Raw genomic sequence first — 57671 nt, 5'->3', positions numbered from 1 at the left:
AATCGCGGATGCGGCGACGAATCTGACGGCTGAAGGCAGTTCCGCAAATTGAGTATTGGACAGCAGGTAGGCGATGACCGGCAGCACAATTAACAAATGCAGCAAGTAAACGGAGTAGGAGACATCGCCAATAAATACGCTGAATTTGTTAGTTAAAATCCAACGAGGGAAACGCAGTATGTTCGCCCATGTGCTCCCTTCGGTGCGCGGCCACAGGATAGCCGCCATCCCCAGGATCATGCCGATTTCCGCCAGGAAGCGCATTTTGTTCAGATTGCCTTGCATCAGATAGAGGCTGACGAAGGCTGCGACCAGAGCGCACGCCAGGTAGGCGATACTCTTACCGCGAATGGCTTCCGCAATAAACATCCCCGCGATAAACAGATTCAGCTTGAACAGGATCATCGATGGCATCGGGAAGGCTGAAAAGTAGCCAGGCAGCAGATACTTGGCGATAGCGCACAGTGCGATAACGCTAAAGCAGGCGCGCGCAAAGCCCCATTTCATTACAGCTAACATGATGAATGGGAAGAGGAAATAGAACTGCATTTCCAGCCCAATGCTCCAGTCAGGCAAGACGGTATTGAATGAAAACTCCGGCAGTAAACCAAACATAAAGCTGACATGGGTGAAAACGTTTAAAAATGAATGATCGCTATAGCGCGAGCTGTTGGTTTGAGTGGCGCTATAAAAACTACTGATAGTGTCTCTGGCTTCGCCAAAGTAGCTGCCAAAACCAATGGCGAAAATCAGTAATACGTAGTAAAGCGGGGCAATGCGGAAAAAACGGCGTAACCAAAACTTTTTAAAGGTGGCTGAGTCGGTCCACGGCTCTTTTTCTTTGCGCTCCACATAGTTTTTCGCCATCAGATAACCGGAGAGCAGAATGAAGAGATCAACGCCGATAGCTGGATCGGAAAGGATGGGGAAGTGAAAATTGGTTAAAATGCATATGTGGCCTAAAACGACCCAAAGAGAGGCCAGGCCTCGTAGCCCTTCTAATTCTTGTGACCATTTTTTAACAGGGGGCTTAGAGTGCCCCTCAGAATCGTACCCCATTACAGCTCCCAGTATTTAGGTAAACTTTGTTCAATATAGCATGCGGAATACGCTGAGTTTACTGGGCCAATTCTGAATCTGTTGGCGGGAAGCGCGGGGCTGTGGGAATGGCGGTCACTTCTCTGGCGGCACAAAAAAACCAACCGCAAAGGGTTGGTTTTTAAAGGTGTTTTGGTCGGCATGAGAGGATTCGAACCTCCGACCCCCGACACCCCATGACGGTGCGCTACCAGGCTGCGCTACATGCCGACGCTATGGAAAATCATACTACCTGTTCCCGATGTTAATGCAAGAGCCTCTCCATCCGATTGCTTTTGTTTTAAGCAGTTAGTTGGCGATAAAGCGTTTTACATCGGTCAGCACCTGCAACAGCAGGGCAAGCTGAGGTTTTTCGTCTTTTATCTCTTTGTCGTCTTTATCGTACGCGCGGTAGTTGCCGTTGTTGTCCAGCACCAGCGTCTGCGTTGGCGTGGTGATGACCAACAGGTTGCTGTCCCCGGTGGCGATCCAGTTGTTGCGGCGCTGGGCGGCGAACAGGTCTTCGCCCTGCGAATAATCCTTCGCCGTGGTTTTCACATGCAGCAGGCGCTGCATCAGCGTACGCATCACATCGTTATGGCCGGTGAGCTTATTGATGGTCTGCGCCGGGGTGCCCGGCCAGTGGATCACCAGCGGCACATGCAGCTGAGGCTGGCTGAAGCTGCTGCCGGCGCCCCATTGGCCTTTGCCGGTGTCGTTGAATTCGACGCCGTGCTCGGCCGTGATCACCACCACGGTTTTCTCCAGCAGGCCGCGTTGTTTCAGGGTGTCCAGCACCTGGGCTATCTGCGCGTCCACCTCTTTGGCGCCGCTGCGATAGCGCTGGATGAAGTCGGCCGGCGCCGGCGTTTTTTCATCGGCGGCCGGTTCGGCGCCGCTGAAGTTGATATAGGAGAACCAGGGTTCCCGGCTGCCCTGATCCGTCAGCCAACGCTGCCACTGCCGGGTGGTCATTTCGTCGCTTTGTTTGACCGGCGCCGGCAGCGAGAAATCGGTCAACAGGGCCTGGCGATACAGGCCGGCGTTAAAGCCGTCGGACGAGAACAGGCCGAACTGATAGCCCTGATCGCCAAGCGCATTCACCAGCGCCGAAGGCTTGCGCGCGGCGAGAACGCTGTCCAGATAGGTCGGCGAAATGCCGTAAAACAGGCCAAACAGGCCGGTGTCGGCATGATTTCCCGAACTGTAGTGGTCGCTGAAGCGCACATTTTCCTGCGCAAAGCGGGTCAGGGCGGGCATGTCCTGCGCCATATCCTGAGGGCGCATGCCGTCCACCACGATCATCAGCAGGTTGTAACCGCTGCCTTTATCGCTGTAGCTGAGGTCGCTGAGCGGGTACTCCACCGCCACGGCTTCCGGGTTGCCCTGCTGCACCAGGCGCCGTTCATATTCCTGCTGATCGAGCAGGCCGTGTTTCTCAAGGAACTTACGCGCGGTCATCGGATACGACAGCGGCAGGTTGGCGCGCTGCATGGTGATCGGGCGATAGAAGTTGGCGTCGGCCCAGATATAAATCAGGTGCGAGGCGAAAAAGGTGCAGATGAACAGCACCGCCAGCGGTTTGCCGAAACGTTGCCGGTTGAGGCTGCGCAGCTTCTGCCAGCTCCAGGTGCCGAACAGCATCTCCGCCAGGAAGATGATCGGCACGCAGATGAACATCAGCTGCCAGTCGCGCGCCAGCTCGCTTTGATCCGGGTTGACCACCAGTTCCCACACCACCGGATTGAGGTGAAGGTGGAAATGGGAGAAGACCTCGCTGTCGACCAGCAGCAGCGTCAGCCCTGCGGTCGCCAACGCGGCGGAAATAAAGCGCAGCAGCCGCTGCGACATCACCACGAAGGTGAGCGGGAAGATCACCAGCAGGTAGCCGGCGAACACGATAAAGCTGAAGTGGCCCAGCAGGCTGACCAGGGCGTAGATCCGGCCCAGCAGCGAAGAGGGCCAATCGGTGACAAACAGGTAGCGGCTGCCCAACCCGAGGGCGAGCAGGATATTGAATAAGGCGAACCAGTGCCCCCAGCTAATCATCTGGGAGACTTTTTCACGATAACGCTGACGGTTTGTCACCATAAGTAAGTATTAATGCGCTTTATCTTCACGAATAGAAGCCTGCAGGGCTTCAGCAAACGATCTCGCCAGGGTTTTCCGCTGCGCGGGAGCAACGCTGGTGTTGATCAGATTAGTTACCATGTTGCCCAGCACCATCAGAGAAAGATCGGTGGGAGTATGGTGTTTTTCCAGAACGTTGACCAGCTCTGAGAGCAGTTGTTCAACGTGTTCGTCACTGTAACGAGATGATTGTGGCATAAGATTGCGCTTAGTAACCTGACAAAGTCCCATATCTTACCGTATAGGGCAGTGATTTTCCGCTCTTTTATCGCCCCCTTTCGTACTTGACGTCGCCGCATCGACGAGTTTGCGGATTGCCCGCGCTGTTTCGGGTTTTGGTATTGCAGGTCGAAGCCTTCGGTGTTTGAATACGCGGCTAAAGAACAGGAGGATTTACCATGAGTCTGGATATCGACCAGATCGCTCTGCACCAGTTGGTTAAACGCGACGAGCAAACGCTGGACGTGGTGCTGCGCGATTCCCTGCTTCCGGCCAACGCGGCGGTGGAAGAGATGATGGCGGAACTGCATCGCGTTTACAGCGCCAAGAGCAAGGCCTATGGCCTGTTCAACGAAGGCAGCGAACTGGCGGAAGCGCTGCGCACCTGCCGCAAGGACGACAAGGACTTTCTGGCGTTCAGCCGCGCGGCCACCGGGCGTTTGCGCGATGAGCTAGCCAAGTACCCGTTCGCCGAAGGCGGCGTGGTGCTGTTTGGTCAATACCGCTACCTGGCGGTGGAGTATTTGCTGATTGCGGTGCTGAACAGCCGCAACAGCATGCGCGTCAACGAAGAGCTGGATATCAACACCACCCATTATCTGGACATCAACCACGCCGACATCGTGGCGCGCATCGATCTGACCGAGTGGGAAACCAACCCGGAGTCAACCCGCTACCTGACCTTCCTGAAAGGGCGGGTGGGGCGCAAGGTGTCCGATTTCTTTATGGATTTCCTGGCGGCGGCCGAAGGGCTCGACACCAAGGCGCAAAACCGCGGGCTGCTGCAGGCGGTCGACGATTATTGCGCCGATGCGCAGCTGGATAAAAACGAGCGCCAGTCGGTGCGCCAGCAGGTGTACAGCTACTGCAACGAGCAGCTGCAGGCCGGTGAAGAGATCGAGCTGCAGGCGCTGTCGCAGGAAATCGCGCCGGTCGGCGAGAAGGATTTCATGCAGTTCTCCAGCGAGCAGGGCTACCAGCTGGAAGACAGCTTCCCGGCGGATCGCGGCACCCTGCGCCAGCTGACCAAATTCGCCGGCAGCGGCGGCGGCATCAGCATGAATTTTGACGCCATGCTGCTGGGCGAGCGCATTTTCTGGGACGCGGCGACGGACACGCTGACCATCAAAGGCACGCCGCCGAACCTGCGCGACCAGCTGCAACGCCGTTTGAACGGCGGCAATAAGTAAACCTGGCCGAATCGCAGACAATAAAAAACGCCGCAATTGCGGCGTTTTCTACTTCGGCGTCCCGAAAAGCTCGAATACGTTGCGATTACGCGCGAACGAAGTCGATGTGGGCCAGCTTCGGCTTGAACGGGTGACGCTGTACAGCCTGAACCTTAACTTTGGTTTCTTTACCGTCGATAACCAGAGTTACTGCTTCGCTGTAGAATTCTGGTTTAGCTTCCATGTTCTTTACGGAATCATGGTCCAGTTCGATGGAAACTGGCGCTTCTTCGCCACCGTAAACGATAGCTGGGAATTTATTTGCTGCACGCAGGCGGCGGCTCGCACCCTTACCCTGGTCTTTACGTACTTCTACATTGATAGTGAACATTGTTTTTTCTCTTAAAAGAAAATTTACCCCGCTACAGGCGACCCAGTAGCGAGTTCGATAACCTGCTTCAACGCCGGGCGAACCCGGGCAAAGCGGGCGGCATTTTAGCGGAAAGCGGCCCGCAGGGCAATGAAAACCTGCCCGCCGCCGCCGTTAATACAGATCGTTGGCGCGGCGAAAGCGGCCCTGATAATCGAACACTTTTTCCCGCACCTGCCAGAATTGGCCGCGTTTGCGCGCCACCACGAAGTCCGGGTGGCGCAGCGCCGCCTGCTGGGCCAGCACGTCGGCGGCGGTGTGCCAGTTGAACGGCACGCCGGGCGCGCGCTGATGCGGGCGCAGGAACAGCATGTCGAACGCCTTGCGCTGCGCCGGCGTTTGCAGGCGGAAACGTTCGCTGGTGCCGGTGCCGTCCTCGTCATAGTAGGTGGCCTTCAGCCATTCGCCCTTGTCGTCGCGGCCGCTTTGCAGCGCCATGCCGCCGCAGCGCAGCACCAGGGCGTCTTTCAACTTCAGCGCCGCCTTGAGCATATCGTCGGGATCGACCAGCACCGCCTGGCATTGGTGGCAGCGGCGCGCGGCAATGTCATTCTCGGCGCCGCAGTGCGGGCAGCTTTTGAAGCGAAAGCGGTAGTCGCACTGTTCGCGGTGGCCCTCATCGTCCTCCAGCCAGCCCTGACAGCGGCGGCCGTAATGCTCGATAATATCGCCGTTTTCGGTGCATTTGCCCCAGAACAGGTTGGCGAAGCCGCAGCCCGGGCAGAATACCTGCACCGGCTGGCTGTCGCCGTGCGGTTTGCTGGCGCCGACCTCCGGCGTGAACAGGTCGTGGGGGTTGCCGGCGTAGTCGAGGATCAGGCAGTCCTGCTTGCCGGGCGCCAGGCGCAGCCCGCGGCCGACAATCTGCTGATACAGGCTGACGGATTCGGTGGGGCGCAAAATGGCGATCAGGTCGACGTGCGGCGCATCGAAGCCGGTGGTCAGCACCGCCACGTTGACCAGATAACGCAGCCGCTGCCGTTTAAAGGCCTCGATCAGCGCGTCCCGCTCGGCGGCGGGGGTCTCGGCGCTGACCAACGCCGCCGAGCCGTCAGGCAACAGCCCGTGGATCTCGCGTGCGTGCTCGACGGTGGAGGCGAAGATCATCACCCCTTTGCGGTCTTCGGCATACTCCACTATCTGGCTGATGATGTGCGGGGTGATGCGATCCTGCCGCTTCAGTTCGCGGTTCAGGTCCGCTTCGCTGAACAGCCCGTTGCTTCTGGCCTCCAGCCGGCTGAAGTCGTACTGCACGATCGGCATGTCCAGCCGTTCCGGCGGCACCAGGTAGCCGTTTTTGATCATATAGCGCAGCGGCAATTCATAGATGCAATCGCGGAACAGGCTGCCGCCGTCGCCGCGGGTAAAGCCGTGGTAGTGGTATTGATAGATCCATCCCTTGCCCAGCCGATAAGGCGTGGCGGTCAGCCCCAGCAGCCGCAGCTGCGGGTTGGACTTTTGCAGATGCTGGATGATCTGCTGATACTGGCTGTCGTCGTCGTCGCTGATGCGGTGGCATTCGTCGATAATCAGCAGGGAGAAGGCGCCGTCAAACAGCGCCAGGTTGCGCGCCACCGACTGTACGCTGCCGAACACCACCTTGCCGGCGCTGTCTTTCTGCTGCAGGCCGGCGGCGAAGATATCCGCCTCCAGCCCGTAGGCGCAGTATTTGGCGTGGTTCTGCGCCACCAGCTCCTTGACGTGGGCCAGCACCAGCACCCGGCCGCGCGCGCGTTTCGCCAGCTCGGCGATCACCAGGCTTTTGCCGGCGCCGGTCGGCAGCACGATCAGCGCCGGTTCGGGGTGCTGACGGAAATGTTTGATGGTGGCTTCGACCGCTTCCAGCTGGTAGGGGCGCAGGGTAAATGCCATAAATTAACGCCGTGAGTTGAGAAGGGCCGCCGGGAACAGCTTTTGTAACATCTGATCCCACAGAAACAGTGACATTTTACTCCCCAGACGGCCAAAAAATTTCTATTATTATGCCCTCTGAGCGCTCGCGGTGCGAGAAGCGCGGAAATACCCCTGTCAGGGGACGGTTTCCGCCGCTATACTTGTGTGACAGCAATCGCTGTTTCCCCACGCGATTTCCCCTTCGAACCTGCCATTTGCACCCGGTGCAACGGCGGGGCGTCATATTTTGGCAATACGATCAATGCGATCATAACAACGACAGGCAAAGCAGATCCAATGCGACTGGACAAGTTTTTATCTCAGCAGTTAGGTATTAGCCGTGCGCTGGTAGCGCGCGAACTTCGGGCCAAACGCGTCACCGTGGACGGTGAAGTGGTGAAGAGCGGGGCGCTCAAGCTGACCCCGGAGCAGGAGGTGACGTTCGACGGCAATCCGCTGCTGCAGCAGAACGGCCCGCGTTATTTCATGCTCAACAAACCGCAGGGCTACGTCTGTTCCACCGACGATCCCGATCACCCGACGGTGCTGTACTTCCTCGATGAACCGGTTGCCTACAAGCTGCATGCCGCAGGTCGGCTGGATATCGACACCACCGGCCTGGTGCTGATGACCGATGACGGCCAGTGGTCGCATCGCGTGACCTCGCCGAAACACCACTGCGAGAAAACCTACCTGGTAACGCTGGAGCACCCGTTGGCGGAAGATACCGCGCAGCGTTTCGCCGAAGGCGTGCAGCTGCACAACGAAAAGGACCTGACCCGTCCCGCGCAGCTGGAGCAGATTGAAGATTGCCTGGTGCGTTTGACCATCAGCGAAGGGCGTTACCATCAGGTGAAGCGCATGTTCGCCGCGGTCGGCAACCGGGTGGTCGAGCTGCATCGCGAGCGCATCGGCGCCATCGTGATGGATGAGGATCTGGCGCCGGGCGAATACCGCCCGCTCACCGAAGAAGAAATCGCCAGCGTGGGTGCGCCGCACCTGCAGGATTGAACTGACTATCGCGGCTGACTAAGGAGTCGTTGAACGTGCAACAGAACCGGACATCTCACCTCGGTTTGATTTTTATTCTGGGCCTGCTTTCCATGCTGATGCCGTTGGCCATCGACATGTATCTGCCCAGCATGCCGGTGATCGCCGCACAGTTTGGCGTCGAATCAGGCAGCGTGCAGATGACGCTCAGCGCCTACATGCTGGGTTTTGCCTTCGGGCAGCTGTTCTATGGCCCGATGTCGGACAGCATCGGCCGCAAACCGGTGATCCTGTGGGGAACGCTGATCTTCGCCATCGCCGGCTGCGCCTGCGCCATGGCGCAGTCTATCGATCAACTGATCGGCCTGCGTTTCCTGCATGGCCTGGCCGCCGCCGCCGCCAGCGTGGTGATCAACGCCCTGATGCGCGATATGTTCACCAAGGACGAGTTCTCGCGCATGATGTCGTTCGTCATTCTGGTGATGACCATTGCGCCGCTGCTGGCGCCGATGATCGGCGGCGCGCTGTTGCTGTGGTTCAGCTGGCACGCCATCTTCTGGACCATGGGTGCCGCGGCGCTGATCGGCTCGTTGCTGGTGGCGCTGTTTATCAAGGAAACGCTGCCGCCAGAGCGGCGGCAGAAGTTCCATTTGCGCACCACGCTGGGCAACTTCGCTTCGCTGTTCCGTCACAAGCGGGTGCTGAGCTATATGCTGGCCAGCGCCTTCTCGTTTGCCGGCATGTTTTCGTTCCTCAGCGCCGGGCCCTTTGTCTATATCGAGTTGAATCACGTTTCACCCCAGCACTTCGGCTATTACTTCGCGCTGAACATCGTGTTCCTGTTCCTGACCACGCTGGTCAACAGCCGCAACGTGCGGCGGGTGGGGGCGGTCAGGATGTTCCGCCTGGGGCTGCTGGTGCAGCTGGCGATGGGGCTGTGGCTGCTGGCGGTCAGCGCCCTTGGCCTGGGCTTCTGGGCGCTGGTGATCGGCGTGGCGGTCTATCTGGGCTGTATCGCGATGATTTCCTCCAACGCCATGGCGGTGATCCTGGATGATTTCCCGCATATGGCGGGTACGGCGTCTTCCCTGGCCGGCACGCTGCGCTTCAGCATCGGCGCGCTGGTGGGGGCGGTGCTGTCGCTGGCGCCGGGCAAGAGCGCCTGGCCGATGGTCTCCTCGATGGCGCTGTGCAGCATCGTGGCGGTGCTGTTCTACCTGTACGCCAGCCGGCCGCGCAACCGCGCCGCCTGACTTTCCTCCCAAGCCGGGGCTAAGCGCCGGCTTGGGTCCTGGCCCTACCGGCGGGCCTGCCGGTTGGCAATGAAAAGTTTGTTGCTAAATATTTGCAGGCTAATCAAGTGTCCTTCAGCGCGACTGTGTGCTTTTTGTTAAAAAAGTGCGGCGTTCCCCTGCGTGATTATCACCGTCTGCGCGGGTATTCTCCGGCCCCGCCGTTTGGCGGCGGTTTGCGTTAGTCACAAGCTAAATCAACGCATTAGGCGTATCGCACGCGGTGGCGCATAAAGTTAAATGTTTCTGCAATGTAAAATTATGGCGGCTAGAAAGTAGCCGTATTGCAAGAAAAAAGAGTTGAGATCGCTGCGGGAAAGGGTTACATATAACGCAAAAATGCGAGCTGAGTCGCAAAATGCCGTGAAACGACACCGCACGGCGCATGAAAAACAGCATGACATCAGCACGCGCAGGGCTAGGTTAACGAACTGTGACAAATTTTACATTCAAATAACATTTGTTCGCGGCAGAGTCGGTGGTCAGCGGCTATAACTTAGTAACCCTGTCAGGTAAAAAGTGTTTCACCTTTTCAAACTAGGGATTTCATGTGGAGAGTATCCAACTTTCGGTAGTGCATCGCTTGCCGCAAAGTTATCGTTGGCTATCTGGTTTCACCGGCGTCAAGGTTGAACCGATTCCGCTGAGCGGAATAGACGAAGATAACAACCTGATTGGCCTGAAGCTGCTCAGCCATGAAGGGGCCGAGGCCTGGCAGGTCATGCAGCAGCTCAACCTGTCGCTGCAGGAGATCCAGGTCGACTGCGCCGTCGTCGAATGGGAAGGGGAACCCTGCCTGTTTGTGCAACGCAGCGACGAAAGCGCCACCATGTGCCGGCTTAAAAACGTCGGCGCGGCGATTGCCGAGCAGCTTAGCGCACAGTACCCTTTCTGATCCCGCCGCTAATCCGCCAGCTGCAGCAGCTGTCGGGTATAGTCGGCCGCGGGCGAGGTGAAAATCGTCCGGCAATCCCCCTGTTCAACCACTTCCCCCTGCCGCAGCACGATGACCTGATGGCACAGTGAGCGCACCACCTGCAAATCATGGCTGATAAACAGATAGGCCAGCCGGTGGCGCCGTTGCAGCGACTTCAGCAAGGTCAAAACCTGCGCCTGCACCGATTTGTCCAGCGAAGACGTCGGCTCATCGAGGATCAGCAGCTGCGGCTGCAGGATCAGCGCGCGGGCGATGGCGATGCGCTGACGCTGGCCGCCGGAGAACTCGGTGGGATAGCGATGGCGCAATTGCGCATCCAGCCCAACCTCCTGCAGCGCCGCGATCACCCGTTGCTCCCGCTGTTCGGCGCTCAGTTTCTGGTGCACCTCCAGCCCTTCGGCGATGATCTGCTGCACGGTCAGCCGCGGATTCAGCGCGGAATAAGGATCCTGGAAGACTATCTGCATGCGGCTGCGGTAGGGCAGCATCTGCTTCATATTGAGCGCGTGCAGGGGCTCGCCGTCGAACCACATCGCGCCCTGAGAGGCCAGCAGGCGCAGCAGCGCCAGCCCGGTGGTGCTTTTTCCGGAGCCGGACTCCCCCACCAGCCCGACGCTTTCCCCGGCGCGTAGTTCGAAGCTCAGGCCGTTCAACGCGTAGTGGTAGTCTACCGTACGGCGCAGCAGGCCGCGGCGAATGGGGAACCGGACCTGCAGGCCTTCCACCTTGAGCAGCGGGCAGGCGCCGCCGGGGGGCGGTTCAGGCAGCGGCAGCGGTTCGCCGACGTCTTCGGCGGCCAGCAGGCGTTGGGTATAGGGGTGCTGCGGCCGGCTGAACAGCAAGGCGCGCCGGTTCTGTTCCACGCAGCGCCCCTCGCGCATGACCGCCACGTTATCCGCCAGGCGGCGCACGATATTCAGGTTATGGGTGATGAACAGCAATCCCATGCCCATTTCCTGCTTCAGCTCCTGCAACAGCTTCAGGATCTGCGCCTGAATGGTCACGTCGAGGGCGGTGGTGGGTTCGTCGGCGATCAGCAGCTTGGGCCGGGTCAGCACCGCCATGGCGATCATCACCCGCTGGCGTTCGCCGCCGGAGAGCTGGTGCGGATAATCTTTCAGCCGGGTTTTGGCACTGCGGATGCCGACCCGATCCAGACACTGAATAATCTCACTGCGCGCCGCGTCGCGCCGCATGCCGCGGTGCAGCATCAGCACTTCCGCCAGCTGTTTTTCGATGTTGTGCAGCGGATTGAGCGACACCATGGGTTCTTGAAATATCATCGCTATCTGGTTGCCGCGCACTTTGCGCAGCTCAGACTCGGGCGCATGCAGCAGCGAGGCGCCGTTGAAGCGGATATCGCCGCCGGGATAGACCACCGGCGGCGACGGCAGCAGGCGCAGCACCGACAGCGCGGTAACGCTTTTGCCGGAGCCGGATTCGCCGACCAACGCCAGCGTTTCGGCCTGCTCTATCTGCAGCGACAGGCCGTTGACCACCGGAACCAGCGCCTCTCCCTGTCGGAAGGCGACGCTGAGATCCTGAATCGAAAGCAGTGGAGTGCTAGCCATATCAATGCGCCTTGCTGGGGTCAAAGGCGTCGCGCACCGCTTCGCCGATAAAAATGAGTAACGACAGCAGCACCGCCAGCACCAGGAAGGCGGTTATGCCGAGCCACGGCGCCTGCAGGTTGTTTTTACCCTGCAGCAGCAGTTCGCCGAGCGACGGGGAACCGATCGGCAGTCCAAAACCGAGGAAGTCGAGCGAGGTCAGGGTGGTGATCGACCCGCAGAGGATAAACGGCAGGAAGGTCAGCGTCGCCACCATGGCGTTGGGCAGCATGTGGCGATACATGATGATGCGATCCGGCACCCCCATGGCGCGCGCGGCGCGGATGTAATCATAGTTGCGGGTACGCAGGAATTCGGCGCGCACCACGCCCACCAGGCTCATCCAGCCGAACAGAATGGTGATGCCCAGCAGCCACCAGAAATTGGGCTGCACGATGCTCGACAGCAAAATGATCAGGAACAGCGTCGGCATGCCCGACCAGACCTCGATAAAGCGTTGCCCCCACAGGTCAAATCGCCCGCCGTAATAGCCCTGGGTAGCGCCGACGCACACGCCAATCAGGCTGGAAAACAGCGTCAGTGCCAGGCCGAACAGCAGCGAAATGCGAAAGCCGTACAGCACCCGGGCCAGCACGTCGCTGCCGTTGCCGTCGGTGCCGAGCAAATTATGGCGCGAAGGGGCGGAGGGGAAGGGCACCTCGGTGGCGAAGTTGATGGTGTCGTAGCTGAAGCGGATCGGTGCCCAAACGGCCCAGCCGTGGCGTTCAATCTGCCGTAGCACGAAGGGATCCTGATAGTCGGCGGCGGTATCCAGCTCGCCGCCGAAGGCGGTTTCGCTGTAGTTGACCATAAAGGGCAGGTACAGCCGCCCCTCATAGCGCACCAGCAGCGGCTTGTCGTTGGCGATCAGATCGGCGGCCAGGCTGAGGACAAACAGCGCCAGGAAGATCCACAACGACCAATAGCCGCGGCGATTGCTGCGAAAGCGCGCCCAGCGCGCCTGATTGTTCGGGCTCAGGCGGCTCATTGGCGGGCCTCGAAATCAATGCGCGGATCGACCAGGGTATAGGTGATGTCGCTGAGAATATTCAGCAGCAGGCCAATCAGCGTGAAGATATACAGCGTGCCGAACATCACCGGATAATCGCGCTGCAGCGTGGCGTCGTAGCCCAGCAGCCCGAGGCCGTTGAGCGAGAACATCACTTCAATCAGCAGCGAACCGGTAAAGAACATGCTGATGAAGGTGGCGGGAAAACCGGCGATCACCAGCAGCATGGCGTTGCGGAACACGTGGCGGTAGAGGATTTTCCGCTCGTCCAGCCCCTTGGCGCGGGCGGTGATGACGTACTGCTTGCGGATCTCATCGAGAAAGGCGTTTTTGGTCAGCATGGTCAGGGTGGCGAAGCCGCCGATCACCGTCGCCAGCACCGGCAGGGTAATGTGCCACAGGTAGTCGGTGACCTTGCTGTACCAGGGCAGGGTGTCGAAGTTGCTGGAGACCAGCCCGCGCAGCGGGAACCAGTCCAGGTAGCTGCCGCCGGCGAACAGCACGATCATCAGGATGGCGAACAGGAAGGCCGGAATGGCGTAGCCGATGATGATCAGCGTGCTGCTCCAGGTATCGAAGGCGCTGCCGTTGTGGATAGCCTTGCGGATGCCGAGCGGGATCGACACCAGGTAGATGATCAGCGTGCTCCACAGCCCCAGGGTAATGGAGACCGGCAGGCTCTGGCCAATCAGTTGCATCACCGACGCGCCGCGAAACAGGCTGTCGCCAAAGTCGAGGCGCATGTAGTTCCACAACATGTTGAAGTAACGCTCGTGCAGCGGCTTGTCGAAGCCGTAACGCCGGGTGATCTCGGCGATCACCTCCGGATCCAGCCCGCGCGCGCCGCGGTATTGGCTTTCGGCGGCGCTGGCGACGCCGACCCGCGCATGGCCCGCGCCTTCACCCGTTCCGCCGCCGCCGAAGCCGCTGCTTTGGCCCATTTCGATGTTGGCGATCGCCTGATCGACCGGGCCGCCGGGGGCGACTTGCACGATAAAAAAGTTGATGGTGATGATCGCCCACAGCGTGGGGATCACCAGTAACAGCCTGCGTATCAGATAAGCCGCCATCGCAGACTCCTTATTGCCGTTGGGCCGGCAAGCGCGCCGCCTTGTTGACGTCGAACCACCAGTTGTCGAAGCCGATGGCGTAAGGCGGGCGGATCGACGGCCTGGAGAACTTGTCCCAATAGGCGTAGCGGTCGTGGTTGGAATACCACATCGGCAGCATGTACATATTCCAGGTCAACACCCGATCCAGCGCGCGGCCGAGCGGCAGCAGGGCTTTCTCGTCGCCCTGGTGGCGCATGATTTGCCGCACTAGGCTGTCGACGGCCGGATCGCTGACGTGCGGGGTATTCCAGCTGGAGTCGATATATTTTGAGTCCCAGCTGGTTTCCAGGCTGGAGCCCGGGAACGGCATCGCCAGATAAACCGTGGGCATCATATCGAAATCGCCGTCGCGCATGCGCTTGGTGAACTGGCTGACATCGATATCGCGGATCTGCATATCGATGCCCAACCGCTGCAGGTTGTGCTGGAACGGCAGCACGTACTGAAAGTTGCTGCCGCTCAGCAGCATCAGTTCGAAGCTGAAAGGCTGGCCGGTTTTCACGTTGACCAGCTTTTGGTTTTTGACCGTCCAACCGGCCTCTTTCAGCAGCTGGGTCGCCTTCAGCAGGTTTTGGCGATCGTTGCCGCTGCCGTCGGAGGACGGCGGCTGATAGAGGCTGGTGAACACCTCCGGCGGCACCTGGCCCTTGAGCGGCGCCAACAGCGCCAGTTCGGCGGCGTCCGGATAGCCGGCGGCGGCGTACGGGGTGTTTTGGAAATAGCTGTTGGTGCGCTGGTAGGCGTTGTAATACAGCGCCTTGTTCATCCAGTCGAAGTCGAAGGCGAGGGTAATCGCCTGCCGCACCCGGCGATCGGCAAACAGCGGGCGCGTCATATTGAACGCCATCCAGCGGGTGTTCTGCGCCGACTGATTGATTTCGTCCTGCTTGATGATGTAGTTGCGCGCAAAGTTGCCGCCCTGATACTGGGTGGCCCAGCTTTTGGGCGAGCTTTCGATGCGGAAATCATAAGCGCCGGCCTTGAACGCCTCCAGCGCCACCTTGTCGTCCAGGTAGTAGTCGTAGCGGATGCTGTCGAAGTTGTAGCGGCCGCGGTTGACCGGCAGGTTGGCCGCCCAGTAGTCGCGTACCCGCTGATAGGTGATGTATTGGCCGAGGCGGTAGCCGCTGATTTTATAAGGGCCGCTGGCCAGCGGCGGCGTATTGAGCGGTTCGTTGAGCAGGTGGTTTTGCCAGAAGCTGGCCGGCAGGATCGGCAGGCCGAACAGCCCCAGCATTTTATCCTTGTCCGGCTGCGGGAATTCCATGCGCACCGTCAGCCGCGAAATGGCTTTGACCGTTACGCCCTTATAAGCCAGGCGGAACTGCGGCACGCCTTCGGTCATGAACTTGTTAAAGGTAAAGGCCACGTCGGCCGCGGTGATCGGGCTGCCGTCGTGGAAGCGCGCGCGGGCGTTGATGTCGACCTCAACCCAGCGCATGTCGGCCGGAAAGCGGGCCGATTCGGCAACCAGCGGATAGTAGCTGCCAATTTCATCGTCGGAGGTGGTGAACAGCGAATCGTAAAGCTGTTCCGTGCGCTCGCCGGGCACGCCGCGGGTGGCGTAGCGGTTAAAGTTGTCGTAAGTGCCGATTGCCGACAGCCGCACGTCGCCGCCCTTGGGCGCCGCCGGGTTGACGTAGTCGAAATGGCTGAAGTCGGTGGCGTATTTCGGATCACCGATCAGGGCGAAAGCATAGCTTTCATTGAGCGTTTCGGCCTGCAGGCCGAAACTGAGTGCCGAGAGCACCAGAGCAGCAAAAACGCGCACGGACATCAGACGGTAAGCTCCTGCTGTGTAATGAAATTAACCTGCGCCCAGCATAACATTCTCCGCATGGTCGCAGGGTAAAGAAGTTTAAAGATCGGATCGTTGCGCCTGATAATCAAACACCTGACGGGCGTTGCAGTAGGCGACGAAGTTTTCGATGCTCAGCGGCTTGCTGTAATAATAGCCCTGCATAAAGGTCACCCCGTGTTCTTGCAGAAAATGCACCTGCTCGGCGGTTTCCACCCCTTCGGCCACCGTCAGCATTTTCAGCTTTTTGGCCAGTGAAATCACCGCGTCCAGCACCGGGGCGGTGACCGTGTCCTGGCCGATCGAGTTGACGAAGCCGCGGTCGATCTTCAGGTAGTCCATGCTGAAACGCTCGAGATAAATCAGCGCGCTGTGGCCGGTGCCGAAGTCGTCGATCGCGATCTCGATGCCTTGTCTGTGCAGCCAGTCGAATTCCGCCAGCGCGTTATCCTCCTCCACCATACCGCGTTCGGTGATTTCAAACACCAGCGTAAAGTAGTTGGGCGGCAGTTGGGCCAGCAGTTCGTAGACATCCTGATGGAAGGACGGCGCGCTGAGATGCGAAGGGGAGATATTCAAACCGATCTTGGCGCCCTGCGGCAGCGCCTTGGCCAGCTGCGGCGCATCTTCGGCGATCAGGCGGAACAGGTGGCGGGTCAGCGGCACGATCAGCCCGCCGCTTTCCGCGTAGGGGATGAACAGGTCCGGCGGAATGCGCCCTTCGATCGGGTGCTGCCAGCGGATCAGCGCCTCCAGCCCGCCGATGGCGCCGCTGCGGGTATGCAGCACCGGTTGGTATTCGATAAAGAATTCGTTGCGTTTGATGCCGCGCAGCAGCGCCCGTTCGGGGCTTTGGCGCAGCAGCAGCATGTAGTAGCAGAGCACGCCGAGCATCAGCGACAGCACCAGGCTGCCCAACAGGGTCAGGCGAATGTCGTTGGGCGTCAGCTTTTCGTTGTAGAACATGATGCTGAGCGGCAGGCCGGCGATGGTCAGGCTGTCGGCCTTGTCGCGCGGCAGCTGGCTGACCGGCATCAGGTTCGGGCTGAAGGTGGTCAGCGCGCGATCGCCCATCACGATGGCGATGCCCGGCGCCTGGGCATCGTGCGAGGTGAACAGCATGTAGGGCATCAGATCGATGTCCAGCGTGGCCAGGATGCCGGTATCCTGCGCGCCGGGCTGGCGCAGCCAGACGGCGACCGCCGGTTTGCCCGGCACGATGGGCGTGCCTTGCTGCAGCTTGAGATCGAGCCGCCGGCTCCCGTCTATTTCCGGATAAAGATTTTTCAGCGTCATATTCATGTCGCCGGTGGCGGAAGAGCAATAGGCGAAGCCGTTTTTCACCAGCAGAAAGGTGCGCACGCCGGAGGTAAACGCCGCCTGATAGGTAATATCCGCCTGGCTGGACAGGCAGGGTTTGGCGGTGAGCGGCAACATTGTCTGCATGGCTTGCGTCAGGCTGTTGATATAGCCGAGGGCGAATTTTTGCGTGCGCGCTTCGACCGCGCGCTGATATTGCACGCGTTGATGGGTAATAAGCGACAGGGTGACGGCGGTGAACAGGATAAAAAAGACCAGGGCAGCAATGCTGCTTTTAACCAGGCTGCGCTGTCGGTGCGACACGCTGCGGGCAAATGCCCTTTTCAAACCCATAAAGCTGCCCCCTGAGCATGGCGTAGCCATCTGTTATTATTTTGGCGATAGGGTTTCATATATCTCAATAACGGCATTTCAGCGATTTCTCATCGTTACCACCGGGGGGCTTGGCGCATTTTCTGGCGGCGGCGTGAAACTCCCCGGGATTTTAAAGAATATTTATCGTTCAGCCGCAGTTTAAATAACGCATCACCACCGTTACCGTCATTTGACGATAATAGGCGAGTTTTTCGTCGGCGGTGCGATTTCCTTCAAACAACGTGTCAAAAGTATATTGGTTGGCGGCGTGATGGAAACACAGCGAGCTGATGATGCGGTGCAAATCGCGCGCCTGGGTTTCGGCGGGGAACAGGCCCTCGCGCACGCCGCGCTGCAGAATGTCTTCCAGCGTCTGCAGCGCGCTGGTATTGAGCTGCTTCAGCTTTTCGGACTGCCGGGCATATTGGCCGCGCTGCATGTTTTCCAGGCTGACCAGGCGGATAAAGGCCGGGTGCGCCGCATGATAATCGAAGCTGGCCTCCACCAGCCGCTGCATCGCCTCCATGGGCGGCAGGGTCGCCAGATTGAGGGCGATTTCGTCCTGTCGTATATGGGTGTAGGCGTATTCCAGCACCGCGATATACAGCGCCTCTTTATTCTTGAAGTGATACACCACCATGCGTTTGGTGGTGTCGGCCTGCTCGGCGATGCGTTCGAGGCGCGCGCCCTTCAGACCGGACTCGGAGAACTCCGCCAGTGCGCTTTCAAAAATGCGCTGTTTCAGGCCTTCGGGATCGTTTTTACGCGGGCTTTTGGCTGGGGGATCGCGATGAACGCTCAAAATAGGCTCCGTTATATGGCTGGCTCAAAAACTGGGGACGTTGAACAATCTAAGAGCAGGGGAGGTAAAGTGCAAACATCGCGGCCGATGCCTGCGGAAAAAAAACGCCGCCCGAAGGCGGCGTCTTATCGCTCGTTTGGTATTCAGGACAATCAGGTATTTCGCCGTCAACTGCTGGTCAGCACCCGACGCGCTTCGCGATAACGTTTATTCCAGTAGTTATCGGTCAGCTTGGAAATCATCACGCCGCTGCTGGTGGAGGCATGAACGAATTGATCGTTACCCAAATAGATGCCGACGTGGCGCCCGGTAGAGCCGGCGCGGAACAGCACCAGATCGCCTGGACGCAGTTTGGTGCGCTGGATTTTCTTGCCGACATCTTCCTGTTGATAGGTAGAACGCGGTAAGTCCATGCCAAACTGTTCGCGGAAGGTGCGCTGTACAAACGCCGAGCAATCGATGCCGCGCTTGGTTTCACCGCCTAAACGGTAGCGAACGCCTTTCCAGTCTGCATACTGATCCATAATCTTTGACTTAACGTCAACGTTACGAACCATGGCTTCGAATTCATCCTGAGAGGCTTGCAGTAAAAGACCGTCTTTGTCATTAACTGCACGCATCTCAGTTTGTGCGTTATTCAAGTTCGAAGTGTGAGTCGAGCTGCACGCGGAGAGCATGACCGCGGCGGCAATTGCAGGGATCGCCCGCAAAAAATATCTCAAAAACGGTTGAGATTTGACCATTGTTGTTGTTTTCCCTTGAAGTCCTTAACGACGAAAGTCGCTACCTGAAAAATGCCAAACGGAACGAGACTAATCCGCACCTGTTTCATCGACAATCAGTTACCTCTGAAAACGTGCTGGAACGCACATTTTTAGCGGATTTAATGCTGAGTCGAGTTAAACCAGGCACAAACGCATTTGAGATTACCGGAACAAATAAGGGATTGCGAGCCTTTTTCCATCCTTTTTTATATGAATTTGTGATGTAACATAATGTAAAACTTCATATAAAAAACGATGAGTGTGGGTTGTGCTGACTTGGTGGGGATGAGGTAACGAAATCGTTAACCCGCTGATGCGAAAATAAACCTGGGGCGATGGGAAGCCGGATCGGGAGGCGAAGCGCCTCCCGGCGTCATAGCTGCAGGTTATGACCGGCCTGGCCGATGCTTACCGGGCAACAGGCGGTTCAACCGGTCGATCAGCCAGTCGCTGAACGGCGTCATCAGGCACCAGCTGGCGCCGACCAGCACCACCGACAGCGAGCCGACGGCGATATCGGTGAACCAGTGCGCGCCGATCATCACCCGCGGCAGGGAGAAGAACAGGGTGATCAGCAGCGCCACGGCAAAGGCCCGGCGGTTGAAGTAGCGCAGCATAAAGCAGGAGAAAATGATCAGCATCATGCCGTGATCGCCCGGGAAGCTGTCGCTGGAGGCGTCCTTGGTGGGAATGCCGGTCAGTTCGCTGACGCGGTTGATGGAGTCAAAGGTCAGCGTCGGGCTGGGGTGCTTCACCGGCAGCAGGTGGCCGAGCTGGTTGAGCACCACGGCGGTCAGCAGCATCACCACGCCGGTAATCAATAAACGGCGGCGGCCGGCGGCGTCCTGTTTCAAATAGAAGTACAGGTACAGCAGCCCCATGGCGATCAGTGAAATAACGTCGAAAGCGCGGTTGTTGGTGATGGCGACCAGGTGCAAAAACGCCGGGTCGGTCGCCAGATGGCGGTTAAAGAAAAAGAAAATCGCTGAGTCCAGGGTAAACCACTCGCCATGGTTAGCCGGCAGGAACCAGGACAGGAACAGCGCAATGCCCAGTAAGTTTAATAGAATGATGAAGGGTAAATTGCGGCGCGTCATGACATAACCTGTTGGAAGTATAAATTAAACAATGCGAAATTCGGCGGTTTTCAGCCGGCTTTATCGGCCGGGGCGAAAACCGCGAGGTACCACGGTAATGTTGTTAACTTAAACGAATCTTAAACAATGCCGCTTGCAGGGCGTTCCAGTCGGCGTTTTCGCTGTGGATCAGCTCAATGCGGCTGTCCAGCGGCGCCACCGGGCGGGTTTCTATGCTGAGGTCTTGCCCCTGGCGGTTGATCAGCAGCGTGCCTTCGGCGATGTGCACTACGCCTTTGGCGCGATCCACCGGCGCCAGCCGCACCCATTCCATAAAGCCGACGGTGTCGAACCGGGTCTCGCCGTCAAAAATCCAGCCACAGCCGGTAAACCCTTGTCCCTGGTTGAGCGCCCGGCGCCAGCGTGAATTTTCCGGCAGCCGCAGCGCCGCCAGCCCCTGCGTTTTGGCATGGCTATGATGATGCTGCGCATCCGGCAATTCTGTGCGATTCGTGCGCGGGCTGTCCAGCCACGCCGCGTCGGCCTGTCCTTGCTCGATGCGATGGCAGGGCCGCTGCAGGGGATCCTGCGCCGTCCAGGCCTGCAGCGCCAGCACGTCTTCCGGCCGGTAGGTGTCGCTTTTGCTGGCCAGAATCAGGTCGGCCGCCGCCAGCTGGTCGCGGAAGTTTTCATTGTCGCGGTAGCGGGGCTGGCTAAGCTGGCGGGCATCCAGCAGGCACAGGGTGGCCTGCAAATCTACCCAGCCGGCGTAGCTGTCCTGGGTCAGCAGCGACAGGATTTGTTTCGGATGGCCGAGCCCGGTGGGTTCGATCAGCAAACGGTCGGGTTTGGCCTGCTGCAGCAGCATGTTCAGCCCGACCTGCATCGGCAGGCCGTTCACGCAGCACATGCAGCCGCCGGGGATCTCTTTCAGCACGGCGCCGCTGTCGGCCAGCAGCGCGCCGTCGATGCCGATTTCGCCGAACTCGTTCACCAATACCGCCCAGCGCTCATGCTCGGGTTTTTGCGCCAGCAAATGGCGGATGGTGGTGGTTTTACCGCTGCCGAGGAAGCCGGTAATCAGGTTGGTTTTGGTCATCGATTATTCCTGATTGCAAAAGTTAATCTGATCAATAAGTGAGCGGCGCTGTTCTAATGCCGAATAGCGGACGCTGGCATGTGCGCCATCTCGCAAATTTTGCACGCTACGATGCGCCTTTCAACCGCCAAAATCCATCGTATCAGGTCAGAAAATTCCTAGGTAAAACCATGGATTAGCCATGGAAAATGCGGGGTAGTAGCTTGTTTTTACATGGTTAATGACCCGATTAGCCGACAAATAAATCCCCTTTCCTTGCGATTATTCCTAACAAGATCCTCTATGTTTAAATTGGCTTAACTAAAAATGAGGTTGCCATGAACGTCTTTCGGTTATTTTTGATCGCAGGAATGTTGTTTTCATGGACGGCTGTCAGTCAGGCAGGCGTTGCCGGCGGGGTGATTCGCTTCGTCGGTTCTATCGTAGAAAGTCCTTGCTCGGTCAATATTGCCGATTCTACCGCGAAGACGCAATGTTATCGCAACGGTCAGCATTATCAGGCGCGGCAAACTTTGTCAGGTTTCGATGCTACACGCAAAGAGCTTCCGCTGAATCTCGGCACCACCGAGATGAAGTGGGTGGATCAACAGAAAAAACTGGCTGTCATGACGGTCGTTTATCGTTAAGTCGTTCCGCCATGCCGGAGCGTTGCGCCGGCATGGCTACCCTGGCGGGCCGTTCAGCCCGGCTGCCGCATGACCCAATCCTTCACCGTCTGGCGCGCGCCGCGGTCGCGCAGCGCCAGATAAGCGCGGCTGACCGCCGCCACAAAGGCTTCCTCCGCCGGCAATTGCTCGCCGAATACCGACGTTAGCGCCAGCAACGCCTGCACGCGCCGGCTATCGTCTGGCGTGGCCGCGACCTTTTGCCGCAGGGGTTCCAGCAGCGGATCGCGAATGTCGATAGGCTGACCGGCGTCATCCACGCCGCCGACATAACGCATCCAGCCGGCCACCCCCAACGCCAGGCCGGCATAATCTCCGCCGTGCTGCAGGTGCCAGCGTACCGAATCCAGCATGCGTTGCGGCAGCTTTTGCGTGCCGTCCATGGCGATTTGCCAGGTGCGGTGCTGCAGCGCCGGGTTGCTGTAGCGCGCGATCAGTTCGCTGGCGTAGCCGGCCAGATCGATGCCGCTGACGCTGAGCGTCGGCGCCTGTTCGTTGAGCATCAGACGGTGCGCGGCGCGGCGGTAGTATTCGTCCTCCATGCATTCGTTGATGTACTGATAGCCGCCGAGGTAGCCGAGGTAGGCCAAAAATGAATGGCTGCCGTTCAGCATGCGCAGCTTCATCTGTTCAAAAGGCAGCACGTCGTTTACCAGCTGCGCGCCGGCCAGCTCCCAGGCCGGACGGCCGGCGGCGAACTTATCCTCGACCACCCACTGAATAAACGGCTCGCAGGCGATGGCGCATTCATCGCGCACGCCGCCCAGCTCGGCGGCGATCTCATCCAGCGTCTCCGGCGTGGCGGCCGGGACGATGCGATCCACCATGGTGCTGGGGAAGGTCACCTCGGCGGCGATCCAGTCGGCCAGGGCGCGATCGCGCGCCTGCGCCAGATCGAGCACCGCGTTGCGCAGCACGTGGCCGTTTTCGGGAATGTTGTCGCAGGAGAGCAGGGTGAAGGCGGGAAGGGCGCGCGCGCGGCGCAGCCGCAGCGCCTCGACCAAAATGCCCGGCACGGTGGTCGGCTGCTGCGGCCGGGCCAAGTCGGCGACGATCCCCGGATGCTGCAGATCCAGCCGGCCGCTGCCGGGCTCGATGCAGTAGCCTTTTTCGGTGATGGTCATCGACACGATCGCCACCTGGGGTTCCGCCAGCTTTTCCAGCACCGCTTCGATGCCTTCCAGCTTGCGGTGCAGGCTCTCATGCACCGCGCCGACGACAATGGCCTGGTTCCCGCCGGCGCCTTTCTCCAGCACGCTGTACAGATGATCCTGCCGGCGCAGCGCTTCGAACAGCGGCACGCCGCCGGACAGGCTGATTTCGCAGATTCCCCAATCGCCGCCCTGGCGATTCAGCACCCGGTCGGTGAGCAGCGCCTGATGGGCGCGGTGAAAGGCGCCGAAACCGATATGCGCTATGCGGCTGCGCAGGGCGCGGCGGTCATACTGCGGCTGTTGAACGGCGGCGGGCAGCGGCTGATGGGCGATCGTTTTCATGCTTGGCTCCAAAACGGGGGAAACGACGGGTTGGCAACTTGTTAAAAGTTAGCAGACCAGTTTTTCCGGTCGTAAACAACGATGACGGCGCGGTGCGCCTGAAAATTTAACCGACGCCAGTGTAGAGCGGCTGGCGCATCAATGAAATTGGTCAGTCCAAAATAAGCCAGAATCGTGAAGTGGATCAACCAATGGCGCTTTCGCTTTTGACAGCGTGCGGCGAAAGGGTAAGGTAAAGATAAATGATATCTCGCTTCAATTGGTATAACAGAATCGCCGGCATCGGCGATGCGCACAAGGATAAATAATGGAACAAACATGGCGTTGGTACGGGCCGAACGATCCGGTCTCTCTGGACGACGTGCGCCAGGCCGGGGCAACCGGCGTGGTGACGGCGCTGCACCATATTCCGAACGGCGAAGTCTGGCCGGTCGACGAGATCCGCGCGCGCCAGGCGCTGCTGGCCGAAAAGGGGCTGGTATGGTCGGTGGTCGAGAGCATTCCGGTACATGAAGAGATCAAAACGCACAGCGGCGACTGGCAGCGGCATATCGCCAATTACCAGCAGTCGCTGCGCAATCTGGCGGCCTGCGGCATCGACACCGTCTGCTACAACTTCATGCCGATCCTCGACTGGACGCGCACCGACCTGGAATACCCGCTGCCGGACGGCTCAAAGGCGCTGCGCTTCGACCAGATCGCCTTCGCCGCTTTCGAGCTGCACATTTTACGGCGCGCAGGGGCCGAGCGGGATTATACGCCGGAGGAGCAAAGCCAGGCCGCGGCGCGCTTTGCCGCCATGAGCGAGGCGGAGAAAGCCAGGCTGACCGGCAACATCATCGCCGGGCTGCCGGGCGCGGAAGAGGGTTATACGCTGGATCAGTTCCGCGCCCGCCTGGCGGAATATGACGGTATCGACAAGGCGCAGCTGCGCGAGAATATGGCGGTGTTTCTGCGCGCCATCGTGCCGGTGGCGGAAGAGGCCGGCGTGCGGTTGGCGGTGCATCCGGACGATCCGCCGCGGCCGATCCTCGGCCTGCCGCGCATCGTTTCCACCTTTGAAGACATGCAGTGGCTGAAGCAGACCGTCGACAGCATTCACAACGGCTTCACCATGTGCACCGGCTCTTACGGCGTCCGCGCCGACAACGATCTGGTGCGGATGATTGAAACCTTCGGCGATCGCATCCACTTTACCCATCTGCGCGCCACCTGCCGCGAGGAAAACCCGAAAAGCTTCCATGAAGGGGCGCATCTGCAGGGCGATGTGGATATGGTGGCGGTGATTGAGGCGATATTGACCGAAGAGCGGCGTCGTCACCGGGCGGGCGATCGCCGGCCGATCCCGATGCGCCCCGATCACGGGCACCAGATGCTGGACGACCTGAAGAAGAAAACCAACCCCGGCTATTCGGCGATTGGCCGCCTGAAAGGGCTGGCGGAGCTGCGCGGGGTTGAGTTGGCGCTGAAACGACGCTTCTTCCCGGAACTGCCGTAACGGGAAGAAGCAAGCGAGATAACTTACTCAGCCCGGCTCATGTAGCGGCGTTCGGCGATATGTATGCGGATCTTGTCGCCGGCGCTGAGGTATTCCGGCACCTGAATGGTCAGGCCGGTCGCCATGGTGGCCGGTTTGTTGCGGGCGCTGGCGGAGGCGCCCTTAATGCCCGGCGCGGTCTCGACGATTTCCATATCCACGGTTTGCGGCAGCTCCAGCGCCAGCACTTGGCCGTCCAGCGTCAGCACCTGCATGCCCGGCAGGCCGGCTTCCGGAATGAACAGCAGCTCGTCTTCGATCTGATCCTTCTTGAAGATGTACGGCGTGTAATCTTCATCATCCATAAACACGTATTCTTCGCCGTCGATATAGGAGAAGTTCACCTTGCGGCGCGACAGGGTGATGGTGTCGAGAATATCGTCGCCCTTGAAACGCTCTTCCACCTTCAGCCCGGTGCGGACGTCGGAAAAACGCATTTTGTATAAGGTGCTGGCGCCGCGGGCGCTGGGGCTCTGCACATCGATATCTTTCACCAGCAGCAGTTTGCCGTTGTAGTTGATCGCCATGCCGCGCTTAATTTCGTTAGCTCTTGCCATATAAATTCATCCGCAATGAAGAGGTTTTGAGAAGTTGCGACAAGGTACTCGCGCCGCTGATTTCAGGCAAGAGCCCAGCGCAAAAAACAGTGTGCGACGAGAGAAAGCAGGAGGGCGGGCACCCTCCCGTTGCGGCGTTAGCGGAACACCGGCAGCAGGCCGAACAGCGACAGCAGGTGCGCGGCGGCGTTGATCAGGCCGAACAGAATAATGAACAGGATCATGCCGCGGCCGCCCGGCGCACGATAGCTTGCCTGCGGGAAGCGGCGGCGGCTGGCGCGCGCCATCATCGCCGGCACCATCACCGCCCAGACGGTGGCCGCCAGCCCGGCGAAGCCGATGGCGTACAGGAAACCGTTCGGGAACAGCAGCGCGGCCAGCGTAGGCGGCGCGAAGGTCACCAGCGCGGTTTTGCTGCGGCCGACGGCGTCATCGCCGAATTTAAAGAAGTCCGCCAGATAGTCGAACAGCCCCAGCGACACGCCGAGGAACGAGCTGGCCAGCGCCATATAAGAGAAGGCGTTCAGCAGTTGGCTGACGGTCTGGCCGCTGGAGACGTTGCCCATCTGCTTCAGCAGGCTGCCGATATTGCCGCCTTCGGCAATCACCTGTTTGAAGGCGTCGCGCGCGATATTGCCCTGGATCACATACTGCCACAGGATGTAGATCGCCAGCGCCAGCAGGGTGCCGTACACCAGGCTGCGCACTACCGCGCCGCTGTCCTTGCGGTAATACTTCACCAGCCCGGGGATGTTGCCGTGGTAGCCGAACGAGGTCAGCAGGTACGGCAGCGCCGCCAGCGCATAGGGCAGGTAGCTGGCGTCGTTGTCGCCACGGTTGAACAGCACCGCCGGCTGTACGTGGGTGAACATGTCGCCGACCGACATCACAAAGGTGATCACCATACCGCCGATCAGGACGGTGCTGAGGCGATCGACCGCGCGGGTGGACAACCAGACGATAAACGCCACCAGGATGGCGAACACCAGCCCGGCGGCGCTTTGGCCGACGCCGACTCTGCCTGCCAGCGTGTGGGCGATAATCGAACCGCCGGCGGAAATATAGGCATAGGTGAGGATATACAGCACGAAGGCTATCGAGATGCCGTTGATGGCGTTCCAGCGCTTGCCCAGCAGGTCCTTGACGATGGTGTGGAAGCTGGCGCCGCTCGGGTAGTGGAGGGTGGCTTCGAGGATCATCAGGCCGGAGATCAGCATGCAGGCCCAGGTGTAAACCAGCAGCGCGACGGAACCGCTGAACCAGACGCCGGAAGTGACGATCGGAATGGAAAACATGCCGGCGCCAACGGCGGTACCGGCAATGATCATCGCGCCGCCGAGTACCGAAGGGCGGGCTGGCTTCTGGATGGTGTCCGTAGACATTGAGGCTCCTGGTGGGCTGGGGTTCTTTTGTACTAGCTCAATGGTACAGGTGCGGATGATGCATGTAAAGGGCAGTCGATGCGCGTTTCGCGCATTTCAGGCATGATTTAGGCCGTTGCTGGGCATTTGTTGGCCACCGGAGGTTTTCGCCACTGGCGAGGTGCGCAAGATGCGATGTAAAGATTGGCGGGAAAAGCGGGATTCTGCTGGCGGCGGATGAGCGCGGCTGATATTGTCGCGCTTCACTTCCCCCAGCCCACCAGGAGCCGCGCTGATGGACTGCCGTACCGACTGTGGCGCCTGCTGTATCGCGCCGTCAATATCCAGCCCGATCCCCGGGATGCCCAACGGCAAGCCGGCCAATACCCGCTGCATTCATCTGGATGAGCGGCTGCGCTGCGGCCTGTTTCATTCTCCGCTGCGGCCGAGGGTCTGCGGCAGCCTGCAGGCCAGCCGCGAAATGTGCCACGATCGCCGCGACCAGGCGTTGATTTACCTGGCCAGGCTGGAAGCGGACACCGCGCCCTAAGCGTCTTTCAGCTTCCACAGGCACAGCGCCGCGCCGGCCACCATCGCCAGCGCGGAATAGAACACCGCGTGATAGTTCCAGATCTCCGCTACCGTGCCGGCGATAGAGCCGGCGATGATCCAGCCTACCCGAATGGTGTTGGTGAACAGCGTGGTGGCCGCCCCGGCCTGGCCGGGCATCAAATCCTGGAAATACAGCATGCCGATGCCCGCCAGCACGCCGATAAACACCGCGTTAAGCAGCTGCAGCGCAATCAGCTGCCAACTGCCGGTGATAAACAGCAGGCCGATATAGAACAGCAGCCCGGCGCCGACCGCGCCGCGCATCAGACAACCTTTGCCGAAGCGTTTCGCCACCATGCCGGCGAGCAGCATGGTCGGGATCTCCAGCCCGGCGGCGGTGCCCATCAGTATGCCGGTCAGCCGCTCCGGCAGCCGCAGCGCGTGCGCCATATACAGCGGCATGTTGATCAGATACATGCTGTTGGCGGTCCACATCAGGGTGCAGGCGGCGAACAGCAGCAGCGCGTCGCGGCGATTCTGCCGCGGGGCTTCCAGCGTTGCGCCGCCTGCCGCCGCGGCTTTCGGCATCGAAGGCAACAGCTTCCACACCAGCGCGCCGCACAGCACAAAGGCCGCCGCCCCCGCCAGATACATCACCTTGAAACCGAAGCCCAGCGCCAGCGCGAAGGCGATTGGCGGGCCGATCACCCAGGCCAGCGACACCTGCGCGCGCATGATGGAGGTGAACATCACCGCCTCGCGCCCGGTGCGGTCGGCATGCTCCCGCGCCAGCGCGAACATCTGCGGATTGGCGGTGGAGCCGAAGCTGGTCAGCAGCACGCCGACCGCCAGCAGCAGGTAATAATTGCGGTTCCAGGCGAACAGCACGAAGCCCAGCGCGCCGAGCATGCAGCAGAAGAAGATCAGCGACTTGCGATCGCCTCTTTTATCCGAACGGCTGGCGAGAAACTGGCTGACCAGAATGCCGATGACCGCGCTGCCGGTAAAAAACAGCCCGACCATCGCCGGGCGCACCTTGACCTCGGTCGCCAGGAACAGGCTCAGCGTAGGCGTCTGCAACGCGCCGGCAATGCCGGTAAGGAATGCCGCCGCCAAAAAGGCCAGCGAAGTGAAGTCGGGAGAGCGGCGCGTTACCGCGGTTGAAGTCGGCATAGGGTCATTAAACAGTCGGAAAAGGGGAGGTCACGCGCATAATACGCCCGTTCTTTTAAAAAAAACAAAAAACAAAAAGGAAAAAAACAAAAAACGGTTTCAATTCGTTTAAGCGCCAGGCGCTGGGGGGGAAAGGGGGCGACGGTTCCACCGCCCCCGGTGAAGCGATTAGGCGCCGGCCGGCACCGCATGCGCGGTATTTTTCAGCACCTCGCCGCGGTATTTTTCGATCTGCAGCTGCGCCATCTGCCCGCAGTTGCCCTGCGCCAGGCTGGACGAGCCTACGTCGAAGGTCAGGCAGTTGACGTTGCCGTTCTTGCACAGCGAGCCGGGCTGCGCCGGATCGGCCGGATCGAACCAGGCGCCTTCGCTGATGCGCACCACGCCGGGGCGTACGTCTTCGCTAACCACCGCCCCCACTAGGATCTGGCCGCGATCGTTGAACGCCCGCACCAGATCGCCGCCGGCGATGCCGCGCGGCTGCGCATCCTGCGGGTGAATGACGATCGCCTCGCGATCCGCCACCGCATATTTTTGCCGCAGCGGCGTGTTGTCGAGCTGCGAGTGCAGCCGGTTGGTCGGGTGCGCGGTATTGAGCGACAGCGGGTATCTGGCCGCCTCCGGCCCGCGGTACCATTCGTGCGGCGGCATCCAGGTCGGGATGCCGGGGCAGTCCCGATAGTTCATCCTGGCGATGGCGTCCGAGTAGATCTCGATTTTACCGGACGGCGTGCCCAGCGGGTTCAGCAGCGGATTTTCGCGATAGTCGGCGAAGCGCACCCACTGTTTGTTGGCCTCCGGCACCGGGAAACGCACGTAGTTGTTGGATTGCCAGAACATGTCGAACGGCGGCAGCGCCACCCGGGCGCCGCGCGCCTGAGTTTTCATGTCGTCATACATGCCTTTCAGCCACTGGGTTTCATCCTTGCCCTCGGTAAAGGCGTCCTGCACCCCCAGCCTGGCCGCCATGGCGGCGAAAATGTCGAAATCGCTGCGCGATTCATGCTGCGGCGGCACGCACTGGTGCATCGGGAACACGTACAGCTGCGAATAGTCGCCGCCCATCTCCAGATCGTTGCGTTCGTAGCTGGTGGTGGCCGGCAGCACGATGTCGGCATGCTTGGCGGTGGCGGTCCAGTAGGGTTCGTTCACCACTATGGTGTCCGGCCGCTGCCAGGCCTTGACCAGGTTGTTGGTGTCCTGATGCTGGTGGAAGGTGTTGCCGCCCGCCACGTAGACCATTTTCACCTCGGGGTAGGTGACCTGCGCGCCGTTGAAGTCGATGGTCTTGCCCGGGTTGCTCAGGCATTCGGCGATGCGCGCCACCGGGATCGGCGTCGGTGAGTTTTTCGGCGCATTGCCGGCGGAGATGCCGGCGATGATGCCGCCCTTGGCGGTCGGGCTGCCGCCGGAGGAGTAGTGATAGCTGAAGCCGAAACCGCCGCCCGGCAGGCCAATCTGGCCGAGCATCGCCGCTACCGTGACCAGCAGCCAGTGCTGCTGCTCGCCGTGGTGCTGGCGCTGAATGCCCCAGCCGCCCATGATCATGGTGCGGTGTTTCGCCATGTCGCGCGCCAGCTGGCGCAGCACCTCGGCGTCGACGCCGCTGATGTCGGCCGCCCATTCGGCGGTTTTCGGCGTGCCGTCGCTCTCGCCCAGCAGGTAAGAGCGGAATTTGTCGAAGCCGACGCTGTAGGTCTGCAGGAAATCCGGATTATGCAGCTTTTCGGTCAGCAGCGTATGGGCGATGCCGATCAGCATCGCGCCGTCGGTATAGGGACGCGGGGCGATCCATTGCGCGCCGACAAATTTGGCGCTGTCGTTATGCACCGGATCTATGCTGATCACCCGGGTGCCTTTGTTTTTCAACGCCTCGAAGCCGGTCTGGCCGACGTGGTCCGGCACGTTCCAGCTGTTTTTCAGCGTGACCATCGGGTTGCAGCCCCACAGGATCACCAGTTGGCTGTTTTCGACCACGTTTGGCCAGGCGGTTTGCTGTTCGTAGACCTCCATCGAGCCGACCACGTGCGACATGATCACCTGCGCCGCGCCGGTGGAGTAGTCGCCGGCATAGCCGAGGAAGCCGCCGGTCAGGTTCATCAGCCGCTGCAGCAGCGTGCGGCTGTTGTGCAGCATACCGACGCTCTTCCAGCCGTAAGAACCGGCGTAGATCGACTGCGGCCCGTGGTCTTTCTGCAGGCGGGTGATTTCATTGCACACCAGTTCGATAGCCCGTTCCCAGCTGACGCGCACCCATTCGTCGCGGCCGCGCAGCTCGGTGCGGCTGCCGGGGCCGCCTTCCAGCCAGCTTTTGCGCACCATCGGGTATTTGACGCGGTTTTCGGCATGCACCTGATACGGCGCCATGGCGATCAGCTCATTCGGATAGGGGTCGTCTGCGATCGGCTGCACGCCGACCATCTTGCCGTCCCGAACTATGGCTTCGAAGGCGCCCCAGTGCGCGCCGGTCAGAATGCCTTTCTGCGCCTGACGCAGCGCCACAAACTGCGGCAACGCTTCGCTGATGGCCTGCGCCAGCGCGGATTTCGACCACAGGCCGGACAGCAGCGGAGCGGCGACCAGCGCGGCAGCGCCGGCCAGAAAGCGGCGGCGGTTCATTTTTAACGGTTGTTGATGGTTGCTCATTGCGCTTCTCCCTTAAAGCTTGGCCGGTGCGGCGGATGGCATATCGCTGGCGTGTTTTTGCACGTACTGGGTCAGCACCCGCAGCTGTTCCTGCGTCAGCGAGGTGCGCGGCGCCATGCCTTTAATCACGCCGATCCACTGGTTGGCGTTGAAACGGTCGAGCGCGGTCAGCCCGTGGCAGCCGGTGCAGTTGGCCGACATCATGTCCGCCGCGTAGCGCCAGATTTTCTGCTGGTCGTCGATCAGCTGCTTGCGCGGCAGCCAGACCTGCAGCGCTACCCGATGCCACACCAGCCCGGTTTCCGCATCGGTCAGGGAGTCGCCGGTTTTCAGCTGTTTGCGGGCGTCTTCACCCAGCAGCACGCTGAGAATGCGTTTGCCCTGGGCGGCGTAGAACACTTCGCTGACTCCGTCCTGCTGCCAGCCTGCAACGCTGGCCAACACCCTGTCGCCCTCCTGTTTCACCACCTGCACTTCGGTGGACGGCATCAGGTTGCCGGCGTTGTGGCTGTCATCGGCGCTGAGGAAGAACGGCTCGGTGGCGATGGTGTAGAGGGTCGTGGCGTCAGGGGCGGTCTCCGCCGCAGCTTTCGCCAGCTCGGCGGCGCCCGCCTGGGTTTCGCCGCTCATGTCCGGCAGGATATGCGCCACGCCTTTGTGGCAGTCGATGCAGGTTTCACCCTGCTTGATGGCCACCGGGTGCTGAAGGCGCGCTTCCGGCCGCTGGGCGGTCATGTCCATGGCGTCAAAGCTGTGGCAGGAGCGGCAGGTGGCGGAGTCGTTTTCTTTCAGCGTTTTCCACACCGACTGCGCCATCGCAAGTTTGTGCGCCTCGTATTTCTCCGGCGTATCGAGGGTGCCGACCATCTCGCCATAAATGTCTTTTACCGCACGGACCTTGGTCCACAGGTAATCGAGCGGCTCATGCGGCACGTGGCAGTCGGCGCATTCGGCGCGGATGCCCTTGGCGTTCTGGAAATGGACGCTGCCTTGGTATTCGGCCAGCGGCTGTTGCATGCTGTGGCAGGAAACGCAGAAGGCGGTGTCGCTGGTTTTATGGAAGACGGTGGCGGTGCCGGCCAGCAGCGCCGCACCGAGGATAATCCCCAACAGCACCAGCCATACCCATCCCCACCGGCGCTTTTTCTCGGAGCCAGTCAGTTTTTTGCTCATGGTAAACCCGCTTATTATTATGAAATCACAAGTAAAATCTTGCCAAAGGGCCGCCGCCGCAGGGGGCCGGCATGCCGTACTGATTATCGGGTTGATAATAAAAGGCACCTAATACCATAGGGTTATTCTGGGTCAATAAAATGGCGTTTAGCGAATAATTTAGGGTTATATCTTGTTGTATATAGCGGTTTTTTATCAGGAATTATGGCGGGGGCGGCAGGATCGCGGCCTGGGGATGAACCGCGATCGCTGCTGGGTTATGCGTTCGGCAGATAGGCCTGGCCGCTCAGCCACAGGCGAATGGCGGTGCGGCTGGCTTCGAAATGCGGTTCCGGCAGATGTTCGGGCGAGCACCAGCGCCACTCGGCGCATTTATCCGGCTCTTTCAACTCGGCCTGGCCGCCGGGGTGCGCCACCTGCAGACAAACAGACACCGTGTGTTTGCCTTCGGCGCGCCAGGTTTGCAGATTATTACTGACGCCGACAAAGCGCGGCGCATCGATCAGTAACCCGGTTTCTTCGGCGATCTCGCGCTGGGCGCACTGTTCGAAGGTTTCGCCGGCATCCAGATGCCCGCCGGGAATCGACCAGAAAGGGGCGTGCCGGCCGCAGCGTTTTCCCAGCAATATTTCCCCCTGCGGGTTAACGATAATCACCCCCACGCCAGTGACGACAGCCATGCTTTTCTCCTTCAGCAAAGTTTCAGCACAGTATGTCATTTTGCCGGCCGTGCGGCCAACCCTTGGGGAAAAGTGTGCGGAAGCTCAAAAATCTGCAATGGCAAAAGGGAGAAAACTTGCTTTCATCCTGAGCAGCTCACACACTCCTTGAAACGTTTCAGCGTTATCGGCCGCGACTCTCGCCGCAGGTAACGCTCCTTTTTCTCAATGAAGCTGAAACGATTCAATTCAGCAGGAGAGGAGAATCATGTTCCAGTTGTCACCGCAAGACATTCACCTGGGCGCCGCCGCCGGCGACAAACAGGACGCCATCCGCCAGGTGGCCGCCGCGCTTACCGCGGCCGGCTGCGTTAGCGCCGCCTACGTGGACGGCATGTTGCAGCGCGAGCTGCAAACCTCCACCTACCTGGGCAATGGCATCGCCATCCCGCACGGCACCACCGATACCCGCGATTTGGTGCTGAACACCGGGGTTCAGGTGTTCCAGTTTCCGCAGGGCATCGAATGGGGCGAAGGCCAGACCGCCTATGTGGTGATCGGCATCGCCGCCCGCTCCGACGAACATTTGGCGCTGCTGCGTCAGTTGACCCACGTGCTGAGCGACGACAGCGTCGCCGATCAGCTGGCGAAAACCGACTCTGCGGAAGAGCTGCGCAGCCTGCTGATGGGCGAGAAACAGGCGGCCGAGTTCCGTTTCGACGCGTCCCTGATTGCGCTCGACGTCGCCGCCGACAGCCTGATGACGCTGCAGGCGCTCAACGCCGGCAGGTTGCAGAAGATCGGCGCGGTCAACGCGCAGTTCGTCAGCGACGTGATCACCCGCAAGCCGCTGAATCTGGGGCAGGGTATCTGGCTGAGCGACAGCACCGAGGGCAACCTGGCCAGCGCGGCCACCGTCAGCCGCCCGGCGCAGGCGTTCGACGAAGACGGCGAGCCGGTGGCGCTGCTGTTGACGCTGTCCGTCGCCGATCCGCAGCCGCTGGCGGTGCTGAACTATTTGGGCGATCTGCTGCTGGCCAATAAAGCTGAACGCTTGCTGAACGCCGACGCCGCTACCCTGTTGGCGCTGCTGACCAGCGAGGTGGCGGAAGAAAGCGCCACGCTGAGCGCCGAGTACGTGATCCGCAACGAACACGGCCTGCATGCCCGGCCGGGCACCGCGCTGGTTAACGTGATCAAGCAGTTCAGCAGTGAAATTACCGTCACCAACCTGGACGGCAGCGGCAAGCCGGCCAACGGCCGCAGCCTGATGAAGGTGGTGGCGTTGGGCGTGAAAAAAGGGCATCACCTGCGCTTTACCGCCAATGGAGAAGATGCTGAAGCCGCGCTGAAAGCGATTGGCGAAGCCATTACTGAAGGACTGGGCGAGGGCGCAGCATGAGCAGAAGAGTAGCAACAATCACCCTGAACCCGGCTTACGATCTGGTGGGGTTCTGCCCGGAGATCGAGCGCGGGGAAGTCAACCGGGTGAAAACCGCCGGCCTGCACGCGGCAGGTAAAGGGATCAACGTCGCCAAGGTGTTGAAAGACTTGGGCATCGACGTCACCGTCGGCGGTTTTTTAGGCAAAGACAACCAGGACGGCTTCCAGCTGCTGTTCAGCGATCTGGGCATCGCCAACCGTTTCCAGGTGGTGCCGGGACGTACCCGCATCAACGTCAAGCTGACCGAGAAAGACGGTGAAGTGACCGATTTCAACTTCTCCGGCTTTGAGGTAACGCCGCAGGACTGGGAGCGTTTCGTCAATGACTCCCTGAGCTGGCTGGGCCAGTTCGACATGGTGGCGGTCAGCGGCAGCCTGCCGGCCGGCGTCGATCCCGACGCCTTTACCGACTGGATGATCCGCCTGCGCGCGCAGTGCCCGTGCATCATTTTCGACAGCAGCCGCGAGGCGCTGGTCGCCGGGCTGAAAGCCGCGCCATGGCTGGTGAAGCCGAACCGCCGCGAGCTGGAAATTTGGGCGGGGCGCCCGCTGCCGCAGTTGGCCGACGTGGTGGAAGCCGCGCATGCGCTGCGCGATCAGGGCATCGCCCACGTGGTTATCTCGCTCGGCGCCGAAGGGGCGCTGTGGGTGAACGCGTCCGGCGCCTGGATCGCCAAACCGCCGTCTTGCGAGGTGGTCAGCACCGTGGGCGCCGGCGACTCGATGGTCGGCGGCCTGATTTACGGCCTGCTGATGCGCGAATCCAGTGAACATACTTTGCGTTTGGCCACCGCCGTGGCCGCGCTGGCGGTAAGCCAGAGCAACGTCGGCGTGACCGATCGTCCCCAGTTGGCCGCGATGATGGCGCGCGTCGACCTGAAACCTTTCAACCCATAAGCAGGAGGCAGAATGAAAACGCTGCTGATGATAGACAGCTCGCTGGGACAGGCCCGTAGCCACCTGGCGAAACGCATGCTTGAAGCCGCCGCGGCCAAAACCGGCCTGACGCTGGCGGCGTCGCCGGCGGACGCCGAGCTGGTGGTGGTAGCGGGGCAGGCCGTGCCCGTCGACGCCGCGCTGAACGGCAAATTGGTTTACCTGGGGGAGGTTGAACAGGCGGTTCGCGAGCCGGAAGCCTTCCTGGCGCAGGCCAGGGCCGGGGCCAAGGCCTATCAGGCGCCGGCTCAGGCCGCCGCTCCGGCGAAAGCCGCCGGGCAAAAACGCATCGTGGCGATCACCGCCTGCCCGACCGGCGTGGCGCACACCTTTATGGCGGCCGAAGCCATTGAAAGCGAAGCGAAGAAGCGCGGCTGGTGGGTGAAGGTGGAAACCCGCGGCTCGGTAGGCGCCGGCAACGCCATCACGCCGGAAGAGGTCGCGGCGGCCGATCTGGTGATCGTGGCGGCCGATATTGAAGTGGATCTGGACAAGTTTGCCGGTAAGCCGATGTACCGCACCTCAACCGGCCTGGCGTTGAAGAAAACCGCGCAGGAGCTGGACAAGGCGCTGGCCGAAGCCGAAGTGTTTCAGCCGCAAAAAAGCGGCGGCGCGGCGCCGACAGGGAAAAAGAAAGAGGGCAACGGCCCTTATCGCCACCTGCTGACCGGCGTGTCGTACATGCTGCCGATGGTGGTGGCCGGCGGCTTGTGCATCGCGCTGTCGTTCGTGTTCGGCATCAAGGCGTTTGAAGTCAAAGGCACTCTGGCGGCGGCGCTGATGCAGATCGGCGGCGGCTCGGCCTTCGCGCTGATGGTGCCGGTATTGGCCGGTTTTATCGCCTTCTCGATCGCTGACCGTCCCGGCCTGACCCCCGGCCTGATCGGCGGCATGCTGGCGGTGAGCACCGGCGCCGGCTTCCTCGGCGGCATCATCGCCGGTTTCCTGGCGGGCTATGTCGCCAAGGCGATCAGCGGCAAGCTGCGCCTGCCGCAAAGCATGGAAGCGCTGAAGCCGATTCTGATCATTCCGCTGGTGGCCAGCCTGATCACCGGCCTGATCATGATTTACGTGGTCGGCACGCCGGTGGCGAAAATCATGGAAGGCCTGACCCACTGGCTGCAGTCGCTGGGCACCGCCAACGCGGTGTTGTTGGGGGCTATCCTCGGCGCGATGATGTGTACCGATATGGGCGGCCCGGTGAACAAAGCGGCTTACGCCTTCGGCGTGGCGTTGCTGAGCTCCTCGGTGTATGCGCCAATGGCGGCGATTATGGCCGCCGGTATGGTGCCGCCGCTGGCGATGGGGCTGGCGACGCTGCTGGCGCGCCGCAAGTTCCAGAAATCCGAGCAGGAAGGCGGTAAAGCGGCGCTGGTGCTGGGCCTGTGCTTTATCTCCGAAGGGGCCATCCCGTTCGCGGCCCGTGATCCGATGCGCGTACTGCCTTGCTGCATCGCCGGCGGGGCGCTGACCGGCGCGCTGTCGATGGCGTTCGGCGCCAAGCTGATGGCGCCGCACGGCGGCCTGTTCGTGCTGCTGATCCCGGGCGCCATCACGCCGGTGTTGCTGTACCTGGTGGCGATCGCCGCGGGTACGCTGCTGGCGGGCGTGGCTTACGCCCTGCTGAAACGCGCCGAAGCGCCGGCGGCCACCCTGGCTTAACGGTTACGCAGGCAAGTAAGCAAAGCGCGGCCCTTGGGTCGCGCTTTGTCATTTCCGGCCGCCGCATGGCTAAAAGCCCCAACTGTTTCTATGATGGTGGGCAGACGGAAACCGACGTTTAACCGGAGAATCAATGAATAAAAAAGCGGCAGTGATAATGACCCCGGGCTTTGCCGACTGGGAATACGCTTTGATCGCTGGCATCGGTGGGCCTTTCTATGGGCTGGAGGTGGCATTTTTTGCGCCGCAGGTGGGGCGAATTCGTTCGCAGGGCGGCCTGGTCTGCGAGGTTTCAAAGGGGCTGGACGAACTGGCGGCATGGCATCCCGATGCCGTGGTGGTCGTGGGGGGCACCCTATGGGAACGCGAACAGGCGCCGGATATCGGCGCATTGCTTAACGCCCAGCATCTGCGAGGCATAACGTTAGCGGGTATCTGTGGCGGTACATTGGCACTGGCGCGTGCGGGTTTGCTTAACGACAGGGCGCATACGTCCAACGAGGTGGGATTTTTAACGCGCAACGCAAAGAACTACACCGGCGAACCGCTTTTTATCGCCAGTGCCTCAGCGGTGGCGGACACCAACGTCATCACGGCGCCGGGCACCGCGCCAGTCAGCTTTGCCGCCGCTATTTTCAGCGCCCTGGGGATCGATGAGGCGACGGTGACACAGTTCAAAGCCATGCTGGCCGCCGAACATGCCTGAGAACGCCGCCGTCTGAGCGGTTACTGCTGCGCTTTCAGCCAGGCGATTTCTTCCGCCCAGATGTCCGGGTTCACCGTTTCGAGGATCAGCGGAATATTGTCGAAGCGCGCATCGCGCATGATGTAGCTGAACACCGTTTTGCCGATGTTGCCTTCGCCCAAGCTGTGGTGGCGGTCGACGCGGCTGTTGAACTCGCTCTTGGCGTCGTTCAGGTGCATGCCGCGCAGGTAGTTGAAGCCGACGATATCGCCGAGCTGCTTAAAGGTTTGCTCGCAGTCCGCTTCGGTGCGCAGGTCGTAACCGGCGGCGAAGGCGTGGCAGGTGTCGATGCAAACGCCGACGCGGCTCTTGTCTTCCACGCCGTCGATGATGGCCGCCAGGTGTTCGAATTTGAAGCCCAGGTTGCTGCCCTGGCCGGCGGTATTCTCGATCACCGCCGTCACGCCCTGGGTTTTATCCAGCACGATATTGATCGACTCGGCGATGCGCGCCAGGCATTTGTCTTCCTCAATCTGCAGCAGATGGCTGCCGGGATGGAAGTTCAGCAACGTCAGGCCCAGCTGTTCGCAGCGCTGCATTTCATCGAGAAAGGCGTCGCGCGATTTTTCCAACGCTTCGCCGACCGGGTGGCCCAGGTTGATCAGATAGCTGTCGTGCGGCAGGATTTGCCCCGGGCCGAAGCCGTACTGGGCGCAGGCGCTTTTAAACTTATCGATCACGTCGGCGGGCAGCGGGGCGGCCTTCCACTGACGCTGATTTTTGGTGAACAGGGCGAACGCGGTCGCCTCTAATTCGTGCGCGCGGATAACCGCCTGATCCACGCCGCCTGACGCGCTGACATGTGCACCGACAAACTTCATTTTGATTCTCCTGTGTTATCGGCGTCATTATGGCATTGATGGCGGGCAGATTGAATGGCGGAAAAAAATAGCCCGCCGAAGCGGGCCGAAGGGGAGGTTAAAGCAGCGACTGCACCAGTTGGTTAATCGCGCCGCCGCCGACGATCAGCCAGACAAACAGCAGGGTGGCCAGCAGAATCGGTTTTACCCCGGCCTGACGTACCGCGCTGATGTGGGTGGTCAGCCCCAGCGCCGCCATCGCCATCGCCAGCATCCAGGTGTCGGCGGTAATCAGATGCCGCACCAGCGTGGCCGGGAGCAGGTCGAACGAATTCAGACCGGCGACGGCGATGAACAGCACCGCGAACCAGGGAATGGTGATGGCGGATTTGTCCGCCTTGCCGGTGGCGCTGCCGCGGCTGATGTAACCGGAAAGCAGCAGCAGGAACGGGGCCAGCATCATGACGCGGATCATTTTGGCGATCACCGCGGCGTTTTCGGCGTCCGGGCCGATGGCGTGGCCGGCCGCCACCACCTGGGCCACTTCGTGGATGGTGGAGCCGGCGTAGATGCCGAAGGTCTCCTGGCTGAGCGGCAGCCACTGGAAGTGCGCATTCAGCTGGTACAGCCACGGGTAAACGAAGATAGCCAGGGTGCCGAACACCACCACGGTCGCCACCGCCACCGCCACCTTGCTGGAGTCGGCCTTCAGCACCGGTTCGGTGGCCATCACCGCCGCCGCGCCGCAGATGCTGCTGCCGGCGCCGATCAGCATCGCGGTCTGGCTGTCGATGCCGAACACTTTCTTGCCCAGCCAGCAGGCCAACAGGAAGGTGGTGGTCAGCGTCAACGCGTCGATAATGATGCCGGTGGCGCCGACGTCGGCGATCTGCTGAAAGGTCAGCCGGAAGCCGTAGAGAATGATGCCCAGCCGCAGCAGACGCTGTTTGGCCAGCTGAACCCCGCTGTGGCAGCTGGGCTGCAGCCAGGGATAAAGCGTGTTGCCCACCAGAATGCCGAACAGGATCGCCAGCGTCAGCGCCCCCAAGCCCAATCCCGCCACCCAGGGCAGGTCGCCGGCCCAGATGGCCAGCGCGGTCAGCGCGCCGGTCAGCAGCAGCCCCGGCACCAGCCGCGGCAGGCCGAACAGGGGATAACGCCGTTCTGGAAAGGTATGCGTAGTATCGGTCGCCATATAACTCAGTCCTTCATCAAATTCCTTGCTGACAAGACTACGTTTCGGCGGCATAAAAGAGAAATTGATTATATATTTATAACCAATCTGAATAAGTGGTATAGGGCAAAGAGGCTCGCAAAATGCGAGCCTCTGAGCAGCGAGAGAAAAGGCTATCTAGGGGTAAAAGAAGTGATGATTGTTGAGCTGGTTGACGATGCCCTTTGCGACATAGTTTGCGCCGCTTAGGGTAAAGTGGCCGTAGTCGAAGGCAGAAGGTTGGCCGCTGTCGGTCATTTCCAGGCAATGGCCCGCCGGGCAAATCAAGTCGTAAACCGAGATATAGTTGACCTTCATGGACGCCGTCAGCGTTTTCAATTCGCTGTCCATCGCTTTCCGGCCTTTAACGATAGAACGGCTCGCCAGCGCAGGATCGCCATTTTCCTGATAAGCCAGCAGTTCCGGCAGCGGGCCCTTGTACTCGACCGTCGGCCCCAGTATGTAAAAGTTTTCCGTATATTTCCGCAGATAAGCTATGGTTTTAATAAGCTGATCTTTATCGTATTGATTCCAGCGCGCTGAGATGATCACGCCATCGATCTTGTTATTGGGAATAAAGTCTTTGTACACGTAGTTTATTAAATCGGTGCAGCGGTTGCTCATTTTCTGCTCGGTGACCGGCTTGCAGCCTGACGCGGTAGCCTGCATCAGGTTTACCTTATCGCCGGCGGCCAGGCTGATGGCGCGCCACAGGTGGGCGCCGTGGCTGTCACCGATCAATACGAAATTTTTCTGCGTTTCGGAAATCTTCAGGCACTTTTTCTTATCGTAGGCGCCATCGCCGCCGGGTTCGCCATTAATAAAGCACTCGCCCAGGCGATATTGGTAATTGTACTCATTTGAACCACGGTAATTGATGTAGTCGGCGATCTTCAACGACTCAGTGGAAAAGCTGCCGTTGTCATTCTTTATGTAACCAATGAACGCGGTCAGCGACGCCGCGAGTACAACGCTGGCCGCAGAGGCCGCGACAATACTTTTCGATGGAATGTTTTTCAGCTTATATCTGAACGGTATTTCGATTAAATAACGCGATGCGATCGCCAGCCCAAAGGTGAGCGAAATAACCAGCAGGCTCTTTTGCCACAGGCTGACGTCGAGCAGCAGGTTGGCGTAAACGATGATCGGCCAGTGCCAAAGATACAGGCAGTATGAGATCATGCCGATATACACGACGGGGTTGAGCGCCAGTATCTTGCCGACGATAGAATCCCGGCCGGCCAGGATTATCAGGAAAGCGCCAACGCATGGATAAAGTGCGTTATAGGAAGGGAACTTCTTGGTGGTGTCTAACCAGAGGAACCCAAAGATAATCAACGCCAACCCCAACAGGCTCAGGGCATGGCGGGTCGTCTTTTTATTCAGGGATGGCGAGTGCTCCATGCCGCTGACCGCCAGTATTGCCCCCATCGCCAGTTCCCAGGCGCGGGTCGGCAACATATAAAATGTCATGCTGGGCTGGAATTTTAGGCCCGCCAGGCTGAGTAGGAATGAACCGGCGATAATCAGGGTGATGATCAGGGTGATCCGGTTGCGGAAGAATTTTAACGCGGTGAAAAGAATAATAGGGAAAATGATATAAAACTGTTCTTCCACCGCCAGTGACCAGGTATGCAGTAGCGGCTTCAGCTCTGCTGGGCCATCAAAATAGCCGGTTTGACTAAAAAAGAAAAAGTTCGAGGAGAATAGGGTGGTGGCTAAGGCGCTCTTGCCTAACTCTGCAACCTGTACCGGGAGAAGTATATGGTAGCCAACGGCGAGTGTAGCGAATAATACAACAAATAAAGGCGGAAGGATTCTTAAGCTGCGTCGTTTGTAAAAATCGATATAAGAAAAATCACCTTTAATATATTCCTGGAAAATTATCCCTGAGATTAAATAACCCGAAATAACAAAGAATATATCGACACCGGTAAAGCCACCAGGAATACCGCCAAGCCCCATGTGATACGCGATGACCGGCAGAACGGCAAGCGCCCGTAAGCCGTCGATATCTGCTCTATACTTCACTTTTGCACCCAATTGGTAAGAAAAACGTTAGCGGAGTATAAGCAAATTGGGCAGTTATTTTGAAGGATATTTCGCCAAAACCCCGGTTTTGGGCATTAAAATAAGATAAAGCTTAGAATTGTTAACGAAAGTGTTTTTGGACGTAACGCGCCTGCGTTATGGTGTCTTCGTTTCTCGCCTAAGCCCCGCCACGGTCTTTGTGCGCGGGAGTTCAGGTTTTGATCGCATTTAAGGTTATAATTTCTCGAAGAGAATTTTTGAAATTTCAACACCGAGACGGTTATGCACATCACCCTGCGTCAATTGGAAGTTTTTACCGAAGTGCTGAAAAGCGGATCCACCACTCAGGCTTCGGTGGTGTTGGCGCTGTCGCAATCTGCGGTCAGCGCGGCGCTGGCGGATCTGGAAGGGCAACTCGGCGTTCAACTGTTCGATCGGGTCGGCAAACGGCTGGTCATCAACGAACATGGCCGTCTGCTGTATCCCAAGGCGCTGGCGTTGCTGGAGCAGGCGGGGGAGATAGAGCAGCTGTTCCGCCACGACGGCGGCGCGCTGCGCATCGCCGCCAGCAGCACCATCGGCAATTATATGCTGCCGGAGATGATCGCCCGCTACCGGCAAGCCTTCCCCGACACGCCGTTGGAGCTGAACGTCGGCAACAGCCAGGATGTGATCGTGGCGGTGGCGGATTTCCGCGTCGATCTGGGGCTGATTGAAGGGCCTTGCCACATGCCGGAGCTGGTGACTCAGCCCTGGCTGGAGGACGAGCTGGTGGTGTTCGCCGCGCCGGATAACCCGCTGGCGCAGCAGCCGCTGACGCTGGAGGCGTTGGCCAATGCGCCCTGGATCCTGCGTGAGCGCGGTTCGGGCACCCGCGAGGTGCTGGATCATCTGCTGTTGGCGCACCTGCCGCATTTCCAGCTGGTGATGGAGCTGGGCAATTCGGAGGCGATCAAGCACGCGGTGCGGCACGGTATCGGCATCAGCTGCCTGTCGCGCCGGGTGGTGGGCGAGCAACTGGCCAGCGGCGCGCTGGTGGAGCTGGCGGTGCCGCTGCCGCCGCTGATGCGCACGCTGTATCTGATCCATCATCGGCAGAAACACATCTCCAATGCCTTGCAGCGTTTCCTCAGCTACTGCGCGCTGTAATCCCTCACCACGCAAATCTCGCCTCCGCGCAGGAAAAATAAGCATAAAAACCTGCGCGCTGTCACATTAATGACAGTAAGTAAGGCTAACTGGCCCGTTGCTAATAATTGCCGCTGAGTTATGAAGCTATCTTATATCAGTGCAATGTTGCTAGTTCGCCGGTGGGTATTTGTTACAATCCGCCCTCATTTTTTTTGACGAGCAGATAGGGTAAGAATGGCTCAGCAGGATATAAAAACATCGGGGCAGCAAGCACCCGGATTGCGCCGCGAGCTGAAAGCCCGGCATTTGACCATGATCGCCATCGGCGGCTCCATCGGCACCGGCCTGTTTGTCGCTTCGGGCGCCACGGTTTCTCAGGCCGGCCCCGGCGGGGCGCTGTTGTCCTATGCCCTGATCGGTTTGATGGTGTACTTCCTGATGACCAGCCTCGGCGAACTGGCGGCCTTTATGCCGGTGTCCGGTTCGTTCTCCACCTACGGCGCCAAATACGTCGAAGAAGGCTTTGGCTTCGCGCTGGGCTGGAACTACTGGTACAACTGGGCGGTCACCATCGCCGTTGACCTGGTGGCTTCGCAGCTGGTGATGAGCTATTGGTTCCCCGATGCCCCGGGCTGGATCTGGAGCGCGCTGTTCCTCGGCCTGATGTTCCTGCTCAACTATATTTCGGTCAAAGGGTTCGGCGAAGCGGAATACTGGTTCTCGCTGATCAAAGTGACCACCGTCATCATCTTTATCGTCATCGGCGTGATGATGATCTTCGGCATCCTGAAAGGCGGCGAACATGCCGGCTGGCAGAACTGGACGGTGGGCGACGCGCCCTTTGCCGGCGGGTTCTCGGCGATGATCGGGGTGGCGATGATCGTCGGCTTCTCGTTCCAGGGCACCGAGCTTATCGGCATCGCCGCCGGCGAATCGGAAAACCCGGGCAAAAACATCCCGCGTGCGGTGCGTCAGGTGTTCTGGCGTATCCTGCTGTTCTATATCTTCGCCATTCTGATCATCAGCCTGATCATTCCTTACACCGATCCGAGCCTGCTGCGCAACGACGTGAAAGACATCAGCGTCAGCCCGTTCACCCTGGTATTCCAGCATGCCGGCCTGCTGTCGGCGGCGGCGGTGATGAACGCGGTGATCCTGACCGCGGTGCTGTCCGCCGGCAACTCGGGCATGTACGCCTCGACCCGCATGCTGTTTACCCTGGCTTCGGAAGGCAAGGCGCCGCGCATCTTCGCCAAGCTGTCGAAGGGCGGCGTGCCGCGCAACGCGCTTTACGCCACCACCGTAGTGGCCGGGCTGTGCTTCCTCAGCTCGATGTTCGGCAACCAGTCGGTTTACCTGTGGCTGCTGAACACCTCGGGCATGACCGGCTTTATCGCCTGGCTGGGCATTGCCATCAGTCACTACCGCTTCCGCCGCGGCTATATGCTGCAGGGGCATGACCTGAACGATCTGCCGTATCGTTCCGGCTTCTTCCCGCTGGGGCCGATCTTCGCCTTTGTGCTGTGTCTGATCATCACGCTGGGGCAAAACTATCAGGCGTTCCTGGAAGACAAAATCGACTGGTACGGCGTGACCGCGACCTATATCGGCATTCCGCTGTTCCTGCTGATCTGGTTCGGTTACAAGCTGACGCGCGGCACCCGTGTCGTGAAGTACAGCGAAATGGAATTCCCGAAGATGGACGTTAAATAATCTGCAATGCTGAAACGCGGCGGGATCCCGCCGCGTTATTGGGTCATTTCCTGCCGTTTTTGGCCAACGCCCGTTGCGCCGCCGCCATGAGACTTTCCACCGTCGCATAGTCCTGCGTCAGCGCCAACGCGCCGGCGTTGAGCTGCATCGTCACTTCGCCGAAATCACCGAAGCCGTAAGGCGCCTCCAGCGGCGGTAAAATACGCGCCAGGAATTCGCCCTCGGAACCGTAGGGCAAATCGTGCACCAGGATCAGAAATTGGCCGCCGATATAGCGGCAGACGAAGTCGCTGGGGCGGATCAGCATCTTGAGACGCTCGCCGACGGTGCGCAGCACGCCATCGCCAATCAACACGCCGTGGCTTTGATACAGCGCCGCCAGCGGGCCGAACTCGATAATAAACAGGTGCGAAAGCGGATGAACGGTTGCCGAAGGACGGCAGATCTCCTGCATCACCGCCTCGCCGCCGGCGCGGTTCAGGAAGCCGGTGAGGTGGTCGCGATGCGCCGCCTGCTGCTTTTCCCACGCCAGGGTGACGCGCAGCACCAGCTGCCGGTGGTAGAGGGCAATTAAGCCGTGGGCCAGCAGCACCCACAGCGGCGTGATGTCGGCCAGCAGAAACAGGTTTTGCACCCGCGACAGCGGCGCCGTCAGCAGATAGGGCAGGGTCAGTACCATCACTTCCAGCAGCGCGAAGCGCGGCGCCGCGGCGTGACGCTGCATCAGCCAGCAGGCCAGCGCGGTCACCGCCAGCCCGGCGAACAGGATCAGCACGAAGCGCCCCGACAGCATCGCCAGCACGGCGCCGGCGCCGACCAGCGCGGCCCACAGCAGCGCCATCACCAGCATGGCGTTCGGCCAATTCGGCGAACGATGGCGCGCCAGCCACCAGCGCCCGGCGGTCAGCAGCAACAGCAGCAGCAGCAGCCCAATGCCGACCAGCAGATGGCTCAGCCAGGCATAGCCGGCCAGCAGCAGCGCCGGGCCGGCGGCGTTCAGCCAGGGCGTCAGCGGGGAAGGCACCAGCGTAAGCCGCAGCTGGCGTTGGAAAGGGCCGTCGTCGGCATGCAGCGGGCTGTGCAGCAGCCAATGCAGCAGCGCCGGCCTCTTGGGCGTTAACCTGGTAGGTGGACTTCTCATTGCAGCCTCATCAATAAAGCCCTGTGCATAATAGGGACTGGAACCTCTGGTCCGGACGCGGTGATGCGTTGCGGAGCGCTTTGGCTTTGGATTCTATGTGGTTTTCTCGTCGTTTGTCATAGCCGGGCCGGTTCGGGGGCCACTTTCGGAATTGTTAACCCCGGGCAATTAACATGGCCGCAGCAGGCACGTTGGATAATAAGCATAGAAAATAAAACGTTACATCTTGATACGCCCGATTACAGCGATAGTTATGATTGATAAGTATTATCGTTTGCTTTATTGTTGGCGGCTGCTTAACGGTTAATGCAGCACTCTTTCCAGGTAAAAGCGGCCGTTCGCCTGCCGCTATCGTTATCGTCGTAACAGGTATCCGAAATAATGAGCGTATCCACCGATCCCGCCACCGGCGCCAAGGGGCAACCCGAGGTCAACGTGATGGGGCGTTATCAGCATATTCTTCGTCACCGCTTACTGATTATGGGCGTGCTGGCCCTGGCGATCCTCGGCTCGCTGCTGCTGGACTTCACCATGGGGCCATCCGGGCTCTCGCTGTCCTCGCTGTGGCAAACGCTGATCGACCCGGCGGCGGCGGACGCCGGCACCCGCGTGATCGTATGGGATATTCGCTTGCCCTACGCGCTGATGGCGGTGGTGGTGGGCTTTGCGCTCGGCCTGGCCGGCGCCGAAATGCAAACCATCCTGAATAACCCGCTGGCCAGCCCCTTTACCCTGGGGGTCTCTTCCGCCGCGGCCTTTGGCGCCGCGCTGGCCATCGTGCTGGGCATCGGCATTCCGGGCATCCCCGACCAGTGGTTCATTTCCGCCAACGCCTTTATTTTCGCGCTGTTCGCCGCGCTGATGCTGGACGGCATCACGCGCTGGACGCGGGTGGCCACCTCCGGCGTGGTGCTGTTCGGCATTGCGCTGGTGTTTACCTTCAACGCGCTGGTGTCGATGATGCAGTTCATCGCCAGCGAAGACACGCTGCAGGGCCTGGTGTTCTGGACCATGGGCAGCCTGGCGCGGGCCTCGTGGGACAAGCTGGGCATTCTGCTCGGCGTTTTCGCCGTGCTGCTGCCGCTGTCGATGATGAGCTCGTGGAAGCTGACCGCGCTGCGCCTGGGGGAAGACCGGGCGGTAAGTTTCGGTATTGACGTGCGTCGCCTGCGCCTGACCACGCTGCTGCGCATCAGCGTCCTTTCCGCGCTGGCGGTGGCTTTTGTCGGCCCGATCGGCTTTATCGGCCTGGTGGCGCCGCACATCGCCCGCATGATTTTTGGCGAAGATCACCGCTTCTACCTGCCGGCCAGCGCCCTGATTGGCGCGCTGGTGCTGTCGATGGCGTCGGTGGCGTCGAAAAATCTGGTGCCCGGCGTCATCATTCCGGTCGGCATCGTCACCTCGCTGGTGGGCGTGCCGTTCTTCCTGAGCATTATTCTGCGCCACCGGGGGAATGTATGAGCCAGGGTTTGCGTATCGAACATTTCTCCGCCGGCTATCCGAAGCGCCAGGTCATCCGCGACCTTTCGGTGCCGATGCTGCCGCGCGGCCAGATCACCGTATTGCTGGGGCCGAACGGCAGCGGCAAGTCGACGCTGCTGCGTTCGCTGGCCGGGCTGAATCCGGCGCAGGGCAAACTGTGGCTGGACGACGGCGACCTGATGCAGATGCCGTTCGCCCGCCGGGCGGAGAAGGTGGTTTATTTGCCGCAGTCGCTGCCCGCCGGGGTGCATCTGCACGTGCTGGAATCCATCATCGTGGCGCAGCGCGCCTCGGGCGGCCGCAGCAACGCCGGCAGCGAAGCGGAAGTGATGGCGCTGCTGGAACAGCTGGGCATCGCCCATCTGGCGCTGAGCTATCTCGATCAGCTGTCCGGCGGCCAGAAACAGCTGGTGGGGTTGGCGCAGTCGCTGATCCGCCAGCCTTCGCTGCTGCTGCTCGACGAGCCGCTGAGCGCGCTCGATCTCAACTACCAGTTCCACGTGATGGATCTGGTGCGGCGCGAAACCCGCAGGCGCAATATCATCACGGTCGTGGTGGTGCACGACATCAACATCGCGCTGCGCCATGGCGACCACGTGCTGATGCTGCAGGATGGCGAGGTGATTGCCGACGGCGCGCCGGAACAGGTGATTACCCCGCACAGCCTGGCGCGGGTGTATGGCGTGCGCGGCCGTATCGAGCGCTGCTCGCAGGGCACGCCGCAGGTGCTGATCGACGGCTTGGTCAACCAACCGGTGATTTAGGCCCGCGGTTGCGCGGTAAGTCAGCTAAAAAAGGCCCTTTGCAGGGCCTTTCGCTTATCAGAAGTTGTAGCTCATGCCGACGGTGTAACGGCGGCCGTCCAGCGTGGTGTTGTAGTGATCGTAATCCACGCTCTTGTCGAGAATGTTGTAAACCCCGCCGGTCAGCTGCAGGTTTTTCGCCGCCTGGTAGCTCAGGCCGGCGTCGACAAAGGTGTAAGACGGCGTGCTCTTGGCCATCGAGGTGCGGCTCAGATAGTCCGAGGTTTTGCTGCGGAAGTTAACGCGCGTCCATACGCCCAGATCATGAGTGGCCTGCCAGTCCAGCACGGTGTTCAGCATATGTTTCGGCATCTGATTCAGCGGTTTACCCTGGAAATCGCCGCTTTTCTGCTCGGACGAGGTAAAGGTGTAGTTGGTGTTCCACTTCCAGTCTTTGCTGATCTGCCAGCCGAAGGTGGCCTCCACGCCGCGCATATTGGCTTTATCGACGTTGACGCGATCGCTGATGAAATAGTAAGGGGTGTTGCCGATCATGCACTGCGCATCGCCATCGCCGCTGTCACAGCGGCGTACCTCGGTGATCTTGTCTTTGAAGTCGGTGTTGAACACCGTTACGCCGGCGTTGATGCCTTTGAGGCTATCCCACATCAGGCCGATCTCTTCGCTCAGGCTCTTCTCAGGCTGCAGATCCGGGTTGCCGATAATGATCGACGTACGCCCGCCACCGGTAATTTGCCCCCAGTTGGCGGAGGATTGGCGCAGGTCCGGCGAGCGGTAGCCGGCGGAGACGCCGCCTTTCAGCGTCCACTGTTCGGTCAGATGCCACACGCCGTACATGCGCGGCGTCCAGTGGTTGCCGTAGTTTTGGTCCTGATCCATACGGATGCCGGTCGTCAGGCTGAAGTCGTTGGTCAGCGCCCATTCATCCTCGGCGAACAGCGCCCAGCTCCAGCGGGTCAACTTGCTCAAGCCGTCGGCGGCGTCCAGCTGATTGCCGCCGTCGCTCAGTTTTTCGTAACGGTACTGCCCGCCGAGGTTCAGCATGTGCGACCCCAGCTCGAATTGGTTCTGGGTATTGAAGATGGTGTTGTACATCTTCATGTCACGGCCCGGGTTATTGGTTTCTTCACGCTGAATGTAGCTGGTGGAGTTGCCGAAGTCGTAATAGCCGTTGTGGGTCAGGGCGTAGTTGGTGCGGGTATAGAGGCTGTCGCTGACGCTGTTTTGGGTGCATTTATTGTTGCGGCAGTTTTCGGCCGCCATGGATTTGCCCGGCGTGCTGTTGCGGTCCTGCAGCGAGCGGCCGACCTCGAAGTCGAATTCGTTTTTGTCGTCCGGCGTCAGCGTGAACACCGCGGTGCCGCTGCGCATGCGCTGTTCGTTGAAGCCGTTAAGGATCTTGTCCTCGGCGCGGCGCGACAGCAGGCCGTTGACCCGCAGGCCGAGCAGGCCTTCAATCAGCGGGCCGGAGGCGTAGGCGTTGGTCTGGAACAGATCGCCGGAGTTGCGGTTTTCCTGCAGGGTGGCGTCGCCGTGCAGCGAGCCTTTCCACTCGGTGCGGGAGGTTTTGCGGGTGATGACGTTGATCACGCCGCCCATGGCGTCGGAGCCGTACAGCGAGGACATCGGCCCGCGCACCACTTCGATGCGTTCAATGGCTTCCAGCGGCGGCAGCCAGCCTTGCTCGATGCCGGAGTTGTCGCTGTTCGGGCGGGTACCGCGGGTGTCTACGCGCTTGCCGTCCACCAGGATCAGCGTGTATTTGGACGACATGCCGCGAATGCTGATGTCGCTGCTGCTTGCGCCGCCGGTAACCACCACGCCCGGCACGTCTTTCAGCGCGTCGGTGATGTCGCGATAGGCCTTGTCTTCAATCTGCTGGCGCGGGATCACCGAGATCGAGGCGGCGGAGTCCTGGATCTTTTGCTGGAAACCGGAGGCGGTGACCACCATGGTGTCCTGAGCGTCGTCCTGCGGTGCGGCCAGCGCGCCGGCGCTGCTGAGTGAGGCGATAATCAATGCGGCGAGTCTGTTATAGCGTGGCTTTTCCATGAGGCAAACCTTTCCTGGTTTAGTGTTGTTTATTAACGTATTGAATAATTGGATAAATAATTCCATTGCCGCGGCGAAATGCATCGTTTCGCCCGCGTTGCGTCAGGGTATTGTAAGGATTTCAAACCAAATGTAAACGCAAATGATAATTCGTATCATTTGTATGATTGCGTCAATAAAGAAGGGAGTAACCGGATGAATTAAAGGGAAAAGCGGCGCAGCGGGGCTGCGCCGTCAGGCTTAGCGTTTCTGGATGTAGGTGATGGCCAGCGCCAATGCCAGCACCAGGCCTTTGATAATATCCATCGCGTAATAAGGGACCGAAAGCATCACCAGGCCGTTCTGCAGCACGCCGAGGATCACTGCGCCGACCAGGGTGCCGAGCGCGTTGGGTTTGCCGGAGCCGGCCAGCGAAAAGCCGATATAGGCCGCGGCGACCGCATCCATCAGATAACCGCCGCCGGCATTGACCTGAGAGGAACCAATACGTGACGCCAGCAATATGCCGCCAAGCGAGGCCAGCAGGGCAGAAATGACATAGGCGGAAACCCTGTAACGTACGGTGCGGATACCTGAAAGGCGCGCGGCCTCGGGATTGCCGCCGATGGCGTACATGCGCCGGCCGTGCTTGGTCAGCGACAGGAACAGCTGGACCACCAGGGTGACCGCCAGCATGATCAGCACGATCACCGGCACCTGGCCGAGGGTGGAAAACACCTCGGGGATCGTCCCCTCCGCCATATCCCCGCTCGGCAAGACCATGTTCTGGGTAATCGAGCCGCCATAGCTGTAGGTCATCGCCACCCCCTGGATGACGAACAGGCTGGCCAGGGTGGCCAGCATATCGGGGATTTTCAGCACCACGATCAGCAAGGCGTTGAACAGGCCGACCAGCGTGCACAGCAGCAGCGTCAACACTATGGCGCCGGCGGTGCCGAAGCCGTGCCAGACGAACAGCGAAATCACCAGCGCATTGGCCAGCGAGGCGGTGGAGCCGACCGACAAATCGAAGCCGCCGACCGACAGCGAAATAGAGACGCCGATGGCGATCACCGTAACGATGGCGATCGAACGCAGAATATTGATGATGTTATTGGGATCGAGGAAGTTATCCGACGCCAGGCCGAACAGCGCGATCAGCGCCACGACGGTGAGCAGCATGCCCCATTTATAGAGAAACTCAAACAGCTGATGGCGCCAGGGGCGGGCATTCTGTAAGGATAATTCTTTACTCACGCTGGGGTTCCTCCGGTGGAATACAGTAATAGCGTTTCTTCATCAATATCGGCGGCGTTCAGCTCCGCCACGACGCGGCCGTCCCACAGCACGCAGATGCGATCGCACAGGCCAACCAGCTCGGCGAACTCGCCCGAGGCATAGATGATGCCCTTGCCGGCGCGCGCCAGCCCGTCGATCAGGCTGAACAGCTCCTGCTTGGCCTGGATATCCACGCCTTTGGTCGGCTCGTCGAAAATCAGCACCTCGGCGTCGCCGCGCAGCCATTTGCCGATCGCCACCTTCTGCTGATTGCCGCCGGACAGCCGCGCCAGCCGCTGTTGCGGGCCGGAGGCGCGAATGCTCAGGCGCCGCATGATGTCCTGCGCCCAGCGCAGCTCCCGGCGCCGGCTGAACAGGCTCCAGCGCGAGAAGCTGTCGTCGGCGCTGACGCTCAGGTTCATCGGGATCGCTTCATCGATGAATATGCCTTCCTTGCGGCGCTCTTCCGGCACCAGCGCCAGCCCTTGTTCGACCGACAGGTGCGGCGCGCGCGGCCGCCAGGGCTGGCCGCGCAGCTCGCCGCGCTCGATGCGCGCCGGCGCGGCGCCGAACAGCGCCTTGCACAGCTCGGTTTTGCCGGCGCCGGCCAGCCCGGCGATGCCGAGGATCTCTCCCCGATGCAGCCGCAGCGAGACGTCGCGCAGCTTGTGCCTGTCGTGCAGACCCTGCACCTGCAGCAGCGGGCGGTCGCCGTGCGGCGGTCGCGGCGGCGGGAAGATGTCGTCCAGCCGGTGGCCGAGCATTTTCTCGACCACCTGTTCGCCGCTCAGGCCGTGCATGGCGTCCTCGCTGACGTGGCGCCCGTCGCGTAGCACCGTCAGCCGGTCGCAAACCTCACTCAGCTCATGAATGCGATGAGAAATAAACACGATGCCGATGCCTTCGGACCGCAGGCGGCGCACCACCCGGAACAGGCGTTCGCTCTCGGCGCGATCCAGCGGGGCGGTGGGTTCGTCCAGCACCAGAAAGCGGCAGCGGTGCGACAGCGCCCGCGCCAGCAACACCTGCTGTTTTTCCGCCAGCGTGCAGTCGGCCAGGCGCCGGCGCAGGCTGAGCTTCAGTTCCAGCTGTTGCAGCAGCCGCGCCGCCCGGCGGTGCAGTTCGGCCCAGTTCAGCAGGTGGCCCGGCTCATTCAGCCAGTCCAGCATGATGTTTTCCGCCACCGACAGCTGCGGAATCAACGCCACGTCGACCTCCTGCTGCACCACATGGATGCCGTGTCGGCGCGCCTGCAGCGGGGAATGGATATCCACCGCCCGGCCGTCGATCAGAATGTCTCCGCGGTAGTGGTCGTGCGCGCCGGACAAGATCGCCATCAGCGTCGACTTGCCCGCGCCGTTGGCGCCGACCAGCGCATGGGTGGAACCGCCCTGCAGGGTGAAATCGACATTCTGCAGCGCGTTGAAGCCGGCGAAGGCGATCGAGATATTGCGCATCTCGAGGCGTGAGGGCGTGGCGGTTGGCATAGTGTGATCGGGACGTTTAGGTGTTTAGATGGCTAAAGGTGATCTTTTGTAACACAGATCGCGATTTTGACAAGCCACTAAATGACATAACTAAGACGAAAAAAATCCTTGAGCGGGCGGGGCGTCAGATCCCCAGCCGATGCGCGCCGCTGCCGGAACCACGACGCGGCAACCCGCCTTCGTCAGGTGCAGCGCCGACGACGGGCCGGTAAAACCGCCGCCGACGATGCAGACGTCGCAATGGATGTCTTTGCTCCGGCGTCAGAAGGTGGTGGGGGTGTGCGCGCTGACGATGCGGCAGACGCGCGCCGAGGTATTGCTGAAGCTGTGCGGAATGCCGGTGTTGATGGCGTAGCTCTGGCCGGCGGACAGGCAATAGCTCTGGCCGTTGATGGTCAGCACGATTTCGCCTTCCAGCAGGGTGCCGATCTCCTCGCCCTGATGCTTGATCTTCTCGCCGGTGGTGGTGCCGGGCTGGTAGGTTTCCAGCATCATCGCCAGGTTGCGCGCCGGGTTGCCGTTATGCACCAGCTTCATCGATACGCCCTGGCTGCCGATTTCGATCAGGTCTGCGGCGTTGATCACCACCTTGGGTTCGTCGGCGGCTTCCGGCTCGGCAAAGAATTCCGACAGCGACAGCCCATACACCTTCAGCAGCTTTTGCAGCGTGCTGATGGCCGGACTGACCTTGTCCTGTTCGATGGTGCTGATTGCGCTGTGGGTTAACCCGGACAGTTCGGCGACCCGGCGCTGCGACAAACCCAACTGCAAACGGATCTGTGACAGGCGCTTGCCCGGCGCCAAGCTGACTTCGCTCATAGCGGTACTTCCTTCTGATAGGGACGACAGGCAGAAATGAATAACGGTATCGGGCGCCTGTCTGAGTGATATCGACACAGCATGATATCGGTAGTTGGGCCGGGTTTGGAAAATATATTGCCCATGGTCACCCTCGTTGCGACGGACGAAATTCTGTACGCGAAAATGGCGCCAAGGCCTTTTCGGTCAATATTTTATCAATTTAGCAGCCGGTGGCGAATAATCAAACAGGATTGTAACATTTGCAAACCCATTCTGTTAAGGCTATGTTTCATATTATGGATGTTATTTTGAGCGCCCGTTCCGGCGCAGTCTACAGAGAAATCAGACCATGTGTTGAATCGAGCGGCAAGTGGGCGCCAAGGCGCTCTCTGAGCATAATGGCGGGTGACCTATGCAAACCAATATCGCGGCAGTTGAAAATTTTGCGCAGCACAATGAAGAGAGGCGAAGTAGCGCGTTCCAACGTGAGGTCGCTCACTATTTGGAACGCCACCCCTCCACGCAGTATATCGATATCCTTCTCACCGATCTGAATGGTTCCTTCCGCGGCAAACGCATTCCCGTCTCAGGGCTGAAAAAACTGGAAAAAGGCTGTTACTTCCCCGCCTCGGTATTCGCTATGGATATCCTCGGCAACGTGGTGGAAGAGGCCGGTCTGGGCCAGGAGCTTGGCGAACCGGACCGCGTGTGCATGCCGGTGCCCGGCTCGCTGACCCCCTCGGCGGCGGACCCGGAAAATATCGGTCAGGTATTGCTGACCATGCTGGATGAAGATGGCACTCCCTTTGACGTTGAACCCCGCAATGTCCTGAATCGAGTATGGCAGGCGTTGCGCCAGCGCGGCTTGTTCCCGGTGGTAGCGGTAGAGTTGGAGTTCTATCTCATCGATCGACAGCGAGACTCGGAAGGGTATCTGCAGCCGCCGTGCGCGCCCGGCACCCAGGAGCGCAACATGCAGAGCCAGGTCTATTCGCTGGATAACCTGAACCATTTTGCCGAGGTGCTGAACGACATCGACACCCTGGCGCAGATGCAGGGGCTGCCGGCCGACGGCGCGGTGGCTGAGGCCTCGCCCGGTCAGTTTGAGGTTAACCTGCAGCATACCGACAACGTGCTGCAGGCCTGCGACCACGCGCTGGCGCTGAAGCGTTTGGTGCGGCTGGTGGCGGAAAACCACCATCTGCACGCCACCTTTATGGCCAAACCCTACGAGGAATACGCCGGCAGCGGCATGCACGTGCACATCAGCATGCTGGACGGCGAGGGGAAAAACCTGTTCGCCGACGCCGCGGGGGAAGATTCGCCGCTGCTGCATCGCGCGCTGGCCGGGATGATTACGCTGATGCCGGCGTCGATGGCGCTGCTGGCGCCGAACGTCAACGCCTTCCGCCGCTTCCAGCCGGGCATGTACGTGCCGACTCAGGCCTCCTGGGGGCATAACAACCGCACGGTGGCGCTGCGCATTCCGATCGGCGAGCCGGAAAACCACCGGGTGGAATACCGCGTGGCGGGGGCCGACGCCAATCCTTATCTGGTGGTGGCCGCTATTCTGGCGGGCATTCTGTACGGCCTGGACAACGCGTTGCCGCTGCCTGAGCCGGTGACCGGCAACGGGCTGGAGCAGGAAGGGCTGCCGTTCCCGATCCGCCAGAGCGACGCGCTGTATGAGTTCGAGCATCAACGCGAGCTGACCCAGTACCTCGGCGAACGCTTCGCCCGCGTCTATCATGCCTGCAAGATGGACGAGCTGATGCAGTTCGAGCGGCTGGTGACGGAAACCGAGATCGACTGGATGTTGAAAAATGCCTGAATGGGCGTAAAGTTAGTGACATCGTTCTGACGGCGAGCGGGTTAATAGCGGATTAATTCGCCTGGCAGGCGGGTTTCCGAACGATCGCCAAAAGAATTTGTGTAAGAAGGTTTCCGGATCTTGTCATCCGGAGGCATTCTGGTGCAAAATACCCCCAATGCAGATAGCCGACGTTTTAAAGCGTCGGTTATTTTTTTTGCATTTGTGTTTTACAAACTGAGCGTTTCATACACCAAGCGAGGCCGGACACCGATCCGGATAGATAAACAGTTTCGTGCACGATCAAACAAAACTTTATGGTCGTGACTCATGAGGATAAGAAAGATGGGGCAATTTTTCACTTTAGCGCCGGTGCCCGCCGGTTTCCGCTGCGGCCGCAGCGATTATGGAGCAGTCGAGGCTTCCTTGACCCGCTATCCAGCTTCCAATCCCCTTCTTTTAGAATTAAGTCGCTCGTTGCGAAGTTTCCCCGCAACCTTAAGTCTTGGCGTGTCCACCATCCGCAAGGCAGAAGGTAAGGGGGGGCTGAACAATGTCCGATAACATCATCAGCGCCGCTCCGGCTCAGCGCACTCAGCTGCGTAAAACCCTGACTTTAGTTCCGGTAGTGATGATGGGCCTGGCTTACCTGCAGCCAATGACCATCTTCGATACCTTCGGCATCGTATCCGGCCTGACCGATGGTCACGTCGCGACCGCGTACGCCTTCGCTCTGCTGGCGATCCTGTTTACCGCCCTGAGCTACGGCAAGCTGGTGAAGAAATTCCCTTCGGCCGGTTCCGCCTATACCTACGCCCAGAAAGCCATCAGCCCGCACGTCGGCTTTATGGTGGGCTGGTCATCGCTGCTGGACTACCTGTTCATGCCGATGATCAACATCCTGCTGGCCAAAATTTACCTGGAAGCCATCTTCCCTGGCGTGCCGTCGTGGATTTTCGTGGCCGCACTGGTCGGTTTGATGACCCTTTTCAACCTGCGCGGCATCAAGCTGGTGGCCAACCTGAACTCGATCATCGTGGTGGTGCAGGTGGCGATCATGATCGTGTTCCTCGGCCTGGTGATTAACGGCGTTTATCACGGCGAAGGCGCCGGCACGCTGGTCAGCAGCCGTCCGTTCTGGTCCGAGAACGCCCACGTGGTGCCGATGATTACCGGCGCGACCATCCTGTGCTTCTCGTTCCTCGGCTTCGACGGCATCAGCTCGCTGTCCGAAGAAACCAAAGACGCGGAGAAAGTGATCCCGAAAGCCATCTTCCTGACCGCGTTGATCGGCGGGGTGATCTTTATCGTGGTGTCTTACTTCGTGCAGCTGTACTTCCCGGACATCTCGCGCTTCAAGGAACCTGACGCGTCGCAGCCTGAAATCATGCTGTACGTGGCGGGCAAGTTCTTCCAGTCGGTGATCCTGGTGTTCTCTTGCGTCACGGTGCTGGCATCCGGCATGGCGGCGCACGCGGGCGTTTCGCGTCTGATGTACGTGATGGGCCGCGACGGCGTGTTCCCAAGCCGTTTCTTCGGCTATGTGCACCCGAAATGGCGCACCCCGGCGCTGAACGTGCTGCTGGTGGGCGCCATCGCGCTGTCGGCGGTGTCGTTTGACCTGGTTACCGCTACCGCGCTGATCAACTTCGGTGCGCTGGTGGCCTTCACCTTCGTCAACCTGTCGGTGATCTCGCAGTTCTATATCCGCGACAAGATGAACCGCACGCTGAAGGATACCTTCAACTACCTGATCCTGCCGGTGATGGGCGCGCTGACCGTGGGCGCGCTGTGGATTAACCTGGAAGCCAGCTCGATGACGCTGGGCCTGGTGTGGGCGGCGATTGGCCTGATCTACCTGGCCGTGGTGACCCGCAGCTTCCGCTTGCCGGTACCGCAGGCGAGCGAAGACGCCGCATAACGCGAAAGAACGCTTTACGCGATTAAAGAAAAAGGCCGCTTATGCGGCCTTTTTTGCGTATTAGCCCGCCAGCTCGCGGCCGTAGTCAAACAGCGCTTTCAGCAGCGCGGTTTTTTCTTTGTCCCCTTCGTGCAGGTTATACAACGCTTCCAGCTGCAGCAGGTAATTCTGCACCCGCTCCGCGCTCAGCGCTTCCTGCCGGTGTTGCAGCCAGCGGCGCTGCTCGGCGTCGTCCAGCGTATTCGGGTAGTTGCGCGCGCGGAAGCGGAACAGCAGCTCTTTCATGCGATCGTCGCTGAAGGCCAGATCCAGCGCCGGCAGGTTTTGCGGCTTGGTTTGCTGGATAATCTTCATCGCCGCCTTGTCGGCATCGCTGAAG

Annotated in this window: 48 protein-coding genes, 1 tRNA gene and 1 pseudogene (2 of these 50 only partly in view); 17 read left to right on the top strand and 33 right to left on the bottom strand. The window is 60.2% G+C overall.

Annotation, left to right across the window (positions count from 1 at the left end):
- The 4 genes from CKW09_RS16880 to CKW09_RS16865 form a co-directional block, all read right to left on the bottom strand.
- A protein-coding gene (locus CKW09_RS16880; RefSeq protein WP_061795839.1) for an acyltransferase family protein crosses the window boundary here: on the bottom strand, positions 1-1059 show its 5' portion. The gene continues 120 nt to the left of window position 1, outside the view; only the first 1059 of its 1179 coding nucleotides appear in the window; it begins with the start codon at positions 1057-1059; its stop codon lies off the left edge, out of view.
- A gap of 172 nt (positions 1060-1231) precedes the next feature.
- A tRNA-Pro gene (locus tag CKW09_RS16875) sits at positions 1232-1308 on the bottom strand.
- A gap of 78 nt (positions 1309-1386) precedes the next feature.
- Positions 1387-3168: an LPS biosynthesis-modulating metalloenzyme YejM gene (gene yejM, locus CKW09_RS16870; RefSeq protein WP_061795850.1), complete on the bottom strand. Its 1782-nt coding sequence runs from the start codon at positions 3166-3168 to the stop codon at positions 1387-1389.
- Between the two features lie 9 nt (positions 3169-3177).
- Complete coding sequence (locus CKW09_RS16865) at positions 3178-3405, bottom strand: YejL family protein (protein WP_006317912.1); 228 nt, start codon at positions 3403-3405, stop codon at positions 3178-3180.
- A 200-nt stretch (positions 3406-3605) separates the two neighbouring features.
- Between CKW09_RS16865 and yejK the strand changes: the two genes are divergently transcribed.
- Positions 3606-4616 (top strand): nucleoid-associated protein YejK, encoded by a 1011-nt coding sequence (yejK, locus tag CKW09_RS16860; RefSeq protein ID WP_061795851.1) that lies wholly within the window; start codon positions 3606-3608, stop codon positions 4614-4616.
- Between the two features lie 85 nt (positions 4617-4701).
- On the opposite strand, the gene rplY is transcribed toward yejK, so the two are convergent.
- Both rplY and CKW09_RS16850 read right to left on the bottom strand, forming a co-directional pair.
- Positions 4702-4986, bottom strand: coding sequence for a 50S ribosomal protein L25 (rplY, locus tag CKW09_RS16855; protein ID WP_061795852.1), 285 nt, complete (start codon positions 4984-4986; stop codon positions 4702-4704).
- A gap of 153 nt (positions 4987-5139) precedes the next feature.
- A complete protein-coding gene (locus CKW09_RS16850; protein ID WP_061795853.1) occupies positions 5140-6897 on the bottom strand; it encodes a DEAD/DEAH box helicase in 1758 nt (585 codons plus the stop codon).
- A gap of 318 nt (positions 6898-7215) precedes the next feature.
- Between CKW09_RS16850 and rsuA the strand changes: the two genes are divergently transcribed.
- The 3 genes from rsuA to CKW09_RS16835 all read left to right on the top strand — a co-directional run bounded on the left by rsuA (position 7216) and on the right by CKW09_RS16835 (position 10095).
- Positions 7216-7929, top strand: a complete 714-nt coding sequence (rsuA, locus tag CKW09_RS16845; protein WP_061795854.1) for a 16S rRNA pseudouridine(516) synthase RsuA — start codon at positions 7216-7218, stop codon at positions 7927-7929.
- A gap of 35 nt (positions 7930-7964) precedes the next feature.
- Positions 7965-9161 (top strand): Bcr/CflA family multidrug efflux MFS transporter, encoded by a 1197-nt coding sequence (locus CKW09_RS16840; RefSeq protein ID WP_061795980.1) that lies wholly within the window; start codon positions 7965-7967, stop codon positions 9159-9161.
- Between the two features lie 589 nt (positions 9162-9750).
- Positions 9751-10095 (top strand): YejG family protein, encoded by a 345-nt coding sequence (locus CKW09_RS16835; protein ID WP_061795855.1) that lies wholly within the window; start codon positions 9751-9753, stop codon positions 10093-10095.
- An 8-nt stretch (positions 10096-10103) separates the two neighbouring features.
- Here the strand turns inward: CKW09_RS16835 and yejF are convergent, their stop codons facing one another.
- The 9 genes from yejF to CKW09_RS16785 form a co-directional block, all read right to left on the bottom strand.
- Positions 10104-11708, bottom strand: coding sequence for a microcin C ABC transporter ATP-binding protein YejF (yejF, locus tag CKW09_RS16830; RefSeq protein ID WP_061795856.1), 1605 nt, complete (start codon positions 11706-11708; stop codon positions 10104-10106).
- A gap of 1 nt (position 11709) precedes the next feature.
- Entirely contained in the window at positions 11710-12735 is a 1026-nt protein-coding gene (locus tag CKW09_RS16825; RefSeq protein ID WP_061795857.1) for an ABC transporter permease, read from the bottom strand.
- On the bottom strand, positions 12732-13826 hold the full coding sequence (locus CKW09_RS16820) for a microcin C ABC transporter permease YejB (protein ID WP_061795858.1): 1095 nt from the start codon (positions 13824-13826) through the stop codon (positions 12732-12734). Before CKW09_RS16820 ends, CKW09_RS16825 begins: the two co-directional genes overlap by 4 nt.
- A gap of 10 nt (positions 13827-13836) precedes the next feature.
- Positions 13837-15645, bottom strand: a complete 1809-nt coding sequence (locus tag CKW09_RS16815; protein ID WP_061795859.1) for an extracellular solute-binding protein — start codon at positions 15643-15645, stop codon at positions 13837-13839.
- An 81-nt stretch (positions 15646-15726) separates the two neighbouring features.
- Complete coding sequence (locus CKW09_RS16810; RefSeq protein ID WP_061795860.1) at positions 15727-17319, bottom strand: cyclic di-GMP phosphodiesterase; 1593 nt, start codon at positions 17317-17319, stop codon at positions 15727-15729.
- Positions 17320-17488: 169 nt separating this feature from the next.
- Positions 17489-18142, bottom strand: coding sequence for a TetR family transcriptional regulator (locus CKW09_RS16805; protein WP_061795861.1), 654 nt, complete (start codon positions 18140-18142; stop codon positions 17489-17491).
- A gap of 167 nt (positions 18143-18309) precedes the next feature.
- Positions 18310-18885, bottom strand: a complete 576-nt coding sequence (mepS, locus tag CKW09_RS16800) for a bifunctional murein DD-endopeptidase/murein LD-carboxypeptidase (RefSeq protein ID WP_061795862.1) — start codon at positions 18883-18885, stop codon at positions 18310-18312.
- A 407-nt stretch (positions 18886-19292) separates the two neighbouring features.
- Entirely contained in the window at positions 19293-20003 is a 711-nt protein-coding gene (locus CKW09_RS16790; RefSeq protein WP_061795863.1) for a phosphatase PAP2 family protein, read from the bottom strand.
- Positions 20004-20106: 103 nt separating this feature from the next.
- On the bottom strand, positions 20107-21081 hold the full coding sequence (locus tag CKW09_RS16785; RefSeq protein WP_095098501.1) for a CobW family GTP-binding protein: 975 nt from the start codon (positions 21079-21081) through the stop codon (positions 20107-20109).
- 317 nt (positions 21082-21398) lie between these two features.
- Between CKW09_RS16785 and CKW09_RS16780 the strand changes: the two genes are divergently transcribed.
- The gene (locus tag CKW09_RS16780; protein WP_061795865.1) at positions 21399-21707 is read left to right on the top strand and encodes a type 1 fimbrial protein; all 309 of its coding nucleotides are present in this window, start codon (positions 21399-21401) and stop codon (positions 21705-21707) included.
- Positions 21708-21760: 53 nt separating this feature from the next.
- On the opposite strand, the gene CKW09_RS16775 is transcribed toward CKW09_RS16780, so the two are convergent.
- A complete protein-coding gene (locus tag CKW09_RS16775; RefSeq protein WP_095098498.1) occupies positions 21761-23242 on the bottom strand; it encodes a mannitol dehydrogenase family protein in 1482 nt (493 codons plus the stop codon).
- A 41-nt stretch (positions 23243-23283) separates the two neighbouring features.
- The gene (locus CKW09_RS24590; RefSeq protein WP_129544697.1) at positions 23284-23562 is read right to left on the bottom strand and encodes a hypothetical protein; all 279 of its coding nucleotides are present in this window, start codon (positions 23560-23562) and stop codon (positions 23284-23286) included.
- Between CKW09_RS24590 and uxuA the strand changes: the two genes are divergently transcribed.
- Positions 23550-24740 (top strand): mannonate dehydratase, encoded by a 1191-nt coding sequence (uxuA, locus tag CKW09_RS16770; RefSeq protein WP_061795867.1) that lies wholly within the window; start codon positions 23550-23552, stop codon positions 24738-24740. The genes CKW09_RS24590 and uxuA overlap by 13 nt on opposite strands.
- Positions 24741-24763: 23 nt before the next feature.
- On the opposite strand, the gene yeiP is transcribed toward uxuA, so the two are convergent.
- Positions 24764-25336 (bottom strand): elongation factor P-like protein YeiP, encoded by a 573-nt coding sequence (gene yeiP, locus CKW09_RS16765; protein WP_061795868.1) that lies wholly within the window; start codon positions 25334-25336, stop codon positions 24764-24766.
- A gap of 137 nt (positions 25337-25473) precedes the next feature.
- On the bottom strand, positions 25474-26718 hold the full coding sequence (gene mtr, locus CKW09_RS16760; RefSeq protein ID WP_095098495.1) for a tryptophan permease: 1245 nt from the start codon (positions 26716-26718) through the stop codon (positions 25474-25476).
- Positions 26719-26992: 274 nt separating this feature from the next.
- On the opposite strand from mtr, the gene CKW09_RS16755 reads away from it, so the two are divergent.
- Positions 26993-27247, top strand: a complete 255-nt coding sequence (locus CKW09_RS16755; protein ID WP_061795870.1) for a YkgJ family cysteine cluster protein — start codon at positions 26993-26995, stop codon at positions 27245-27247.
- Here CKW09_RS16755 and CKW09_RS16750 read toward each other — a convergent pair.
- The 4 genes from CKW09_RS16750 to CKW09_RS16735 all read right to left on the bottom strand — a co-directional run bounded on the left by CKW09_RS16750 (position 27244) and on the right by CKW09_RS16735 (position 32921).
- A complete protein-coding gene (locus CKW09_RS16750; RefSeq protein ID WP_061795871.1) occupies positions 27244-28422 on the bottom strand; it encodes a sugar efflux transporter in 1179 nt (392 codons plus the stop codon). The genes CKW09_RS16755 and CKW09_RS16750 overlap by 4 nt on opposite strands.
- A 168-nt stretch (positions 28423-28590) precedes the next feature.
- Positions 28591-31068 (bottom strand): trimethylamine-N-oxide reductase TorA, encoded by a 2478-nt coding sequence (torA, locus tag CKW09_RS16745; RefSeq protein ID WP_095098492.1) that lies wholly within the window; start codon positions 31066-31068, stop codon positions 28591-28593.
- 12 nt (positions 31069-31080) lie between these two features.
- The gene (locus CKW09_RS16740; RefSeq protein ID WP_095098489.1) at positions 31081-32241 is read right to left on the bottom strand and encodes a NapC/NirT family cytochrome c; all 1161 of its coding nucleotides are present in this window, start codon (positions 32239-32241) and stop codon (positions 31081-31083) included.
- Positions 32242-32498: 257 nt separating this feature from the next.
- On the bottom strand, positions 32499-32921 hold the full coding sequence (locus CKW09_RS16735; RefSeq protein ID WP_061795982.1) for a nucleotide triphosphate diphosphatase NUDT15: 423 nt from the start codon (positions 32919-32921) through the stop codon (positions 32499-32501).
- A 247-nt stretch (positions 32922-33168) separates the two neighbouring features.
- Between CKW09_RS16735 and fruB the strand changes: the two genes are divergently transcribed.
- The 4 genes from fruB to CKW09_RS16715 all read left to right on the top strand — a co-directional run bounded on the left by fruB (position 33169) and on the right by CKW09_RS16715 (position 37647).
- The gene (gene fruB, locus CKW09_RS16730) at positions 33169-34302 is read left to right on the top strand and encodes a fused PTS fructose transporter subunit IIA/HPr protein (RefSeq protein WP_061795874.1); all 1134 of its coding nucleotides are present in this window, start codon (positions 33169-33171) and stop codon (positions 34300-34302) included.
- A complete protein-coding gene (fruK, locus tag CKW09_RS16725) occupies positions 34299-35240 on the top strand; it encodes a 1-phosphofructokinase (protein WP_061795875.1) in 942 nt (313 codons plus the stop codon). Before fruB ends, fruK begins: the two co-directional genes overlap by 4 nt.
- Before the next feature lie 12 nt (positions 35241-35252).
- Positions 35253-36941 carry a PTS fructose transporter subunit IIBC gene (fruA, locus tag CKW09_RS16720; protein WP_095098486.1) on the top strand — a complete coding sequence of 563 codons (1689 nt, stop codon included), beginning with the start codon at positions 35253-35255 and terminating at the stop codon, positions 36939-36941.
- 133 nt (positions 36942-37074) lie between these two features.
- On the top strand, positions 37075-37647 hold the full coding sequence (locus tag CKW09_RS16715; protein ID WP_061795877.1) for a DJ-1/PfpI family protein: 573 nt from the start codon (positions 37075-37077) through the stop codon (positions 37645-37647).
- A gap of 20 nt (positions 37648-37667) precedes the next feature.
- Here the strand turns inward: CKW09_RS16715 and nfo are convergent, their stop codons facing one another.
- From nfo to CKW09_RS16700, 3 genes are all read right to left on the bottom strand, one after another.
- A complete protein-coding gene (gene nfo / locus CKW09_RS16710; protein WP_061795878.1) occupies positions 37668-38507 on the bottom strand; it encodes a deoxyribonuclease IV in 840 nt (279 codons plus the stop codon).
- Between the two features lie 97 nt (positions 38508-38604).
- A complete protein-coding gene (locus CKW09_RS16705) occupies positions 38605-39681 on the bottom strand; it encodes a YeiH family putative sulfate export transporter (protein ID WP_095098483.1) in 1077 nt (358 codons plus the stop codon).
- Between the two features lie 156 nt (positions 39682-39837).
- Positions 39838-41730 (bottom strand): acyltransferase family protein, encoded by a 1893-nt coding sequence (locus CKW09_RS16700; RefSeq protein ID WP_095100220.1) that lies wholly within the window; start codon positions 41728-41730, stop codon positions 39838-39840.
- A 282-nt stretch (positions 41731-42012) separates the two neighbouring features.
- Here CKW09_RS16700 and yieE point away from each other — a divergent pair, with 282 nt between their 5' ends.
- Together yieE and CKW09_RS16690 are read left to right on the top strand one after the other, a co-directional pair.
- Positions 42013-42879, top strand: coding sequence for a DNA-binding transcriptional regulator YeiE (yieE, locus tag CKW09_RS16695; protein WP_061795881.1), 867 nt, complete (start codon positions 42013-42015; stop codon positions 42877-42879).
- Positions 42880-43095: 216 nt separating this feature from the next.
- Positions 43096-44574, top strand: coding sequence for an amino acid permease (locus CKW09_RS16690; RefSeq protein ID WP_061795882.1), 1479 nt, complete (start codon positions 43096-43098; stop codon positions 44572-44574).
- Positions 44575-44617: 43 nt separating this feature from the next.
- Here CKW09_RS16690 and CKW09_RS16685 read toward each other — a convergent pair whose 3' ends face one another.
- Positions 44618-45715, bottom strand: a complete 1098-nt coding sequence (locus CKW09_RS16685) for a GGDEF domain-containing protein (protein ID WP_095098480.1) — start codon at positions 45713-45715, stop codon at positions 44618-44620.
- A gap of 381 nt (positions 45716-46096) precedes the next feature.
- On the opposite strand from CKW09_RS16685, the gene CKW09_RS16680 reads away from it, so the two are divergent.
- Positions 46097-47179, top strand: coding sequence for a FecCD family ABC transporter permease (locus CKW09_RS16680; RefSeq protein WP_061795884.1), 1083 nt, complete (start codon positions 46097-46099; stop codon positions 47177-47179).
- Positions 47176-47964: an ABC transporter ATP-binding protein gene (locus tag CKW09_RS16675; protein WP_061795885.1), complete on the top strand. Its 789-nt coding sequence runs from the start codon at positions 47176-47178 to the stop codon at positions 47962-47964. The genes CKW09_RS16680 and CKW09_RS16675 overlap by 4 nt, the downstream gene beginning before the upstream one ends.
- Positions 47965-48021: 57 nt before the next feature.
- On the opposite strand, the gene CKW09_RS16670 is transcribed toward CKW09_RS16675, so the two are convergent.
- From CKW09_RS16670 to puuR, 5 genes and pseudogenes are all read right to left on the bottom strand, one after another.
- Positions 48022-50016, bottom strand: a complete 1995-nt coding sequence (locus CKW09_RS16670) for a ligand-gated channel protein (protein WP_061795886.1) — start codon at positions 50014-50016, stop codon at positions 48022-48024.
- Between the two features lie 240 nt (positions 50017-50256).
- Positions 50257-51252 (bottom strand): ABC transporter permease, encoded by a 996-nt coding sequence (locus CKW09_RS16665; RefSeq protein ID WP_095098477.1) that lies wholly within the window; start codon positions 51250-51252, stop codon positions 50257-50259.
- A complete protein-coding gene (locus tag CKW09_RS16660; protein WP_061795888.1) occupies positions 51249-52760 on the bottom strand; it encodes a sugar ABC transporter ATP-binding protein in 1512 nt (503 codons plus the stop codon). The genes CKW09_RS16665 and CKW09_RS16660 overlap by 4 nt, the downstream gene beginning before the upstream one ends.
- Before the next feature lie 126 nt (positions 52761-52886).
- Positions 52887-53015 (bottom strand): annotated as a pseudogene (locus CKW09_RS16655) (FAD-dependent oxidoreductase); the annotation flags it as partial.
- Between the two features lie 6 nt (positions 53016-53021).
- Positions 53022-53579 carry an HTH-type transcriptional regulator PuuR gene (puuR, locus tag CKW09_RS16650; RefSeq protein WP_061795889.1) on the bottom strand — a complete coding sequence of 186 codons (558 nt, stop codon included), beginning with the start codon at positions 53577-53579 and terminating at the stop codon, positions 53022-53024.
- 394 nt (positions 53580-53973) lie between these two features.
- On the opposite strand from puuR, the gene CKW09_RS16645 reads away from it, so the two are divergent.
- Entirely contained in the window at positions 53974-55392 is a 1419-nt protein-coding gene (locus CKW09_RS16645) for a glutamine synthetase family protein (protein WP_095098474.1), read from the top strand.
- Between the two features lie 532 nt (positions 55393-55924).
- A complete protein-coding gene (locus tag CKW09_RS16635; RefSeq protein ID WP_061795891.1) occupies positions 55925-57292 on the top strand; it encodes an APC family permease in 1368 nt (455 codons plus the stop codon).
- A 60-nt stretch (positions 57293-57352) separates the two neighbouring features.
- Here CKW09_RS16635 and sbcB read toward each other — a convergent pair whose 3' ends face one another.
- Positions 57353-57671, bottom strand: the end of a protein-coding gene (gene sbcB / locus CKW09_RS16630; RefSeq protein WP_095098471.1) for an exodeoxyribonuclease I. Its footprint extends 1109 nt past the window's final position; only the last 319 of its 1428 coding nucleotides appear in the window; its start codon lies off the right edge, out of view; it ends in the stop codon at positions 57353-57355.

This window comes from Serratia ficaria (genome assembly GCF_900187015.1).
In the GTDB taxonomy this organism is placed as follows: domain Bacteria; phylum Pseudomonadota; class Gammaproteobacteria; order Enterobacterales; family Enterobacteriaceae; genus Serratia; species Serratia ficaria.
Note: the sequence above shows the minus strand (reverse complement) of the source record. Positions and strands in the feature narration are given on the sequence as shown.

Coding starts and splice junctions, on each gene's coding strand:
- yejM (WP_061795850.1), bottom strand. CDS start 3,168: ATGGTGACAAACCGTCAGCGTTATCGTGAAAAAGTCTCCCAGATGATT.
- CKW09_RS16865 (WP_006317912.1), bottom strand. CDS start 3,405: ATGCCACAATCATCTCGTTACAGTGACGAACACGTTGAACAACTGCTC.
- yejK (WP_061795851.1), top strand. CDS start 3,606: ATGAGTCTGGATATCGACCAGATCGCTCTGCACCAGTTGGTTAAACGC.
- rplY (WP_061795852.1), bottom strand. CDS start 4,986: ATGTTCACTATCAATGTAGAAGTACGTAAAGACCAGGGTAAGGGTGCG.
- CKW09_RS16850 (WP_061795853.1), bottom strand. CDS start 6,897: ATGGCATTTACCCTGCGCCCCTACCAGCTGGAAGCGGTCGAAGCCACC.
- rsuA (WP_061795854.1), top strand. CDS start 7,216: ATGCGACTGGACAAGTTTTTATCTCAGCAGTTAGGTATTAGCCGTGCG.
- yejF (WP_061795856.1), bottom strand. CDS start 11,708: ATGGCTAGCACTCCACTGCTTTCGATTCAGGATCTCAGCGTCGCCTTC.
- CKW09_RS16825 (WP_061795857.1), bottom strand. CDS start 12,735: ATGAGCCGCCTGAGCCCGAACAATCAGGCGCGCTGGGCGCGCTTTCGC.
- CKW09_RS16820 (WP_061795858.1), bottom strand. CDS start 13,826: ATGGCGGCTTATCTGATACGCAGGCTGTTACTGGTGATCCCCACGCTG.
- CKW09_RS16815 (WP_061795859.1), bottom strand. CDS start 15,645: ATGTCCGTGCGCGTTTTTGCTGCTCTGGTGCTCTCGGCACTCAGTTTC.
- CKW09_RS16810 (WP_061795860.1), bottom strand. CDS start 17,319: ATGGGTTTGAAAAGGGCATTTGCCCGCAGCGTGTCGCACCGACAGCGC.
- mepS (WP_061795862.1), bottom strand. CDS start 18,885: ATGGTCAAATCTCAACCGTTTTTGAGATATTTTTTGCGGGCGATCCCT.
- CKW09_RS16790 (WP_061795863.1), bottom strand. CDS start 20,003: ATGACGCGCCGCAATTTACCCTTCATCATTCTATTAAACTTACTGGGC.
- CKW09_RS16785 (WP_095098501.1), bottom strand. CDS start 21,081: ATGACCAAAACCAACCTGATTACCGGCTTCCTCGGCAGCGGTAAAACC.
- CKW09_RS16780 (WP_061795865.1), top strand. CDS start 21,399: ATGAACGTCTTTCGGTTATTTTTGATCGCAGGAATGTTGTTTTCATGG.
- CKW09_RS16775 (WP_095098498.1), bottom strand. CDS start 23,242: ATGAAAACGATCGCCCATCAGCCGCTGCCCGCCGCCGTTCAACAGCCG.
- uxuA (WP_061795867.1), top strand. CDS start 23,550: ATGGAACAAACATGGCGTTGGTACGGGCCGAACGATCCGGTCTCTCTG.
- CKW09_RS24590 (WP_129544697.1), bottom strand. CDS start 23,562: ATGTTTGTTCCATTATTTATCCTTGTGCGCATCGCCGATGCCGGCGAT.
- yeiP (WP_061795868.1), bottom strand. CDS start 25,336: ATGGCAAGAGCTAACGAAATTAAGCGCGGCATGGCGATCAACTACAAC.
- mtr (WP_095098495.1), bottom strand. CDS start 26,718: ATGTCTACGGACACCATCCAGAAGCCAGCCCGCCCTTCGGTACTCGGC.
- CKW09_RS16755 (WP_061795870.1), top strand. CDS start 26,993: ATGGACTGCCGTACCGACTGTGGCGCCTGCTGTATCGCGCCGTCAATA.
- CKW09_RS16750 (WP_061795871.1), bottom strand. CDS start 28,422: ATGCCGACTTCAACCGCGGTAACGCGCCGCTCTCCCGACTTCACTTCG.
- torA (WP_095098492.1), bottom strand. CDS start 31,068: ATGAGCAACCATCAACAACCGTTAAAAATGAACCGCCGCCGCTTTCTG.
- CKW09_RS16740 (WP_095098489.1), bottom strand. CDS start 32,241: ATGAGCAAAAAACTGACTGGCTCCGAGAAAAAGCGCCGGTGGGGATGG.
- CKW09_RS16735 (WP_061795982.1), bottom strand. CDS start 32,921: ATGGCTGTCGTCACTGGCGTGGGGGTGATTATCGTTAACCCGCAGGGG.
- fruB (WP_061795874.1), top strand. CDS start 33,169: ATGTTCCAGTTGTCACCGCAAGACATTCACCTGGGCGCCGCCGCCGGC.
- fruK (WP_061795875.1), top strand. CDS start 34,299: ATGAGCAGAAGAGTAGCAACAATCACCCTGAACCCGGCTTACGATCTG.
- fruA (WP_095098486.1), top strand. CDS start 35,253: ATGAAAACGCTGCTGATGATAGACAGCTCGCTGGGACAGGCCCGTAGC.
- CKW09_RS16715 (WP_061795877.1), top strand. CDS start 37,075: ATGAATAAAAAAGCGGCAGTGATAATGACCCCGGGCTTTGCCGACTGG.
- nfo (WP_061795878.1), bottom strand. CDS start 38,507: ATGAAGTTTGTCGGTGCACATGTCAGCGCGTCAGGCGGCGTGGATCAG.
- CKW09_RS16705 (WP_095098483.1), bottom strand. CDS start 39,681: ATGGCGACCGATACTACGCATACCTTTCCAGAACGGCGTTATCCCCTG.
- yieE (WP_061795881.1), top strand. CDS start 42,013: ATGCACATCACCCTGCGTCAATTGGAAGTTTTTACCGAAGTGCTGAAA.
- CKW09_RS16690 (WP_061795882.1), top strand. CDS start 43,096: ATGGCTCAGCAGGATATAAAAACATCGGGGCAGCAAGCACCCGGATTG.
- CKW09_RS16685 (WP_095098480.1), bottom strand. CDS start 45,715: ATGAGAAGTCCACCTACCAGGTTAACGCCCAAGAGGCCGGCGCTGCTG.
- CKW09_RS16680 (WP_061795884.1), top strand. CDS start 46,097: ATGAGCGTATCCACCGATCCCGCCACCGGCGCCAAGGGGCAACCCGAG.
- CKW09_RS16675 (WP_061795885.1), top strand. CDS start 47,176: ATGAGCCAGGGTTTGCGTATCGAACATTTCTCCGCCGGCTATCCGAAG.
- CKW09_RS16670 (WP_061795886.1), bottom strand. CDS start 50,016: ATGGAAAAGCCACGCTATAACAGACTCGCCGCATTGATTATCGCCTCA.
- CKW09_RS16660 (WP_061795888.1), bottom strand. CDS start 52,760: ATGCCAACCGCCACGCCCTCACGCCTCGAGATGCGCAATATCTCGATC.
- puuR (WP_061795889.1), bottom strand. CDS start 53,579: ATGAGCGAAGTCAGCTTGGCGCCGGGCAAGCGCCTGTCACAGATCCGT.
- CKW09_RS16645 (WP_095098474.1), top strand. CDS start 53,974: ATGCAAACCAATATCGCGGCAGTTGAAAATTTTGCGCAGCACAATGAA.
- CKW09_RS16635 (WP_061795891.1), top strand. CDS start 55,925: ATGTCCGATAACATCATCAGCGCCGCTCCGGCTCAGCGCACTCAGCTG.